At 72.5% G+C, this 55,300-nt stretch carries 52 protein-coding genes (1 of these 52 cut by a window edge); 22 read left to right on the top strand and 30 right to left on the bottom strand.

From position 1 onward, the window contains the following. Window positions 1-16 precede the first annotated feature (16 nt). Both ACFWZ2_RS06630 and ACFWZ2_RS06635 read right to left on the bottom strand, forming a co-directional pair. On the bottom strand, window positions 17-457 hold the full coding sequence (locus ACFWZ2_RS06630; RefSeq protein ID WP_384542798.1) for a nitroreductase family deazaflavin-dependent oxidoreductase: 441 nt from the start codon (window positions 455-457) through the stop codon (window positions 17-19). Between the two features lie 61 nt (window positions 458-518). Continuing rightward, window positions 519-1,118, bottom strand: coding sequence for a TetR/AcrR family transcriptional regulator (locus ACFWZ2_RS06635; RefSeq protein WP_384542800.1), 600 nt, complete (start codon window positions 1,116-1,118; stop codon window positions 519-521). 150 nt (window positions 1,119-1,268) lie between these two features. Between ACFWZ2_RS06635 and ACFWZ2_RS06640 the strand changes: the two genes are divergently transcribed. Further along, complete coding sequence (locus tag ACFWZ2_RS06640; protein WP_384542802.1) at window positions 1,269-2,747, top strand: APC family permease; 1,479 nt, start codon at window positions 1,269-1,271, stop codon at window positions 2,745-2,747. 6 nt (window positions 2,748-2,753) lie between these two features. Continuing rightward, a complete protein-coding gene (locus ACFWZ2_RS06645; RefSeq protein ID WP_384542804.1) occupies window positions 2,754-3,629 on the top strand; it encodes a carbon-nitrogen hydrolase family protein in 876 nt (291 codons plus the stop codon). 27 nt (window positions 3,630-3,656) lie between these two features. On the opposite strand, the gene ACFWZ2_RS06650 is transcribed toward ACFWZ2_RS06645, so the two are convergent. The 5 genes from ACFWZ2_RS06650 to ACFWZ2_RS06670 form a co-directional block, all read right to left on the bottom strand. Then, on the bottom strand, window positions 3,657-4,220 hold the full coding sequence (locus ACFWZ2_RS06650) for a hypothetical protein (protein ID WP_384542806.1): 564 nt from the start codon (window positions 4,218-4,220) through the stop codon (window positions 3,657-3,659). Window positions 4,221-4,229: 9 nt separating this feature from the next. Then, window positions 4,230-4,814 (bottom strand): hypothetical protein, encoded by a 585-nt coding sequence (locus tag ACFWZ2_RS06655; RefSeq protein ID WP_384542809.1) that lies wholly within the window; start codon window positions 4,812-4,814, stop codon window positions 4,230-4,232. A 176-nt stretch (window positions 4,815-4,990) separates the two neighbouring features. Next, complete coding sequence (locus ACFWZ2_RS06660) at window positions 4,991-6,196, bottom strand: alpha/beta hydrolase (protein WP_384542811.1); 1,206 nt, start codon at window positions 6,194-6,196, stop codon at window positions 4,991-4,993. Between the two features lie 277 nt (window positions 6,197-6,473). Continuing rightward, window positions 6,474-7,622: a hypothetical protein gene (locus tag ACFWZ2_RS06665; protein WP_384542814.1), complete on the bottom strand. Its 1,149-nt coding sequence runs from the start codon at window positions 7,620-7,622 to the stop codon at window positions 6,474-6,476. Window positions 7,623-7,678: 56 nt separating this feature from the next. Next, complete coding sequence (locus ACFWZ2_RS06670) at window positions 7,679-8,749, bottom strand: hypothetical protein (RefSeq protein ID WP_384542816.1); 1,071 nt, start codon at window positions 8,747-8,749, stop codon at window positions 7,679-7,681. A 170-nt stretch (window positions 8,750-8,919) separates the two neighbouring features. Here ACFWZ2_RS06670 and ACFWZ2_RS06675 point away from each other — a divergent pair, with 170 nt between their 5' ends. Beyond that, window positions 8,920-9,981 (top strand): PucR family transcriptional regulator, encoded by a 1,062-nt coding sequence (locus ACFWZ2_RS06675; protein ID WP_384542818.1) that lies wholly within the window; start codon window positions 8,920-8,922, stop codon window positions 9,979-9,981. A gap of 58 nt (window positions 9,982-10,039) precedes the next feature. Here the strand turns inward: ACFWZ2_RS06675 and ACFWZ2_RS06680 are convergent, their stop codons facing one another. The 3 genes from ACFWZ2_RS06680 to ACFWZ2_RS06690 all read right to left on the bottom strand — a co-directional run bounded on the left by ACFWZ2_RS06680 (window position 10,040) and on the right by ACFWZ2_RS06690 (window position 11,588). Next, the gene (locus tag ACFWZ2_RS06680; RefSeq protein WP_384542821.1) at window positions 10,040-10,450 is read right to left on the bottom strand and encodes a nuclear transport factor 2 family protein; all 411 of its coding nucleotides are present in this window, start codon (window positions 10,448-10,450) and stop codon (window positions 10,040-10,042) included. Window positions 10,451-10,520: 70 nt separating this feature from the next. Continuing rightward, window positions 10,521-10,928 carry a CoA-binding protein gene (locus ACFWZ2_RS06685; protein ID WP_384542823.1) on the bottom strand — a complete coding sequence of 136 codons (408 nt, stop codon included), beginning with the start codon at window positions 10,926-10,928 and terminating at the stop codon, window positions 10,521-10,523. An 84-nt stretch (window positions 10,929-11,012) separates the two neighbouring features. Then, a complete protein-coding gene (locus ACFWZ2_RS06690; RefSeq protein WP_384542826.1) occupies window positions 11,013-11,588 on the bottom strand; it encodes a TerD family protein in 576 nt (191 codons plus the stop codon). 184 nt (window positions 11,589-11,772) lie between these two features. Here ACFWZ2_RS06690 and ACFWZ2_RS06695 point away from each other — a divergent pair, with 184 nt between their 5' ends. Both ACFWZ2_RS06695 and ACFWZ2_RS06700 read left to right on the top strand, forming a co-directional pair. Next, window positions 11,773-12,177 carry a BlaI/MecI/CopY family transcriptional regulator gene (locus tag ACFWZ2_RS06695; protein WP_384542829.1) on the top strand — a complete coding sequence of 135 codons (405 nt, stop codon included), beginning with the start codon at window positions 11,773-11,775 and terminating at the stop codon, window positions 12,175-12,177. Window positions 12,178-12,200: 23 nt separating this feature from the next. After that, entirely contained in the window at window positions 12,201-13,133 is a 933-nt protein-coding gene (locus ACFWZ2_RS06700; protein ID WP_384542832.1) for a M56 family metallopeptidase, read from the top strand. Between the two features lie 26 nt (window positions 13,134-13,159). Here ACFWZ2_RS06700 and ACFWZ2_RS06705 read toward each other — a convergent pair whose 3' ends face one another. Beyond that, on the bottom strand, window positions 13,160-13,615 hold the full coding sequence (locus ACFWZ2_RS06705; RefSeq protein ID WP_384542835.1) for a tellurite resistance TerB family protein: 456 nt from the start codon (window positions 13,613-13,615) through the stop codon (window positions 13,160-13,162). Between the two features lie 145 nt (window positions 13,616-13,760). On the opposite strand from ACFWZ2_RS06705, the gene ACFWZ2_RS06710 reads away from it, so the two are divergent. Beyond that, window positions 13,761-14,435, top strand: coding sequence for a transcriptional regulator (locus ACFWZ2_RS06710; protein WP_384542837.1), 675 nt, complete (start codon window positions 13,761-13,763; stop codon window positions 14,433-14,435). 44 nt (window positions 14,436-14,479) lie between these two features. Here ACFWZ2_RS06710 and ACFWZ2_RS06715 read toward each other — a convergent pair whose 3' ends face one another. Continuing rightward, window positions 14,480-15,133, bottom strand: a complete 654-nt coding sequence (locus tag ACFWZ2_RS06715) for a TetR/AcrR family transcriptional regulator (RefSeq protein ID WP_384542840.1) — start codon at window positions 15,131-15,133, stop codon at window positions 14,480-14,482. A gap of 158 nt (window positions 15,134-15,291) precedes the next feature. Between ACFWZ2_RS06715 and ACFWZ2_RS06720 the strand changes: the two genes are divergently transcribed. Both ACFWZ2_RS06720 and ACFWZ2_RS06725 read left to right on the top strand, forming a co-directional pair. After that, on the top strand, window positions 15,292-16,794 hold the full coding sequence (locus ACFWZ2_RS06720; protein WP_384542843.1) for an APC family permease: 1,503 nt from the start codon (window positions 15,292-15,294) through the stop codon (window positions 16,792-16,794). Window positions 16,795-16,905: 111 nt separating this feature from the next. Then, the gene (locus ACFWZ2_RS06725) at window positions 16,906-18,546 is read left to right on the top strand and encodes an amidohydrolase (RefSeq protein WP_384542846.1); all 1,641 of its coding nucleotides are present in this window, start codon (window positions 16,906-16,908) and stop codon (window positions 18,544-18,546) included. Window positions 18,547-18,573: 27 nt separating this feature from the next. Here ACFWZ2_RS06725 and ACFWZ2_RS06730 read toward each other — a convergent pair whose 3' ends face one another. Beyond that, the gene (locus ACFWZ2_RS06730; RefSeq protein WP_384543356.1) at window positions 18,574-19,242 is read right to left on the bottom strand and encodes a 4'-phosphopantetheinyl transferase; all 669 of its coding nucleotides are present in this window, start codon (window positions 19,240-19,242) and stop codon (window positions 18,574-18,576) included. A gap of 161 nt (window positions 19,243-19,403) precedes the next feature. Between ACFWZ2_RS06730 and ACFWZ2_RS06735 the strand changes: the two genes are divergently transcribed. The 3 genes from ACFWZ2_RS06735 to ACFWZ2_RS06745 all read left to right on the top strand — a co-directional run bounded on the left by ACFWZ2_RS06735 (window position 19,404) and on the right by ACFWZ2_RS06745 (window position 24,396). Beyond that, window positions 19,404-20,030, top strand: coding sequence for a YigZ family protein (locus ACFWZ2_RS06735; protein ID WP_384543359.1), 627 nt, complete (start codon window positions 19,404-19,406; stop codon window positions 20,028-20,030). A gap of 65 nt (window positions 20,031-20,095) precedes the next feature. Further along, window positions 20,096-21,259, top strand: a complete 1,164-nt coding sequence (locus ACFWZ2_RS06740; RefSeq protein ID WP_384542849.1) for an exonuclease SbcCD subunit D — start codon at window positions 20,096-20,098, stop codon at window positions 21,257-21,259. Further along, on the top strand, window positions 21,256-24,396 hold the full coding sequence (locus ACFWZ2_RS06745) for an AAA family ATPase (protein WP_384542852.1): 3,141 nt from the start codon (window positions 21,256-21,258) through the stop codon (window positions 24,394-24,396). The genes ACFWZ2_RS06740 and ACFWZ2_RS06745 overlap by 4 nt, the downstream gene beginning before the upstream one ends. Window positions 24,397-24,618: 222 nt before the next feature. Here the strand turns inward: ACFWZ2_RS06745 and ACFWZ2_RS06750 are convergent, their stop codons facing one another. Both ACFWZ2_RS06750 and ACFWZ2_RS06755 read right to left on the bottom strand, forming a co-directional pair. Then, complete coding sequence (locus tag ACFWZ2_RS06750; protein WP_384542854.1) at window positions 24,619-25,065, bottom strand: Lrp/AsnC family transcriptional regulator; 447 nt, start codon at window positions 25,063-25,065, stop codon at window positions 24,619-24,621. Between the two features lie 139 nt (window positions 25,066-25,204). Beyond that, entirely contained in the window at window positions 25,205-25,942 is a 738-nt protein-coding gene (locus ACFWZ2_RS06755) for a S1 family peptidase (protein WP_384542857.1), read from the bottom strand. A gap of 521 nt (window positions 25,943-26,463) precedes the next feature. On the opposite strand from ACFWZ2_RS06755, the gene ACFWZ2_RS06760 reads away from it, so the two are divergent. Further along, complete coding sequence (locus tag ACFWZ2_RS06760; protein ID WP_384542860.1) at window positions 26,464-26,970, top strand: rhodanese-like domain-containing protein; 507 nt, start codon at window positions 26,464-26,466, stop codon at window positions 26,968-26,970. A gap of 95 nt (window positions 26,971-27,065) precedes the next feature. Continuing rightward, the gene (locus ACFWZ2_RS06765; RefSeq protein WP_384542862.1) at window positions 27,066-27,911 is read left to right on the top strand and encodes an SDR family oxidoreductase; all 846 of its coding nucleotides are present in this window, start codon (window positions 27,066-27,068) and stop codon (window positions 27,909-27,911) included. A 19-nt stretch (window positions 27,912-27,930) separates the two neighbouring features. Here the strand turns inward: ACFWZ2_RS06765 and ACFWZ2_RS06770 are convergent, their stop codons facing one another. Next, the gene (locus ACFWZ2_RS06770; RefSeq protein ID WP_384542864.1) at window positions 27,931-29,643 is read right to left on the bottom strand and encodes a DUF885 domain-containing protein; all 1,713 of its coding nucleotides are present in this window, start codon (window positions 29,641-29,643) and stop codon (window positions 27,931-27,933) included. A 35-nt stretch (window positions 29,644-29,678) separates the two neighbouring features. Beyond that, entirely contained in the window at window positions 29,679-30,191 is a 513-nt protein-coding gene (locus tag ACFWZ2_RS06775) for an Lrp/AsnC family transcriptional regulator (RefSeq protein ID WP_384542867.1), read from the bottom strand. A gap of 147 nt (window positions 30,192-30,338) precedes the next feature. Between ACFWZ2_RS06775 and ACFWZ2_RS06780 the strand changes: the two genes are divergently transcribed. Further along, a complete protein-coding gene (locus ACFWZ2_RS06780; protein WP_384543361.1) occupies window positions 30,339-31,589 on the top strand; it encodes a trans-sulfuration enzyme family protein in 1,251 nt (416 codons plus the stop codon). On the opposite strand, the gene ACFWZ2_RS06785 is transcribed toward ACFWZ2_RS06780, so the two are convergent. Next, window positions 31,513-32,997 (bottom strand): GNAT family N-acetyltransferase, encoded by a 1,485-nt coding sequence (locus ACFWZ2_RS06785; protein ID WP_384542870.1) that lies wholly within the window; start codon window positions 32,995-32,997, stop codon window positions 31,513-31,515. The two genes, ACFWZ2_RS06780 and ACFWZ2_RS06785, sit on opposite strands and share 77 nt — an antisense overlap. 120 nt (window positions 32,998-33,117) lie before the next feature. Then, window positions 33,118-34,698, bottom strand: a complete 1,581-nt coding sequence (locus ACFWZ2_RS06790) for an alkaline phosphatase D family protein (protein WP_384542872.1) — start codon at window positions 34,696-34,698, stop codon at window positions 33,118-33,120. 328 nt (window positions 34,699-35,026) lie between these two features. Between ACFWZ2_RS06790 and ACFWZ2_RS06795 the strand changes: the two genes are divergently transcribed. Continuing rightward, entirely contained in the window at window positions 35,027-35,437 is a 411-nt protein-coding gene (locus tag ACFWZ2_RS06795) for a VOC family protein (RefSeq protein ID WP_384542875.1), read from the top strand. A 4-nt stretch (window positions 35,438-35,441) separates the two neighbouring features. Here the strand turns inward: ACFWZ2_RS06795 and ACFWZ2_RS06800 are convergent, their stop codons facing one another. After that, the gene (locus ACFWZ2_RS06800) at window positions 35,442-36,272 is read right to left on the bottom strand and encodes an alpha/beta fold hydrolase (RefSeq protein WP_384542878.1); all 831 of its coding nucleotides are present in this window, start codon (window positions 36,270-36,272) and stop codon (window positions 35,442-35,444) included. 202 nt (window positions 36,273-36,474) lie between these two features. Here ACFWZ2_RS06800 and ACFWZ2_RS06805 point away from each other — a divergent pair, with 202 nt between their 5' ends. Next, window positions 36,475-37,365, top strand: coding sequence for an RNA polymerase sigma-70 factor (locus ACFWZ2_RS06805; protein ID WP_384542880.1), 891 nt, complete (start codon window positions 36,475-36,477; stop codon window positions 37,363-37,365). A gap of 296 nt (window positions 37,366-37,661) precedes the next feature. Next, window positions 37,662-38,423 carry a GntR family transcriptional regulator gene (locus ACFWZ2_RS06810; RefSeq protein WP_384542882.1) on the top strand — a complete coding sequence of 254 codons (762 nt, stop codon included), beginning with the start codon at window positions 37,662-37,664 and terminating at the stop codon, window positions 38,421-38,423. A gap of 110 nt (window positions 38,424-38,533) precedes the next feature. Here the strand turns inward: ACFWZ2_RS06810 and ACFWZ2_RS06815 are convergent, their stop codons facing one another. From ACFWZ2_RS06815 to ACFWZ2_RS06825, 3 genes are all read right to left on the bottom strand, one after another. After that, window positions 38,534-39,691 (bottom strand): ROK family transcriptional regulator, encoded by a 1,158-nt coding sequence (locus ACFWZ2_RS06815; RefSeq protein WP_384542885.1) that lies wholly within the window; start codon window positions 39,689-39,691, stop codon window positions 38,534-38,536. A 121-nt stretch (window positions 39,692-39,812) separates the two neighbouring features. After that, window positions 39,813-40,475, bottom strand: a complete 663-nt coding sequence (locus tag ACFWZ2_RS06820) for a response regulator (RefSeq protein WP_384542887.1) — start codon at window positions 40,473-40,475, stop codon at window positions 39,813-39,815. Between the two features lie 14 nt (window positions 40,476-40,489). Next, a complete protein-coding gene (locus ACFWZ2_RS06825; RefSeq protein WP_384542889.1) occupies window positions 40,490-41,704 on the bottom strand; it encodes a sensor histidine kinase in 1,215 nt (404 codons plus the stop codon). A 109-nt stretch (window positions 41,705-41,813) separates the two neighbouring features. On the opposite strand from ACFWZ2_RS06825, the gene ACFWZ2_RS06830 reads away from it, so the two are divergent. The 3 genes from ACFWZ2_RS06830 to ACFWZ2_RS06840 are packed head-to-tail and all read left to right on the top strand — an operon-like array spanning window position 41,814 to window position 44,003. Further along, entirely contained in the window at window positions 41,814-42,764 is a 951-nt protein-coding gene (locus tag ACFWZ2_RS06830) for an ATP-binding cassette domain-containing protein (RefSeq protein WP_384542891.1), read from the top strand. Window positions 42,765-42,766: 2 nt separating this feature from the next. Next, window positions 42,767-43,513, top strand: coding sequence for an ABC transporter permease (locus ACFWZ2_RS06835; protein WP_384542894.1), 747 nt, complete (start codon window positions 42,767-42,769; stop codon window positions 43,511-43,513). Window positions 43,514-43,547: 34 nt separating this feature from the next. Then, window positions 43,548-44,003, top strand: a complete 456-nt coding sequence (locus ACFWZ2_RS06840) for a hypothetical protein (protein ID WP_384542897.1) — start codon at window positions 43,548-43,550, stop codon at window positions 44,001-44,003. Between the two features lie 41 nt (window positions 44,004-44,044). Here ACFWZ2_RS06840 and ACFWZ2_RS06845 read toward each other — a convergent pair whose 3' ends face one another. From ACFWZ2_RS06845 to ACFWZ2_RS06865, 5 genes are all read right to left on the bottom strand, one after another. After that, the gene (locus ACFWZ2_RS06845) at window positions 44,045-45,097 is read right to left on the bottom strand and encodes an enoyl-CoA hydratase/isomerase family protein (protein WP_384542900.1); all 1,053 of its coding nucleotides are present in this window, start codon (window positions 45,095-45,097) and stop codon (window positions 44,045-44,047) included. A gap of 54 nt (window positions 45,098-45,151) precedes the next feature. Then, complete coding sequence (gene meaB / locus ACFWZ2_RS06850) at window positions 45,152-46,180, bottom strand: methylmalonyl Co-A mutase-associated GTPase MeaB (RefSeq protein WP_384542902.1); 1,029 nt, start codon at window positions 46,178-46,180, stop codon at window positions 45,152-45,154. A gap of 21 nt (window positions 46,181-46,201) precedes the next feature. After that, window positions 46,202-48,403, bottom strand: a complete 2,202-nt coding sequence (gene scpA, locus ACFWZ2_RS06855; protein ID WP_384542905.1) for a methylmalonyl-CoA mutase — start codon at window positions 48,401-48,403, stop codon at window positions 46,202-46,204. Next, window positions 48,403-50,250: a methylmalonyl-CoA mutase small subunit gene (mutA, locus tag ACFWZ2_RS06860; protein WP_384542908.1), complete on the bottom strand. Its 1,848-nt coding sequence runs from the start codon at window positions 50,248-50,250 to the stop codon at window positions 48,403-48,405. The genes scpA and mutA overlap by 1 nt, the downstream gene beginning before the upstream one ends. A gap of 333 nt (window positions 50,251-50,583) precedes the next feature. Beyond that, the gene (locus tag ACFWZ2_RS06865; protein ID WP_384542911.1) at window positions 50,584-51,372 is read right to left on the bottom strand and encodes a GNAT family N-acetyltransferase; all 789 of its coding nucleotides are present in this window, start codon (window positions 51,370-51,372) and stop codon (window positions 50,584-50,586) included. Between the two features lie 346 nt (window positions 51,373-51,718). On the opposite strand from ACFWZ2_RS06865, the gene ACFWZ2_RS06870 reads away from it, so the two are divergent. Both ACFWZ2_RS06870 and lysA read left to right on the top strand, forming a co-directional pair. Then, window positions 51,719-52,138, top strand: a complete 420-nt coding sequence (locus tag ACFWZ2_RS06870; protein WP_384542914.1) for an SAV_915 family protein — start codon at window positions 51,719-51,721, stop codon at window positions 52,136-52,138. Between the two features lie 25 nt (window positions 52,139-52,163). Next, a complete protein-coding gene (gene lysA, locus ACFWZ2_RS06875) occupies window positions 52,164-53,570 on the top strand; it encodes a diaminopimelate decarboxylase (RefSeq protein WP_384542917.1) in 1,407 nt (468 codons plus the stop codon). Window positions 53,571-53,665: 95 nt separating this feature from the next. Here lysA and purB read toward each other — a convergent pair whose 3' ends face one another. Together purB and ACFWZ2_RS06885 are read right to left on the bottom strand one after the other, a co-directional pair. Then, complete coding sequence (gene purB / locus ACFWZ2_RS06880) at window positions 53,666-55,108, bottom strand: adenylosuccinate lyase (RefSeq protein WP_384542920.1); 1,443 nt, start codon at window positions 55,106-55,108, stop codon at window positions 53,666-53,668. A 188-nt stretch (window positions 55,109-55,296) separates the two neighbouring features. Further along, window positions 55,297-55,300, bottom strand: partial view of an SGNH/GDSL hydrolase family protein gene (locus ACFWZ2_RS06885; RefSeq protein WP_384542923.1) — the 3' end only. 776 nt of this gene lie beyond the right edge of the window; only the last 4 of its 780 coding nucleotides appear in the window; its start codon lies off the right edge, out of view — the gene reads right to left on this strand; the stop codon is at window positions 55,297-55,299.

The following is a 55,300-nucleotide window of genomic DNA, read 5'->3' on the forward strand; positions in this document are numbered from 1 at the left end:
CGTCAGCCCGGACCGGTCAGGGCTCGAACGGCGTCAGGATGAACATCGGGATCTCCCGCGTCGTCTTCTTCACGTAGTCGGTGTAGGCGGGCCAGACGGCCACCGCCCGCTCCCACCAGACCTGCCGCTCGGCGTCGGTGGCGATGCGTGCGCGGTAGTCCTTGCGCACCGGGCCGTCCTGCAGTTCCACATGCGGGTGGGCGATGAGGTTGTGGTACCAGGACGGGTGCGCGGGGGCGCCGCCCTTGGAAGCGACCAGTGCATACTCCCCGTCGTGCTCCACGCGCATCAGGGGATTCTTGCGGAGCTTGCCGCTCTTGGCGCCGACCGAGGTCAGCAGAATCACGGGCTTGCCCTCGAAGGTCGCGCCCTCGGTCCCGCCGGAGCTCTCGAACAGCTCGGCCTGCTTGTTCGCCCAGACCCAAGTCCCGGGCTCGTACTCTCCAGTCAGAGGCATGACCGTCCAACGCGGCACGGGCGCCGATTGTTCCTGGGCGCTGCCCCACGGGTTCCGGCCGTTACTCCTGCGGCAGGTGACCCGTGGCGGCGCGCGCATACGAGTACAGCGCGGTGATCACCTCGTGCGGGGACCTGCGCCCCGCGAGGACATGCATCTGGTAACCGTCCTCCAGCGCAACGAAGTTGGCGGCCACCAGGCGTGCGGGCTCGGCCAGGACGAAGTGGCCCTGGGACGCGCCGAGGATGAGGATGCTCTGGTAGACGGAGATCTGACGCTCCACGAACACGCTGTCGAGCGAGGCCGCCTTGGGGTCGCGCAGCGTGCGCGGCCAGTACTCGAACAGCAGCCGGGGCAGCCGGTCCTGCGGCCCTGTCGCCACGCCGTGGTGGATGCAGTCGCGCAGCTGCTCCCGCGCGTCGTCGTGCCGTGCCGCCGCCTGTTCGCGGGCCTGGCAGAACCGCTCGATGCCCTGCTGGAACGTCTCGTACATCAGGGCGTCGAGGTCTTCGTAGTAGTAGAGGACCGCCGCCGGGGTGACGCCCGCCTCCTGGGCCACGTCCCGCAGTCGCAGCCCTTCGAGTCCGCGGCTGAGGAGCGCCCGCTCCGCGGCCTCGCTCAACTGGGCCCGCCGGGCCTCCTGATCCTTGCGCCGCGCCACCGTGCCCCCTCGCCGTTCGCCGCCGCACCCTTCAGCTAATTCTCTGAAGTGCAGGCAAAAGATACATCCCTGGGTCTTGACGCTGACAGCGCCAGTTTCTTAAATCTCCATTTAGCGAATCCGGTGCCGAACCTTCCTGTGGAGGCCCTCATGCCCACCGATGCCGCCGGAGTCCCCCCGGACAAGGGGCTCAGGAGCGATTCCGTCGGACTGCTCGCCACCGTCGCCCTCGGGCTCGCCTCCGTCGCGCCCGCCTACAGCATCGCCGTCACGCTCGGCCTGGTGACGCTGACCGTCGGGGACCTGGCACCGGCGGCCCTGCTGCTCGGCTTCGTGCCGATCCTCCTCACCGCGTTCGCCTTTCGGGCGCTGAACCGGGAGATGCCGGACTGCGGCACCACCTTCGTGTGGAACACCCGGGTGTTCGGCCCTGTCGCGGGCTGGCTGGCGGGCGGCTGGACGCCCCTCGTCGCCACCGTGCTCGCCATGACGGCGCTCGCGCGGGTCGGGGCGGGCGCGCTCCTCGGCTTCGCCGGTCTGGACGCGGCGGCGGACGGCAGCCTCGTCGTCACGGCCACCGCCGTCCTGTTGCTCGCCCTCACCGCCCTGGTCGCCTACCGAGGGGTGCGGCTCGCGGCCCGGGTGCAGTACGCGATGCTCGGCCTCCAGCTTCTCGCGCTCCTTGCGTTCGGCTGCGCGGCCCTGGTCAGGAACGGGGCCGCGACGCCGTCCCTGGAGTGGTTCAATCCCCTCGGCTTCGCCGACTTCGGCTCCTTCGCCGAGGCCGTCCTGCTGTGCCTGTACATCTACTGGGGCTGGGACGCGCTGATCACCTTCAATGAAGAGACCGCCGACAGCGGGCGCACCCCGGGCAGGGCGGCGCTGATCTCCACCGTCCTGCTGCTCGTCACGTACCTCTTCACGGCGTTCGCCACGATCTCCTTCGCGGGCACCGGCAGTTCGGGCCTGGGCCTTGGCAACACGGCGGTCGCGGCCGACGTCCTCACCGGCCTCGGCCCCGCCGTGCTCGGCGACGCCCTCGCCAGGGCCGTCCAGCTGGCGATCGGCGTCTCGGCGGTCGGCGCCCTCCTCACCTGCGCCGCCGCGGCCCCGCGCACCGCCCTGTCGATGTCGGCCCACGGCGCGCTGCCCCGTGTCTTCGCCCGCATGCACCCACGGCACCGCACCCCCGCCTTCGGCACGGCGTTCTTCGGCACGGCGGCGGCCGCCGTCCTCGTCCTGCTCACCGTCGTATCCGCCGACTTCCTCGGCGACGCGATCCTGTGCATCGGCCTCCTCATCGCCCTCTACTACGGCATCACCGGTCTGGCCTGCGCCTGGCACTTCCGTCATCAACTGCGCGGCTCCGTCACGGACGTGCTCGTCAAGGGCGTCATGCCGTGCCTCGGCGGCCTGATGATGCTCGCGGCCTTCGCCCGCAGCGCCTACGACATGTTCGCGCCCGCGTACGGCAGTACCTCCCTCGGCGGCGTCGGCGGAGTCTTCCTGCTCGGCGTCGGCTCGATCCTGCTGGGCGCCGCCGCCATGACCGTGCTCCGCACCCGTCACATCGGCTTCTTCCGGCACGGCCGCACGGCCGTCACCTGCCTCACCGTCACGGAGAACTGAACCGCCATGCGCACCCTCGCCATCGCCGCCGTCCAGACCACCCCCGTCACCCACGACCTGACCGCCAGCTTCGGACGCTTCGCGGGCCAGGTGCGCGCGGTGCGCGCGACGTTCCCGCACGTCCAACTCGTCGTCGTGCCCGAGCTGATGCTCAGCGCCGAGGCCCCGCTCCTCACGGACCACGGCGACTGGATGGCCGAGTCGTCCTTCGCCGTCCCCGGCCCGCTCACCGAGAGGCTCGGCGCGCTCGCCAGGGAGACAGGCCTGTGGCTGGTGCCCGGCAGCGTCTACGAGAAGGCAGACGACGGACACACCTACAACACCGCCCTCGCGATCTCCCCGGACGGCGAGATCGCCGCCCGCTACCGCAAGGTGTTCCCCTGGCAGCCCTACGAACGGACCGCGCCCGGCAACGAGTTCATCGTCTTCGACCTGCCGGGAATCGGCCGCGCGGGCCTCGCCATCTGCTACGACGGCTCCTTCCCCGAGACGGCACGGCAACTCGCCTGGCTGGGCGCCGAGGTGATCATCCAGCCCACCCTCACCACCACCCGCGACCGCGAGATGGAACTCGTCTGCGCTCGGGCCAACGCCTGGACCAACCAGGTGTACGTCGTCAGCGTCAACGCCGCCGACCCTGCGGGCGTCGGCGCCAGCCTGATCGTCGACCCCGAGGGCATCGTGCGCCAGCAGGCGGGCGGCGGCGAGGAAGTCCTCGTGGACGTCCTCGACCTCGACACCGTCACCCGCGTCCGCGCCTACGGCTCCGCGGGCCTCAACCGCCCCTGGGCCCAACTCGCCCGCTACGGCGACCGCGTCACACTCCCCATGTACGGCGGCAGCTTCCATCAGGCCCCCTGGAACACCCGGCCGAACCCCTGAACTCCCGGGCGCGGACAGGTGGTTCGGTCACGACGTGCCGATCTGATGGGCCACGGCCCACGTCCAGTACTCCGCCACGGTCTGCTGCCGCGCCTCCACGGCCCGCGCCCGGGAGAGCGGCATGTCCTTCGGGACCTCCGCCCGCGCCCCGAGGTCCGGCGCGGCCCGCGCGTCGGAGAGGATCGCGTGCGCCCCGGCCGCCTCGTGCGCCCAGGGATAGGTGGCGAACACATACGACGACCCGGGATCGGGCTGCGCCTCGCTGTCCGTCTGCGTGACGGTGACCGTGCCGTGCAGAACCCCCTTGAAGACCCGGCCCACACGCACCTCGTACACCTCGGACGGCAGCTCGGCGATCTCCTCGTGCCCCGTGTGCCGCAGCACGGTGCCGTGGAACACATCACGGGCCGAACCCACCAACTGCCTCGGATCGGACGGGTCGTACGAAGTGGTGGCCTCACCGGCGGCGGGCGCGGCAGGGCGGGCGAGGGAGTACAGGCTCCAGGCGGTGCCGGTCAGGACCGCCGCGGCCGCCGCGCCGACAGCGAGCGGGCGGGCGACGCGCCTGCCGATTCCACGGACGTCGTGCATGGCGCCGCCTCAGTCCCACAGCCGGTGATAGTTCCTGCGGTCCCGCGCGCTGGGCCTGCCTCTGTCCATGTCCTCGACTCTCGGTGCCATCAACGTCGCGTACCAGGAAGGGTGTTTGTGGCAGAACCCGAGGGCGTGACCGAGCTCGTGGGCCGCGATGGCCCGGCGGAACCCGGTGTCTCCGTAGTACTTGCCCCTGCCGAGCAGGGCGTCGTTCATCAGGAGCACGTCCGTACCTTCCCGTCCGTCCCAGTACCCCAGGGTCTTGTGCCAGTCCCCGTCGGTCCGGTCGACGTCCGACCATTCCAGATCCGCGATCCGCGAGGCGTCGTCCGCAGGGAACTTCACCCGGTCGAGTCCACGCGCCGACCACACCCGGTGGGCGTGCCCGCGCGCGTCGTCGTACTTCGTCTCGTCCTCCCACGCGATCTCGCCGCCGTCGACCGACGAACGGCCACGGGAGTCCTTTCCGCCGCCCAGACATGAGGCCGGTGCCGCGCTCCGTGCCGGAGCGGGCGGTGCCGCGACCACTCCGAGAGCGAGGGCCGCCGCCGCGACCAGGGCGACGGAAGGGCTGCGCGAGAGCAGGGACACGGACGGCTCCTCGGCGTCGGGACAGCGGCGTCGGCCGCCGCCGGGAGATCCGTATCCGCTCACGGCGGCCCGGCACGCGCTCCGGGCTCCGCTCTCACCCGGTCGGGCGGGGCCCGGCACCGACGCCGGTCGGCACCGGGCCTTCGCGCACCGGGCCCCGCTCGCCCGCCGAGGGGTCAGCGCCCGTCCTCCGTAAGGAAGTCGAGCAGAATCTTCCGGCTGGTCTGGGACGTCAGGCTGCCGTACGCGTCGTCGAAGGCGTGCTCGGCGAAGGGCAGCTCCTTCACCTCCGTGTCGACACCGCGCTTCCTGAGCGCGTCGCCCAGCGCGGTGACCGTCTCGGGGCGGGCGCTGCGGTCGCGGTCGCCGACCACGAGCAGGGTGCGGGGCAGCCCGGTCCTGACGGCGGCGGTGGGGGAGACCTCGCGGTAGCGCTCCGGGTACCGCTCGGGCGTGCCGCCGGTGAACAGCTCGGCCGCCTCCCGGGAGCCCGCCACGTCGTCCCGCCACATCTGGGCGACGTCGGTGCCCGGATAGAACCCGACGACTGAGGCCGGGGGTTCGGGCGTACGACCGCAGGAGGAGGTGATCGCGCCGCTCTGGAGCCGGTACGCGGCGTTCATCGCCAGCGTGCCGCCCGCCGACATGCCGCCGAGGGATATGCGGGAGGCGTCGACGCCGAACCGGTCCGCATGCTCCTGGACCCAGCCGAGCGCGCACACCAGGTCCTGCGGCGCCTTGTTCCAGGTGGGCCGGTCGCGGGTGGCGAGGCGATAGTCGACGGCGAACGCGGCGACGCCGTGCTCGGCCAGCCAGCGGCCGGTCCCGCGCAGATCGCTCTTGTCGAAGGTGTGGAAGCCGCCGGCGTGGGCGAGGACGACAGCGGGTGTCCGTCGTCCCGGTGCCTTCTTCGGGAGGTAGGCGTCCACCCGCAGCGGCTCGCCCTCGGGATCGGCGTACGTCACCGTACGGTCCGGTTCCACCGCCGGATAAGCGAGTTCGCCGAAGACATCGCCCCAGGAAACGTCCGTCCCCGCCTTGCGCGCGGCGGAGAACTGTATGCCGCCGATGACGAGCGAGCCCACCGCGGCAAGCGCCGTGACCACCGTCGCCGTACGCCCCCAGCGCACCAGACCGGCGCGCCAGGCCAGCACCGCGAGGACCAGACCGGCGAGCGCGAGCAGCGCGATGTGGAACGGATACTGCCCGCCGAGGACCGGACCGATCACTCCGAGCTTGGGTATCGCCGGGACGTACGCGCCGAGCACGACGGCCGCGGTGAGCAGCGCGAGGAGCGAGGCGAGCACGGCGGCGCCCGTCCGCAGCAGCTGGCGCACGGCACCGCCCGTCCGTCGCGTCGTCGCATACGTGTCTGTCGCCATGGCGGTGCTCCCGAGCGGGCGTGGGCCGGTCTGCCTGTCAGGGATGAGCGTGCGCTCCCGGCCGTGTAGTCCGCGTCCCACCACGGAGCCAAGCTGCCCGTAGCTCTCAGGTATGTCGAACAGGAATCGAGTATGTCGAACAGGAATCGAGAACGTCCGCACCCGCGATCACGCCGACGCCCGCGAGAACGCGCACGCCCGCGAGAACGCGCACGCCCGCGAGAACGCGCACGCCCGTGACGGCCGCGCACGCCCGCGACGACCGCAGCACCCCGCCTCAGTCGAACCGCAGGACGCGCGGGGCGAACGTGCCCTCGGGGCCGTCGGCGCGGCCGACCGACCACACCGTCTTCGTGCCCGGCACCGGCGCGAGCCGCAGCGTCCAGGATTCGCCCTCCCCGGCCACCGCCGGTTCGCTGTGCTCGGTGAAGGACTGTCCGTTCCAGGCAAGGAAGTCCGGCCCGGGGACCAGCGGCGGGTTGCTGCCCGGTGGGGCCCACTTCAAGGAGCGTTCCACCGAGACCCAGCCCAGCGCGCCGGACGCGTCGGGGACCAGGGAACCGATCGAGCCGAAGTCGGCGGGCACGGTCACCCGGTTCCACTTCTGCCCGTCCCAGTGGACCATCAGGGGCGGAATCGGCCGACCCGGCGGGCCGCCGACGAACCCGGCCGTGCCGCCCGCCCACACCTCCGTCGGCGAGACCGCGAGCACGCTGCCCAGGGCCGACCGCGGGAAGCCGTCCACGACGGTCTGCTCCCACGCCTGCCCGTTCCAGTGGGACACGGCCGCACCCGAGGCGGTGGCGCCCGCTGCCCAGACGTCGTCGGCCGCCAGGATGTGCAGGCCGTACACGGATCCCTGCGGCACGGGCACGTCCCGCCAGCCGCGCCCGTCCCTGCGCAGCAGTACCTGCGCGCCGTCCCGTGAACCGATCAGCCAGGTCTCACCGCCGCCGGCGACGACTTTGGTCAGGACCACACCGCGCGGCGGCCGGGTCTCGGACCAGGTCTTGCCGTCGAAGCGGAGCAGGCGTGCGCCGCCCGCCGCGTCGCGGCCGACCGCCCAGACCGCGGTCGGCGAGGTCGCGACGACGGACAGCAGCTCGCCCTGCCAGCCGATCCCCTGCAGACTCTGGCGCTGCCACGCGGTGCCGTCCCAGCGCAGCATCAGCGGGTAGCCCGGTGCTTCGCGCCCGACGGCGTCGGTGCCCACCGCCCAGGCCAGGGCGGGCCCGAACGCCACGGCCTCGTTCAGCCCGGCCTGCGGACGCACCTGCGCCGGGACCGGAACGTGTTTCCAGGACGGGGTGTCCGCTGATGCCGATGCCGATGCCGATGCCGAGGTCGCGGTCGTAGCCATGACGCTCACGACGGCCATGACGGTCATGACCGCAGCGAGGGCCGCGACGAGAAGTCTTCGTGCCACGGGAAGTCTTCGTGCCAGGGGAAGTCTTCGTGGCAGGGGAACTCGGCGTGCCATGGTCAGCCTCCCAGCCGTTCGCTCATCAGGTTCGGTTTCGCCCCGTAGATCTCGACGGTCCCGAAGGACATGAGCGACGATCCGACGGTCTCCAGCACATCCGGTTTGACGCGGAGCGCGTTCGTGCGCTCCGGGCCGTAGGAGAAGGTGGTGCGGGAGCCGCCCACCCGTGCGTACTTCGACTGGAACGCGCGGTCGCTGCGCACCGGCAGCCACAGCGCGCCGTCCGGGCCGCGCACCATGCCCTCGGTGTAGGTGTCGCCCAGGGGCGGGCGGCTGGTGTGCCAGGCGTGCCCGTTCCAGGTCATCAGGTAGGTGCGGGCCACGCCGTCGGTGTACTGGCTGCCGCCGATCGTGACCCGGCCGGAGGGTTCGGGGAGGATCGTGTGCACGTTGCTGTTCGGCGGCAGCGGCACCTTCGCGTCCCGCCACTCCGTGCCGTCCCAGCGCAGGACGCCGGTCCCGGTGTCGGTGTCCGCCCAGGCCCAGACGTCGGAGGCGGTCCGCGCGGTGATCCCCATCAGGTACCGCACGCCGTCCGGGGTGGACTGCGTGGTCCAGCGTGCACCGTCGTAGTGCAGCACCTTCAGGCCGGTGTCGTCCTCACCGACCACCCACGCGGCACCAGGGACCGCGGTGAAGTCCTGGTAGGTCCACAGGGTTTGGGGCAGCGGGACGGTGCTCCACCCGCTCGCCGACCGGCGCAGGATGTCCCCCTCGCCCGCGCGGTTCTGGAAGATCCACACCTCTTCGCCGACGAACTGCACCCTGCCGAGCCAGCCCGGTCCACCGGCGCCGGGGAAGGCCGTGTCCCGGCTCCATGCCGTGCCGTCCCACCGGTACAGCATCGGCCGCGGTCCGTCGGCGGCCTGCTCGTACCCGGTGGCCCACGCCTCGTCCGGCCCGCGGGCGGCGAGATCCTTCACGGTCACCGGCGGGGTCGCCGCGGGGACCGGCAGCGCCGACCAGCCCGGCGGTCCCGCGGCCGCGGCCGGTGTCACGGCCATACCCGGCGACACCACAGCGGCGCACGCGAGCACGAGACAGACGATGACCGCACGGAGACCGCTCACGAGACCCTCCAGGGCGCGAAGGCCGCAGAGCGTAGGGGCGTTCGCCCACCCATGCACAGACGGCAACCGGCCATCACGGTTCCCGCGGGCCCCGGGACCCGGCCGACGCCCGCCGACCCACCATGCGTTAGAAAGGCATCAAGAACTCGTCAAGACAATCGGGGGCGAACGTGCCGCGGCAGGACATACCTGCGGAGTATCTCGACGGCTATGCCCGCATCCTCGCCGACGCCTCGGCGACCGGGCGCAGGCTGACCCGCGACGAACTGGATTCGCGGCGTGCGCTGGGGGAGCGGGCGGCCGACGCGGGACATGGACTGCGGGCCCTGGTGGGCGCGTACCTGGCGGCGACCCGCGCACACTGGCCCGGCGCGCAAGCGGCATCGGCCGACAGCGCGCTGGCCGCCGCCGAGCAGGCCGTTGACGCGTTCGCCGAGGGCTACGAGAGGGCCCAGCGGCTCGCCGTACGGCAAGAGGAGGCCGCCCGGCGTGAGTTCATCGACGACCTCTTGTACGGACGCAGCGACCTGGGACTGCTCGCCGAGCGCGCGGAACGCTTCGGGCTCCGCCTCTCCTACGAACACGCGGTCGCCGTCGCCCAGGGCACGAGCGGCTACGAGGACGGGCATGCCGTTCCCCGCGAGGTCGAGCGCGCCCTGATCGGCCGGTTCGGCGACCGGAGCATCCTCCTCACCACGAAGGACGGCCGCCTGGTGTGCATCGCGCCCGGCGACCAGGACGAGGTCCTCGCCTTCTTCGCCAAGCACGCCTACGCGGCCACCGACGGCGGCCGCGTCGCCATCGGCCGTCCGCAGCCCGGTCCCGGCGGTGTCGTCCAGTCGTACGAAGAAGCGCTCAACGCCCTCGATCTGGCGGAGCGCCTGGAGCTCGACGATCCGGTGCTGCGCGCCGCCGACCTGCTCGTCTACCCGGTGCTCGCCCGCGACCGGCAGGCCATGGCCGACCTGGTGCTCAACACGCTGGGCCCGCTGCGCCAGGCCCGCGGCGGTGCGCGGCCGCTCCTGGAGACGCTGACGGCGTTCTTCGACGCGGGCTGCGTCGCGGCGGAGGCCGCCCGCAGGCTGTCGTTGAGCGTGCGGGCCCTGACGTACCGGCTGGAACGCATCCACCAGCTCACCGGCGCCGACCCGGCCGACCCGGTGCACCGCTACACGCTGCAGACCGCGGTGATCGGTGCGCGCCTGCTGGACTGGCCCGACCAGCAGTTCTGACGGTCGCTTCGCGTCTGGTCGGCCACTTCGCGTCGGATGGTCGCTTCCCGGCTGATGGCTACTTCGAGGCGCCGCCGAGCGGCACCCGCCGGGCCCGTAGCGTACGGCGGCTGATGCGCCAGCCCCGCTCGCCGCGCACGATCGTGTCCTCGTACGTCGCGCTGCCGCAACTGCCGTCCGCGTTCACGCCGATGCCCTTGGAGCGGGCGAGCACGCGGTCGTCGCCGGTCTCGGTCAGGATGATGTTCGTGACGTGATGGCCCACGGGATTCGCCTCGCCCACCGCGAGCGCCGCCTCCCGGATGGCATCGATGCCTTCCAGGGGCGGCTGGCCGAAGTCGGTGACGTCGTAGACGACGTCGGCCGTGAACAGCTCGTCCAGGCGGTCCAGTTGACCGTCGTCGAACAAGTGGCCGTGCAGGGCGATGAGTTCGGTGACGGCGACGCGGTCCTCGGCGGTGAAGGTCATGCCGTCAGCGTAGGCCCGGGACTCCCGGAGTAGGCCCGGGACTCCCGGAGGCCGGGGCCGGGCCCACGGCTCACGGCAGCTGCGGGATCTCGATCGCCGGGCAGCGGTCCATCACCATGGCGAGGCCCGCCGCGCGCGTACGGTCGTACGCCGCCTCGTCGATCACGCCGAGCTGGAACCACACCGCGTCCGCCCCGGCCGCGACGGCCTGGTCGGCGACGTCGCCCGCGAGGTCGCTGTTGACGAACACATCGACCACGTCGACCTTGAACGGCACGGCGGACAGGGACGGATAGCCCTGCTCGCCGTGGACCGTCTCGGCCTTGGGGTGGACCGGCACGACGCGCTTGCCGAAGCGCTGCAGCACGGCGGCGACTCCGTACGCCGCCCGGTCACGGTTGTTGGACAGGCCGACGACCGCCCAGGTGTCACCGAGTTCCGTCAGGATCTTGCGCACCGTTTCCTGGTCGCCGTACATGACCTGCCTCCTCAAGGTTCGCGCGCGTGCACGGCGGGGTGCCGTGCGGGCCGCCGTCCGCTCGCCTCGGGTGTCGCCGTCCTGTCAGACGTTGACGCCGAAGTCCGACGCGATGCCGCGCAGCCCACTGGCATAACCCTGGCCGACCGCACGGAATTTCCACTCGGCACCGTGCCGGTAGAGCTCGCCGAAGACCATGGCGGTTTCGGTCGACGCGTCCTCGGACAGGTCGTAGCGCGCGATCTCGTTGTTGTCCGCCTGGTTCACCACGCGGATGAAGGCGTTGCGGACCTGGCCGAAGCTCTGGCCGCGGTTCTCGGCGTCGTGGATCGACACCGGGAAGACGATCTTCGAGATGGCGGCGGGCACCTGCGCGAGGTTGACCTTGACGGCCTCGTCGTCGCCCTCGCCCTCACCGGTGAGGTTGTCGCCGGTGTGCTCGACCGAGCCGTCGGGGCTCGTGAGGTTGTTGTAGAAGACGAAGTGCTGGTCGTCGACGACCTTGCCGGAGTCGTCGCACAGCAGCGCGCTGGCGTCGAGGTCGTAGTCCGTGCCCGTGGTGGTGCGCACGTCCCAGCCCAGGCCGACCAGGACGGCGGTCAGGCCGGGGGCCTCCTTGCTGAGCGAGACGTTGCCGCCCTTGGCCAGGGAAACTCCCACGATGTCCTCCTGCGTTCCGGGGTTGAGATCTGTCCCGGCCCTGGTACGGACCGGGCAGTAAAATCTACAGGAATGTAGAAGAGGGCGGCACGGTGGTGTCCCGTTACGATGTGGCGCTCGCCGAGTGACGCGGAATCCCCCGCGGAGCCGCCGCGGGACACGAGAGGGCGGAGGGGCGCAGGGCATGACGCACCATGAACGCGAAGAGCCGCAGCCGCGGCTGCGACGGCGCGCGCAGGGCGAGCTCGAGGCGCAGGTGCTCGCCGCGCTGCAGTCCGCGCACGGCCCGGTCAGCGCCGCCTGGGTGCAGGAACGGATCGGCGGCGACCTCGCCTACACGACCGTGATGACGATCCTGACGCGCCTGCTCGCCAAGGACGTGGTGACCCGCGAGCGCGCGGGCCGCTCGTTCGCCTGGACCTCCGCCTCGGACGAGGCCGGGCTCGCGGCGTTCCGGATGCGCAAGGTGCTCGACGGCGAGAGCGACCGCGAAGCCGTCCTCGCCAGCTTTGTGACGACCCTGTCGCCCGGCGACGAGCAGCTCCTGCGCGAGCTGCTCGGACGGGCGGACGCAGAGGCCGACGGCTGACGCCTGATGGGAGCCTTCTTCTGATGGGCGTCTTCGTCTTCCTGCCCCTCGTCCTGCCGCTGACGGCATGGCCGATCGCGCGCCTCGCCGAACAGCATCTGCACCCGCGCGCCGCGACCCGCCTGCTCACCGCCGTCGCCGGGGTGATGGCCGTGTGCAGCACGCTCTGCCTGGCGCTCCTCATGGTCGTCGGCACCGCCCAACTCCCGGGCAACCCCCTGCCGGACGGCTGGTCCGACCCCGAGGTGCGGGCCGCCGTGCCCTATGACGAGGTCGCGGGCCGGCTCGCGATCCCCGCGCTGCTGCTCGTGTGCGCCGCCTGCGCCAGGACGCTGTGGCGGCACGGCCGGGTACGACGCCGGGTGCACCGCGCGATCGAGGGACTGCCCGGCTCGTCGGTCGCGGTGCTCGACGACGAGGCGTCGTACGCCTATGCCCTGCCCTCGCGCGAGGGCGGCCGCGTCGTGGTCACCACCGGAATGCTCGACCGGCTCGCGGCCCCGGAGCGGCGGGCGCTGTTCGCGCACGAGCGGGCGCATCTGACCGCGCGGCACCACCAGCACCTGCTCATCACGCAGTTGGCGGCCCGCGCCAATCCGTTCCTGCGCCCGCTGCGCACCTCCGTCGCCTACACCGCCGAGCGGTGGGCCGACGAGGCGGCGGCCCGCGCGGTGCGGGACCGGCGGGTCGTCGCGCGGGCGATCGGCAAGGCGGCGCTCGTCGCGCGGGCCACGCCCGCGCCGACGCTGGCGGGCCTCGCCGCCGCGGGACCGGTGCCGCGCCGCGTCGCCGCGCTCCTGGCACCGGCGCCCGCCGCCCGCACCCGCCCTTCGGTGTTCACCGGAGTGGGCCTCGCCATCTGGTGCGCGGCGTTCGGCACCATCGTCTCCGCGATGGCCTCGGCGAACTCCGCGGTGACGATGGTCCTCATCCTGCGTGCGGCCACGCCGCTCTGAGTCGAGCGGCGCGGCCGCGGGGGCTGCTAGAGGTCGAACTCGTGCGGCGGCAGGTCGAGCGCGAAGCACGCCTCGCGCACGACGGCCTGCTCGTCCTTGTCGAAGTCGCCGTCGGCGCCGCCGATGACGATGCCGATCTGGATGACGGCACGGGCCTCCGCGGGCTTCTTCTTCGCCTTGGCGACCTCCTGAAGGACGCTCACCTTGCCGAACGCGAAGTCGGCGGTCAGCTTGTCGACGTAGGCGTTGAAACGGCGCTGCAGATCGTCCGCGGCGAAGTTCTGCAGCACCTCGTTCGTGCCGATGAGCTGGGCCACCCGCTGGCGCTCGGAGGCGTCGACGGATCCGTCGGCGGCCGCCACCAGGGCGCACATGGCCATGCTGGCGTCGCGGAAGGCACCGCTCTTGAGGTCGTTCTTCTTCGCCATCAGCTGGGTCTGCATCGTCGATGCGGATTCCTTGACGCGGTCCCACAGGGCCATGGAGAACTCCATAAAAAAATCGATGTATCAGGGGTGTTCGGCGCGCCCGGGTCCGCCGTGCGGGGGTCCGGGGCTCGCCAATATCTACAGCAGAGTAGAAACTAGCAGTTGGACCGAGAAGTTCCCGCCCGACGGAAGGCGCGCGATGACACCGACGGCACTCGAGCTCCTGCGGACCACCACCGAACGCCTCGCGCCCGACCCGGACGCGAACCCGCTCGTCCCGCTCATCGCGCAGGGCAGGGCGGGGCCACGCGCGATCGCGGTGCTCGCGCTGGAGCAGCGGCACGTCATCCCGGCCGACCGGCGCTCCTTCCTGCACCTCGCCGGGCGCGCCACCGAGGCCGGGGGCGCGGAGTCCGCCGCGTTCTTCGACGCCCTGGCCGACGGCGAATCGCTCGCCCAGGAACGGCTCGCCCCGCTGCTCGACGCCTGTTCGGTGAGCAAGGCGGACGCGGAGGCGTACGAACCGCAGGCGGGCTGCCAGGCCTACCCGGCGTATGTGTCCTGGCTCGCGCTGAACGGCGAACCGGCCGACGTCGTGCTCGCGCTCACCGCCAACTTCGCCTCCTGGGGCGGCTATTGCGCGATCATCGCCCGGGCGCTGCGCGTCCAGCACGGCTTCACCGACGAGGCCTGCGGATTCTTCGACTTCTTCGCGGAGCCCGCGCCCGACCTGGACCGCCAAGCGCTCGCCGCCGTGCAGGCAGGGCTCGACCGGGGGCGGATCACCGCGGCGCACCTGCGGTACGGGCGGCTCGTGCAGCGCTACGAGGAGATGTTCTGGCAGACGCTCGCTGAGGGGGATGCGACGGCGTAAGGGGCGAGTGCGGGCCGGGGCCCGCTCGGCTTGGTCGGCCTCGACTACCCTGGTGCGCCGCGCAGTTCGGCCAACTGGTCCACCAGGCCGCGCACCAGCGCGTCGAGACCCGTGTCGAAGGCCCGCTCCGCGCGTGCCGCCTGGTCCTCGGCGTGCGCGGCGCCCAACGCCGCGGCGAGCACGGGGACATGCGGCGCGTGGCCCGACGCGTCGATCATCAGCGGGGGAGCGACGAGGTCGAGCGCGGCGCCGAGCAGGAAGGACTCCACGCACGTCAGCACGGCGCCGAGCCGCTCCTGCGGCCAGCCGCCGCGCGCGAGGGCCGCCACGACCGACTCGTACATGGTGAGCGTCGCGGGCGAACTGATCGTCGTCGTGGCCAGCAGCTCGATGGCGTGCGGATGCCGGGCGAACGCGTCGCGGTACGAACGCGCCCACGCCGCAAGGGCGTCGGGGCACGGCAGCGCGTCGAAGGGGGAGACATCCATTTCCCCGACGACGAGGCGCCGCACGCCCTCGATGACGGCGGCGCGGCCGTCCAGGTGGTGGTAGAGCGAGGCGGTCAGCACACCGAGCCGCCCCGCGAGCCGCGGCAGGCTGAAGGCGTCGGCACCCTCGGCGTCGATCATCGCCAGCGCCTCGCGCGCGATCGAATCCGCACTGAGCACCGGCGTGCGCCGTCTGCCTCTGCCGGTCATCTCGCCCCGCAACTCCCGTCGCGGAATGGGGTCTTCCCAGCCGCGTCGCGTTCAGAGTACGGTCCTGCCAGCCCGGCCTAAAGGGTTTAGTTTCCGGGCTTCCCTCGTCGTTCTCGTCGCCCCGGCCCTTCCGGGGCCCCGAAACCGGGAGCACGCGCGTGACCGCACCAGACTCCTCCGCACCCCCTTCCGCGCCCACCCCGGCGATCGACTCCGTGCCTGAGCCGGCGTCTCGCGCGCCAGGTCTCAGCGACGGCGCCGTCGGGACGGGCGACCTGGTCTTCTTCGTGGTGGCGGCCGCAGCTCCGCTGACCGTCATGGCGGGCGTCGCCCCGCTCGCCATCGGCATGGCGGGCCGTGCCGCACCGCTCGGCTATCTCATCTCGGGGCTGCTGCTCATCGTCTTCGCCGCGGGATTCACGGCGATGAGCCGCTTCGTGCGCAACGCCGGTGCCTTCTACGCCTACATCGGGCGCGGCCTCGGCCTGCCGACCGGCGCCGGGTCCGCGTACGTCGCGCTCTTCTCGTACAACGCGATCGAGGTCGGACTGCTCGCCGCCTTCGGCTGGTTCACCGAATCGGGCTTCGAGGACCTCACCGGGGTCCATGTGCCCTGGTGGGCCTGGGCGTTGGCAGGACTCGTCGCCATCGGTGTGCTCGGCTATCTCAAGGTGACGCTCAGTGCCAAGGTGCTCGGCGTCGCGCTCGTGCTCGAAGTCCTCGTCCTGCTCGTGTTCGAGGCGGGCGTCCTCGCGCACGGCGGCGGCCCCCAGGGCCTCGACCCCGGCACGTTCTCCCCGGCCCACCTCGGCGAGTCGGGGGTGGGCGGCATGTTCGTCCTCGCCATCGGCGCGTTCGTGGGCTTCGAGGCGACCGCGATCTACGCCGAGGAGGCACGGCAACCGGCCAGGACCGTGCCCCGCGCCACCTACGTCGCCGTGGCATTCCTCGCGCTCTTCTACACCTTCACCGTGTGGATGATCATCAACGCGTACGGTGCGGACCGCGCGCAGGCCGTCGCGAACGGGGACGGCGGCGCCGACATGGTCTTCTCGGCCACCGAACGCTTCGCGGGAGCCTGGGCCGCCGACTCCATGCACGTCCTGATCATCACGAGCGCCTTCGCCGCCACCCTCGCCTTCCACAACGGCGCGGCCCGCTACTTCTACGCACTCGGCAGGGAAGGCCTGCTGCCCGCCCGCCTCGGCACCGTGTCCGCCAGGACCCGGGCGCCGGCCGTCGCGGTGCTCGCACAGTCGGCCGTCGCACTCGCCGTGATCGTCATCACCATGATCGCCAGTGCCGATCCGTACACCGTCACCTTCCTGTGGACCAGCGGCACCGGCATCCTCGGCGTGATGCTCATGCAGGCACTCGCCGCCCTCGCGGTGTACGGCTTCTTCCGCAGGGACCGGCGGTCCCTGCCCGCCCTGCGGGTCGTCGCCGCCCCGCTGCTCGCCTGCGCGGGGCTCGCGGTCATGATCGTTCTGGTCTGCGCCAACCTCGACCTGCTCACCGGCGCCTCCACCGGCGTCAACGCGGCCCTGATCGCCCCGCTGCCGCTCCTCTTCGTCGCCGGGGTGGCGGTGGCACTGCGGATCCGACGGCGCGATCCGGCGGCGTACGAGCGGCTGACGACGGTGGACACGGAGCGCGACTGACCCATACGACGCCGCGACGGAGGACACCGGGCGCAGTGCGGCGGACGCATACGACAACGACAAGCAGCCAGGGCAACCCACACCACACCCGAACCAGGAGAGAAGCGCAGCATGACGGCCACGACCCTCGTCTTCCTCGGCACGATCCGCACCGGAAGCGCCCCTGACCAGGACACCACGGCGCTCGCCGTGCGCGACGGCCGGATCATCGCGCTCGGCGACGAGGCCCGTGCCCTCGCCACGGACGCCGACGAGGTCGTCGAGGTGGGCGGCGGACTGCTGATGGCCGCCTTCGGGGACGGCCACGCCCACCCGCTCTTCGGCGGCCTGGAGAGCTTCGGACCGCAGATCAAGGAACTCGGCTCCGTCGAAGCAGTCGTCTCCGAAGTGGGGCGTTGGGCGAAGGAGCATCCGGAGACGGAGTGGATCGTGGGTGCGTCGTACGATCCCGCGCTCGCGCCCGACGGGGAGTTCGACGCCCGCTGGCTCGACGAGGCGGTGCCCGACCGGCCCGTCGTGCTGCGCGCCCACGACTACCACACCGTGTGGTGCAACACCGAGGCGCTGCGCAGGGCAGGTGTGACGGAGACGACCCCGGAGCCGCGCCTCGGCTGGATCGTGCGCCGCGCGGACGGCACCCCCATGGGGACGCTGCGCGAGTGGCACGCCTGCGACCTCGTGCTCGACCAGGTGCCGTCGCGCGCGGAGGACGAACTCGTCGAAGCGGTGCGGCGGGCCGGTCACGCGTACGCGCGCGCGGGCCTCACCTGGGTCCAGGACGCATGGGTCGAACCGGACATGGCCGACGCCTACCTGGCCGCCGCCCGGCAGGGCGCGCTGAACGTCCGCGTGGACCTGGCCCAGCGCGCGGATCCCGACCGCTGGCGCGCACAGCGGGCGGCGTTCGCGGCGACCCGCGCGCGGGTGACGGCCGACGGCGGCGACCTGCTGACCGCGCGGACCGTGAAGTACTTCAGTGACGGCGTCATCGAGGGCGGCACGGCCGCGATGCTCGCCCCCTACGTGGACGCGCCGCACAGCTGCGGCATGCCCGTCTGGGAGCCGCACGCGCTCGCCGACGCCGTGCGCGCCTTCGACGCCGACGGCTTTCAGACGCACATCCACGCCATCGGCGACGCGGGCGTGCGCACGGCACTCGACGCCATCGAGTCGGCGATCGCGGCCAACCCGGCCTGGGACCGGCGCCCGGTGATCACCCATGTCCAGGTCGTGGACCCCGCCGACCTGCCCCGCTTCGCGGCCCTCGGCGTCATCGCCAACTTCGAGCCCCTGTGGGCGCAGCCCGACCCGCTGCAGACCGAGCTGTCCATCCCGCGGATCGGCGCGGAGCGGGCCGCACTCCAGTACCCCATGGGCCGACTCGCGGGCGACGGAGTGCGCCTCTCCTTCGGCAGCGACTGGCCCGTCAGCTCACACGTCCCCCTGGAGGGCATCCAGGTCGCCGTCACCAGGCGTACGTTCACGGGAGAGCCGACGGAGGGCTGGCTCCCGCACCAGCGGCTCACCGTGGAACAGGCGCTGACGGCGGCGACCGCGGGCGTCGCCCACCAGGCGGGCGCGGACGACCGCCTGACCCTCACCGTCGGCGCCCCCGCCGACCTGGTCCTGCTCTCCGCCGACCCGCGCGCCGCCGACCCGATGGAGATCCGCCACGCGCGCGTGCTCGGCACCTGGCTGGGCGGCAGCCCGACCTACCGGACGGACTCCACGGGCGGGGCGGACCTCACGTAGCGGACGGACCCGCGAACCGGACGGACCCTACGATCCCGATGTGAACGGCAGCACGATGGCGGTCGCGGCGATCCCGTCGCGTACGGCCCACTGCCCGGAGAACACCTTCAGCTCGACGCCCTCCACCACGGGTCCTTCGACAAGGAGGCGTGCGGTGAACGTGCCGTCCGGATCCAGCTCGACCCGGGCCTCCTCGAAGCCGAGCCAGCGCCCGGTGAGCGGGAACCACGTCTTGTAGACGGACTCCTTGGCGCTGAACAGCAGCCGGTCCCAGGGCGTGCCGGGGTGTGCGGCGCCGAGCGCGGTGAGCCCGGCGCGCTCCGTCTCATCGGCGACCAGGGTCAGGACGTCCGGGTCGCGCAGCGGCTCGCCCGGCTCCGCGTCGATGCCGAGCGAGACGACGTCGTCGGCCCGCGCCACGACCGCGGCGCGGTACCCGGCGCAGTGCGTCATGCTGCCGACGACGCCCTTGGGCCAGCGCGGCGCGCCCCGCTGGCCGGGCAGGATCGGCGCCGGCGGCACACCGATGCGGGCCAGCGCGGTGCGGGCGCAGTGCCGCACGGTCGTGAACTCGTCGCGCCGCTTGGCCACGGCGTTCGCCACGACGGCCGCCTCCTCCGGGAAGAGGACGGCGTCGGCCGGGTCGTCCCTGGTCTCGACGACGGTGACGGGCACGGCTGCGAGCAGGGATGCCAAGAGGCCCGAGGAGTCGGGCACTTGGCGCACGGGTATCGAAGGTGACGTCACGATGGATCACCGTACCTGGCAGGTGCCACGCGCGCGTGGGCGTTGTGACCGGCGCCACCCGCAGGCATCCCGGGTCGGGGCGGCCCTTGATGAGCGCCTACGCTGGCGTGATGCAGGACGAGTACCGCACAGTGGCCCACGAGGGCGTGCACGAGACCGAGATCAACCGCTCGCGCTTCCTGTGTGCCCTCGCGCCCGCAGCCACCGAACAGGAGGCGCAGGACTTCGTCGCGCGCATCCGCAAGGAACACCCGACCGCGACCCACAACTGCTTCGCGTACGTGATCGGGGCCGACGCCGCCGTCCAGAAGGCGAGCGACGACGGCGAACCAGGCGGCACCGCGGGGGTCCCCATGCTGCAGATGCTCCTGCGCCGTGACATGCGGTACGTCGCCGCGGTCGTGACCCGCTACTACGGAGGGGTCAAGCTCGGCGCCGGAGGACTCATCCGCGCCTACGGAGGCGCCGTCGGCGAGGCCCTGGACACCCTCGGCACCGTCACCCGGCGCCGCTTCCGCCTCGCCACGGTCACCGTCGACCACCAGCGCGCGGGCAAGGTCCAGAACGACCTGCGCGCGGCGGGCCGCGAGGTGCGTGACGTCCACTACGGAGAGGCGGTGACGATCGAGATCGGACTTCCCGACGCCGACGTGGACGCCTTCCGGGGCTGGCTCGCCGACGCCACGGCGGGCAGCGCGGTGTTCGAACTCGGGGGAGAGGCGTACGGCGACGCGTGACGGGAGAAGGCCGTTGCGGGAGTAGCCGCCCGTGATGTCCGACCCGCCCGTTAGTCTCGGGGATCATGAGGCTGCTGCACACGTCCGACTGGCATCTGGGGCGATCGTTCCACCGCGTGAACATGCTCGATGCCCAAGCCGCGTTCATCGGCCACCTCGTCCGCACCGCAAGGGAGCGGGAGGTGGACGCCGTCGTCGTGTCCGGGGACGTGTACGACAGGGCGGTGCCGCCGCTCGCCGCCGTCGAGCTGTTCGACGACGCACTGCACCGCCTCGCCGACCTCGGCGTGCCGACGGTCATGATCTCCGGCAACCACGACTCGGCCCGGCGCCTCGGCGTCGGCGCCGGACTCATCGACCGCGCGGGCATCCATCTGCGCACCGACCCGTCGGCCTGCGCCGAGCCCGTGATCCTCGCCGACCCGCACGGGGACGTGGCGTTCTACGGCCTGCCCTATCTCGAACCCGCCCTGGTGAAGGACGAGTTCGGGGTCGCCAAGGCGGGCCACGAGGCGGTCATCGGTGCGGCCATGGACCGCGTCCGTGCCGACCTTGCCACCCGCGCCCCGGGCACCCGTTCCGTCGTCCTCGCGCACGCCTTCGTCACCGGCGGCCGGATCAGCGACAGCGAGCGGGACATCACGGTGGGCGGGGTCGCCGCCGTGCCCTCGGCGGTCTTCGACGGCGTCGACTACGCGGCACTCGGCCACCTGCACGGCAGCCAGACCCTCGACACGCGCGTGCGCTACTCCGGATCCCCCCTGCCGTACTCCTTCTCCGAGGCCGACCACCGCAAGAGCATGTGGCTCGTCGACCTCGGAGCCGACGGGGACATCACGGCCGAGCGCGTCGACTGCCCCGTGCCACGCGCGCTCGCCCGCATCCGTGGCTCCCTCGACGATCTGCTCGCCGACCCCGGCCTCGCCCGCCACGAAGACGCCTGGGTCGAGGCCACCCTCACCGACGCGGTCCGCCCCGACGACCCGATGGCCCGGCTCTGCGAGCGCTTCCCGCACACCCTCAGCCTCGTCTTCGACCCGGAGCGGGCCCCCGACGACCCCGACGTCTCGTACGCCCAGCGCCTGCGGGGCCGCAGCGACCAGCAGATCGCCGAGGACTTCGTGGTCCATGTGCGCGGCGCGGGCCCCGACGCACAGGAGCAGGCCGTGCTGCGGTCGGCCTTCGACTCCGTCCGCACCGACGAGACGCTGCACGAGGTGGCCCGATGAGACTCCACCGACTGCGCATCACCGCCTTCGGGCCCTTCGGCACCACCCAGGACATCGACTTCGACGACCTGTCGTCCGCCGGGCTCTTCCTGCTGCACGGACCGACGGGCGCGGGCAAGACATCCGTCCTCGACGCCGTCTGCTACGCGCTGTACGGCTCGGTGCCGGGCGCCCGGCAGAGCGGCGGAGGCCAGGGCATGAGCCTGCGCAGCGACCACGCGCAGCAGGGCACGCGCACCGAGGTGTGCCTCGAACTCACCGTCGCCGGGCGCCGTTTGGAGATCACCCGCCAGCCGCCGTGGGAGCGCCCCAAGAAGCGCGGCACGGGCACCACCACAGAGAAGGCCCAGAGCTGGCTCCGTGCGTACGATCCCGGGGCGGCGGGGGACACGGGCACCGGCGCCTGGCAGGACCTCAGCTGCTCCCACCAGGAGATCGGCGAGGAGATCGGCCAGCTCCTCGGCATGAGCAAGGAACAGTTCTGCCAGGTCGTGCTCCTGCCCCAGGGCGACTTCGCACGGTTCCTGCGCGCGGACGCCGAAGCGCGCGGCAAGCTCCTCGGGCGGCTCTTCGACACGCGCAGGTTCGCCGCCGTGGAGCAGCGGCTCGCCGAACAGCGGCGCACCACCGAGGCCGAGGTCAAGGAGGGCGACGCGGCACTCCTCGCCGACGCCCACCGCATGCAGCAGGCCGCGGACGACGGCGGCCGCGGCGCCGAACTGCCCCTGCCCGACGTCGCACCCGGCGACCCGGGCCTCGCGTCCGAGATCCTCACCTGGGCCGCCGTCGCCCGCACGAGCGCCCGCGAACGCCTCACCATCGCGCACTGCGCCCTCACGGCGGCCGAATCCGCCCAGGTCGCCACGGAGCGCCGACTCGGTGACGTACGCGAACTCGACAGACTGCAGCGGCGGTTCACGGAGGCCAAGGAGCGGGCGGCGCACCTCGACGCGCGCGAGGCCGAGCACCAGGAGATCCAGGAGCGCCTCGACCGGGCCAGAAAGGCCGAGACCGTCGCCCCCGCCCTCGGCCTGCGCGAGTCAGCGGAGGCGGAGCACCGCCGCGCCGCGCAGGACGAGGCACGCACGCGTGGCCGCCTCCCGGAGGCCTTCGCCGACTCCGGCGCGTCGGGACTCGCCGCCGCCGCGCGCAAGGCCAGCGAGGAACTGGGCGGCCTCACGGCGGCCCGGCGCGCCGAGCACCGGCTGACCGAGATCACCGCCGAACGTGCCGCGTTGGAGCGCCAGGAGCGGGCCGACGACGAACTGCTCCAGGACGCGTCGGGCTGGCTCGACGGCTGGGAAGCGACCCGCGCGGCACTCCAGGAACGCATCGAGTCCGCCCAGGAGGCCGCGACCCACGCGGAGCGCCTGGCAGGACGCGTCGAACCGGCGCAGGCCCGCCTCGACGCCGCCCGCCGACGCGACCGGCTCGCCCAGGACACGGCCACCGCGCACGAACGCGCCCTCGCCGCACGCGAACGCTCCACCGCGGCCCACGAACACTGGCTCGCCCTCAAGGAGCAGCGCCTCACCGGCATCGCGGCCGAGCTGGCCTCCCATCTGACCGACGGCGAACCGTGCGCGGTGTGCGGCGCGACCGAACACCCGGCCCCCGCCCGGAAGATCGCGGGACACGTGGACCGCGGCGCGGAAGAAGCGGCACTCGCCGCCCACCGGCGCGCCGACGAGATCCGCACCGCCGCCGAACGCGCACTCGGTGACGTACGCGAAGCGCTGGCGGCGGCCACGGCGGCGGCGCGCGGCGGGGCGACGGGGGAGCCCGACACCGCGACGGATCCGGACATGCCGACCTCGACCTCGACGTCGGTATCGGCGGGGGAGGACATCGAACGGCAGGACCCGCCCGCCGAGCCCTCCGTCGACGAACTCGCCTCGGCCGTCGACGCGTTGCGCCACGCGTACGCCGCGGCCCGCGACCGCGCCTCCGGGCTGCACGCCGCCCGCGAGGCGCTCGCCCGCGCCGAGCGCGAGTACGACCGCAGGCTCGCCGGACAGCAGGAGGCCGCGACGCGCGCCGCGTCCCGGGCCACCCTGCGGGACGCGCTCGACCGCGAACAGGAGTCACTGGACACCGAGTTGACCCGCGCGCGCGGCGCCAGCGGCAGCGTCGCGGCGCGCGCGGCACAGCTGGAGCGGCAGGCAGCGCTGCTCACCGAGGCCGCGGACGCCGCCCGTGCCGCCGCCGACACCGCGGAGCGCCTCAAGGACGCGGACGCGCGACTCGCCGACGCCGCCTTCCGGGCCGGGTTCGACACGCCCGGGCAGGCGGCCGGTGCCCTCCTCGACGACGCCCGGTACAGCGAGTTGCAGCACCGCATCGACGCCTGGCGCAACGACCGGGCCGCGGTGCGCGCCGTCCTCGCCGAGCCGGACACGGCCGCCGCCGCGCAACAGCCGCCCGCAGACCCGGAGTCGGCACTCGCCGAGGCCGAGGCGGCCAGGCACCGCCTGCGCTCCGCCTCCTCCGCGCGGGACGCCGCGGCACGCCGCTGCACCGAACTCGACCGGCTCTCCGCCCGCTCCACGGCGGGAATGCGCAGACTGGCCCCGCTGCGCGCCGCCTACGACCGGGTGGCGCGGCTCGCAGGCCTTGCCGCGGGCACATCGGCCGACAACGAACGCAGGATGCGCCTGGAGTCGTACGTGCTCGCCGCCCGGCTCGAACAGGTCGCCGCGGCCGCGACCGTCCGGCTGCGCCGCATGTCGTCGGGCCGCTACACCCTGGTCCACTCCGACGACCGCACGGGCCGCGGCCGTTCGGGCCTCGGCCTGCACGTCGTCGACGCCTGGACGGGCCGCGAACGCGACACGGCGACCCTCTCGGGCGGCGAGACGTTCTTCGCCTCCCTCGCCCTCGCCCTCGGCCTCGCGGACGTGGTCACCGACGAGGCGGGCGGCGTCCGGCTCGACACCCTCTTCATCGACGAGGGCTTCGGCAGCCTCGACGACCAGACCCTCGACGAGGTCCTCGACGTCCTGGACTCCCTCCGCGAACGGGACCGCAGCGTCGGCATCGTCAGCCACGTCGCAGACCTGCGGCGCCGCGTGCACGCGCAGTTGGAGGTCGTGAAGGGGCGGGCCGGGTCGGTCGTACGGCAGCGGGGCGGGGTCTGAGGGCCGGCCGGGGCGAGCAGGCCGACCTCGTGGACAGGATCGCGAGGAAGGTGACCGGTGCTGGCGAGCTCCAGGAGTGGTCGGCACCCCACCTGAGAGCAAGGAGTGTGTTCCGCACCCCGGAGCCTATGGCCTCATCTACCATTCCGACCCTGAACTCCCCCGGAAGACACCCGCGTCACACACGTCCTGCCGGGGCGTGTGCTGACCCCGCAATGGCGCTCAGCGGCCGAGCGGGCGTCGCGGCAAGGGGGACGAGTAGACGACGCTCGTCGTCACGGAGCCCAGGGCGCCGATCCGCCCCGAGACCTCTTCCAGGTGGCTCATGGAGCGGGCCGCGACCTTGATGACGAAGCAGTCGTCGCCCGTGACGTGGTGGGCCTCGAGGATCTCGGGTGTTGCGTCGATCAGGTCGTGGAAGGGTTTGCAGTTGCCGTTCGGGTAGCGCAGCCGTACGTACGCGAGGATGGGCAGACCCAGTCGTTCCGGGTCGACCACCGCCGCGTACCCCTGGATGACCCCGGCCTCCTCCAGGCGTCGGACGCGCTCGGTGACGGCGCTTGCGGACATCGAGACGGCGCGCGCCAACTCCGCGTAGCTGGAGCGGCCCTCGCGCTGAAGGACGTCGAGTATGCGCCAGTCGGTGGCGTCCGTGGAATAACCGGTCATGTCGGAGAGGTAACAGGGAAATCCCCGGCCGATCAAGAGGTGTGCCGGGGAACTGTCCTGCTCGTCCGCATATTGCCCGTCGGGGCGCGTCGCCCCCGCGCGCCGCGTGCGCAGAGGCGACGCCCTGTGGGATGCCCTGTCAGACGCCCGCGATGCTCTGGATCCAGGAGCGGTACGCCGTCACGTTCGCGTACGCGGTCGTGGTCTGGCGGTCGCTGGTGGAGGCGACGCCGACCTGGAGGCCGCCCGCCATCATGGGGCCGCCCGAGTCGCCGCCCGCGGTGATGCCGTCGCCGCGTCGGGCGCAGATGGCGCGGCCTCCGTAGGCGTCCGTGCAGCCGCCGGTCACCACGACGTTGGCGACCTTCAGGCGCTGGGACTGGCAGTTGATCTCCGGGCTGCACTGGGACGTCGCCCCCCAGCCGTACACCTGCACGGTCTGGCCCACCTGGACCGTACCCGGATTGCCCAGTTGCGCGTAGGTGCCCGGCACGGAACGGTCGAGCTGGACGAGCGAGAGGTCCGCGGTCGAGTGGCTCTGGACGCGGATGCCGTTGGCCACCGTGCCGCCGGACGTCTGGTCGAGGCTGCCGATGCGGAACGAGAGGCCGCCGCCGCTGACGCAGTGCTTCGCGGTGAGGATCCAGGTGGGGGCGATGATCGTGGAGCTACAGGTCTGCCGGCCGTTGGAGAAGAGCCTGGCCGCCCAGGGGGCGTTGCTCGCGTAGCCGCCGCCGATGATCGGCTGGGCCGGGTTGGCCTGGGCCACCGCGGGAGCGTCCGCGCTCTTCGGCGCCTGGGCCGAGGCCGTGGGGGCCAGCCCCAGGACGGCGAGTGCGGTGGCCGCGAGTGCGGGGACGAGTCTGGATATTCGCACGTTCGTCTCCATTGTGTGGGGATGAAACGTCCTGGATGAGGACGGCGCTGCATAGGTATGCAGTTGGGGCGCGCGCACGGAAGGCGGGTATCTTCTGTCGCGTGCATGCCATCTCTGGCTGCGGTGAATGTGACAGAGGTGTCGCGGGCGGCGCAAGGGGTTGGGCGTTGCTGTCCAGGTGTGGGGCGATCCCGTTCGTGCGCGGGCATATCGTCGCGAAAGGGCGTGCGGAAGTGTCCCGTGGCAGGGCATGGCTCGTCGCGTGAGCTTGCGATCTGCCGCATGATCAAACGGATTCCTGGTCCGGACCATTCTCGACGCAAGAGCCACCCTCCTGGCAACCGCCTTTCGCGACAACCCTGTTGACCGCTCCGGGACGGGCTGCTCGGCCGACTCAGGGAGGGGGTGCCGTGCATCACCCCTGAGCCACCCGCGATTCACCGGGGATTCGACGGTGACCCCGCCGAGATGCCGGGGATCAGCACTTCAGGGATCCCGCACCCACCCGTAGATTTTCTGCCATGAACAACACGAACACGCAGCTCAGCGCCCCTGCCCCCACCGCGACCAACTCCGTTCTGCGCGTCCCGCCCGCGTCCCCGGCCGCGGCCGCCGCGTACTTCGGTGCGAGCCTCGCCTTCCACGCGGACGTCTCCGACGTGGCGTCCGCGCTCGCCGCGGGCGGTGACCCGGGGTTCGTCGTGGTGGACTCGCGCTCCACCGCCTCCTGGGACCAGGGGCACATCCCGGGCGCCGTCCACCTGCCCACCACCCTCATCCCCGAGCAGGCGGAAGCGCTTCTGGACAAGTCCGTGCCGGTCGTCACCTACTGCTGGGGCCCCGGCTGCAACGGCGCGACCCGCGCGGCGCTCGCCCTCGCCCAACTGGGCTTCCAGGTCAAGGAGATGCTCGGCGGCTTCGAGTACTGGGCGCGCGAGGGCTTCGAGTTCGAGACCTGGGAGGGCAGCGAGCGGCGTGCCACGGACGCGCTCACGGCGCCGCTGGACGCGGAGGACTGCGGCTGCTGAGGTGCCGGCGGGCGGGGCCGCCCGCCGCGGTCGCCGCGCTCGGCGACGAGGAATCCACGTGCGCATCGGCCGCCCGGCGCGCATCATGATCTGTCATGCCGCATCTTCCGCACCCCACCGCAGCCCAACTGCGCCGCGATCCGCTCCCGTTGCGCGGGCGCACCGCCCTCGTCACCGGTGCCAGTCGGCGCGGCGGCATCGGGTACGCCGTCGCCCGCCGCCTCGCCGCGTACGGGGCCGGTGTGTATCTCCACCACCACGTCCCGCACGACGCCGCGATGCCCTGGGGCGCCGACCGCCCCGAGGACGTGGCCGAAGGGGTGCGGGAGGCGCTCGGCGATCCCGATGCCCCGGTCCGGACGGGGCCGGGAGACCTGACGGAGCCCGGTGCCCCGGCCGCCCTGATCGCCACGGCGGCCGAAGAGCTCGGCGGGCGCATCGACATCCTCGTCGCCAACCACGCCCTGAGCGGCGACGACGGCCCGCTCGACGCGATCGACGCCGCCATGCTGGACGCGCACTGGGCGGTCGACACGCGTTCGGTGATCCTGCTTGTCCAGGCGTACGCCCGGCTGCGCGCGGAGCTCGCGCCGCGGACCCCGGGCGGGCGGGTCGTGATGATGACGTCGGGGCAGGACATCGCGGGCGGCATGCCGGAGGAGATCGCGTACGCCTTGCAGAAGGGGGCGCTTGCTTCCGTGACGCGTTCGCTCGCGACGACACTCGCCGATCTCGCCGTGACCGTGAACACCGTCAACCCCGGCCCCGTGGACACGGATTACCTCACCGGCGACGCCTACGCCCACATCGAGGCGCTCTTCCCCGCGGGCCGCTGGGGCATGCCCGACGACCCGGCCCGGCTCATCGCGTGGCTCGCCACGGACGAGGCCGAGTGGATCACCGGGCAGGTCATCGATTCGGAGGGCGGGATCCGTCGCTGAGGACCCGCCCTCCGCCGCCTCACAGCTTCGACAGCTCGTCCACCAGGTCGTCGAGGCCCAGCGACCCCTGGGACAGCGCGGCCATGTGCCAGGCCTTGGCGTCGAACGCGTCCCCGTGCCGCTGCCGCGCGTTCTCGCGGCCCAGCAGCCAGGCGCGCTCGCCGAGCTTGTAGCCGATGGCCTGACCCGGGATGGTCAGATAGCGGGTCATCTCGCTCGTCACGTAGTCCGTCGGGCGGCTGCAGTGCGCGTCGTAGAACTCCTGGGCGAGGTCGGGGGTCCACCGCTCGCCCGGGTGGAAGGGCGAGTCCGCGGGGATCTCCAGCTCCAGGTGCATGCCGATGTCGACGATGACGCGCAGCGCACGCATCATCTGGGCGTCGAGATAGCCGAGCCTGCGCTCCGGGTCGGTGAGGAAGCCGAGTTCGTCCATCAGCCGCTCCGCGTACAGCGCCCAGCCCTCGGCGTTGGCGCTGACGATGCCGACCGTCGCCTGATAGCGGGAGAGGTCCGACGCGACGTGCGCCCACTGGGCCAGCTGGAGGTGATGGCCGGGCACGCCCTCGTGGTACCAGGTGGAGACCAGGTCGTACACGGGGAAGCGGGTGTCGCCCATCGTCGGCAGCCAGGTGCGGCCGGGGCGTGAGAAGTCCTCGGAGGGGCCCGTGTAGTAGGGGGCCGCGGCGCCGCCGGGCGGGGCGATGTGGGACTCCACCTTCCGTACCCGCTCGGCGAGTTCGAAGTGGGTGCCGTCCAGCGCCTGGATCGCCTCGTCCATCAGGTCCTGCAGCCAGACCCTGACCTCCTCGACGCCCTCGATGTGCGTGCCGTGCTCGTCGAGGTGGGCGAGGGCGACCCAGGGGGTGGCCGCGCCGGGCAGGATCTTCTCGGCCTCGGCGCGCATCTCGCCGAGCAGCCGGTGGAACTCCGACCAGCCGTACGCGTAGGCCTCGTCGAGGTCCAGGTCGGCGCCGTTGCACTGACGGGAGAGGCGGGCGTAGCGCTCGCGGCCCACGATGTCGGGGGAGCCCTCGATCGCGGGGGCGTAGACGTCCCGCATCCAGTCGCGCAGCGCCACGACCGCCGCGGTGGCGCCCCGCGCGGCCGCGTCCAGCTCCGCGCGGAGCGCGTCGGGCCCGGCGGCCGCGAAGTCCTCGAACCAGCCGCGGCCGTCCGCGCCGCCGGTGCCCGCCCACTCCGTGAGCTGGCCGATGAAGGTGTCGGTGGGGCGCGGTCCCGCGAACAGCTTGCGTTCCAGGCCGAGTTCGAGGGACGCGCGGTACCCCTCGTACGCGGTGGGCACGGCCCGAAGGCGTTCGGCGATCGCCGCCCAGTCCTGCTCGGTGTCCATGGGCGTCACGGTGAAGATCTCCCGCACCTGATGCGGCATGGTGTGCAGATTGCCGACCGCCCGCAGCCCTTCGTCGGCCTCGTGCACCGCGAGGTCCGCGGTGAGCCGCTCCCGCAGAAGCCGGCCGCACCGGCGCTCGATCTCGCTCTCGGCGCCCGGCCTGCGCTCCGCCTCGTCGAGGCGCGCGAGGGTCGTCCGCGCGAGCCGCGCCAGGGCCTCCTGGCCCGCGGGCGAGGTGTCGGGGAGCCTGCTGTTGCTCTCCTCGACACCGAGGTAGGTGCCGGTGATCGGGTCGAGCGCGATGAGTTCGTCGACGTAGGCGTCGGCGACATCACGGGGGAGCTGGTCGGTGTTCTCCTGCGGGTTCTTCGTGGCTGACATGCGGACATCCTCGTACGGGGAAGGGGTGCGCGTCATCATGATTCGTCGGAGGAGTCACGGGGCGCGGCCGCGTCGGCATGCGGCGGGAGCAGCGGGCCGCACGCCCACTGCTGGAAGATCAACCGCGTCTCCACGCGCACCACTTCGCGCCGCGCGGTGAACTCGTCGAGGACGAGCCGCTGCAGATCCGCCGGGTCGGCCACCGCCACATGCACCAGGAAGTCCTCCGGCCCCGTGAGGTGGAACAGCGACAACGCCTCCGGCAGCGCCCTGATCCGGTCCACGAAGGGACCCACGAGATCGCGGCGGTGCGGGCGCACCTGCACCGAGAGCAGCGCTTCCAGGCCACGTCCGAGCTTCGCCGGGTCAAGGCGCAGCTGATGTCCGAGAATCACCCCCGAACGCCGCAGCCGCGTCACACGATCCAGACAGGTGGACGGCGCGACACCGACCTGCGCGGCCAGATCGCGATAGGTGGTCCGGGCGTCGTTCTGCAGCAGCCGCAGTATGTGCAGATCCACCGGGTCGAGTGCGACGGAATCGGCCATCGGCCGAACGTAGCACGGCATGTGGGGCTCCGACCCCGGCCGATGTTCACGCTGTGGCACATGGACGCGAACACGAACACGGCAGTCCGCCCGGCCCCGGAGGACCCCGGCCGACGGGCGGCAGCGGGTGGCACGGCGCGACGGCCGATGGCTCAAAGCGGCACACCGCCGCGCGCCCTGGACACCGAGGCCGTGCACGCCGGGCGGGAGGATCTGGCCGAACTCGGCCTGCACGCCGCGCCGATCGACCTCTCCACGACCTACCCCTCCTACGACAGTCGCGGCGAGGCCGCCCGCATCGACGCGTTCGCCGCCGACGGCGCGGTGGACGGCGGGCCGCCCGTGTACGGCCGCCTCGGGAACCCGACCGTCGCCCGCTTCGAGACCGCCCTCGCCCGGCTCGAAGGCACCGAGAGCGCGGTCGCGTTCGCCAGCGGCATGGCGGCGCTGACCGCGGTCGTCCTCGTCCGGGCGGCGGCGGGCCTGCGCCATGTCGTCGCCGTCCGGCCGCTGTACGGCTGCAGTGACCACCTGCTCACCGCGGGGCTCGTCGGCACCGAGGTGACGTGGGTGGACCGGTGGGATCCGCCCGGCAAGGACCCGGGGACGAGCCCGGCGCAGGGCATCGCGGACGCCATCCGCCCGGACACCGGCCTGGTGATGGTGGAGTCACCGGCCAACCCCACGCTCGCCGAACTCGATCTGGCCGCCGTCGCCGACGCCTGCGGCGAGGTGCCGCTGCTCGCCGACAACACCTTCGCGACGCCCGTCCTCCAGCGGCCCGCGGAGAGCGGCGCCCGCCTCGTGCTGCACAGCGCCACGAAGTACCTGGGCGGGCACGGCGACGTCCTCGGGGGCGTGGTCGCCTGCGACGAGGAGCTTGCGCGACGGCTGCGCCAAGTGCGGTTCACCACCGGCGGGGTGCTGCATCCGCTCGCCGGCTATCTGCTCCTGCGCGGTCTCGCCACGCTGCCCGTGCGGGTGCGCGCGGCGTCGGCGACCGCGGCGGAACTGGCGCGCCGCCTGGCCGCCGACCCGCGCGTGACCCACGTCCACTATCCGCGTCTCGGCGGCGCCATGGTCGCCTTCGAGGTGCGCGGCGACCCGCACGAGGTGATCGCGGGAGTACGTCTGATCACCCCCGCGGTCAGCCTCGGCAGCATCGACTCGCTCATCCAGCATCCGGCGTCCATCAGTCACCGGGTCGTCGACCCGGCGGACCGGCGCTCGTCCGGCGTGAGCGACCGGCTGCTGCGCATGTCGGCGGGTCTTGAGGACGTGGAGGACCTCTGGTCCGACCTGGACCGGGCCCTCGGGCGGGTCAGTGCTCCGCCTGCTGGTGCTCCCCGGCGCGAGCGTCGAGCGGTCGGGCGTGGTCGTACGGCAGCCGTGAACTGACCGGCGTCGCGTCCAGGCGGGCCGTGATCACCAGCGTGCCCTCCTCGATCTGGTAGTCGAGCGGCAGGCCGAGCCCGCGCATCGCGGCGACCATCCCCGTGTTGGACGCCTGCGTCACCGCGTACACGCTCTCGCAGCCCGCCTCGACCGCGAGCGTCACCAGGCGGCCGAGCAGCTGGCTGCCGATGCCGCGCCGCTGCCACTCGTCCTCGACGAGCAGCGCGATCTCGGTCTCGTCGCCGTCCCAGAGGAGATGCCCGATGCCGACGATGCGGCCCGACGCGGTCTGCACCGCGAGGGTGCGGCCGAACCGGGGACTGAGCAGGTGGTTGAGGTAGCGGTCGACGTCGTGGACCGGGCCGTGGTAGCGCATGCCGAGCGTGCGCGCCGAGCAGCGGTCGTGCATGGCCTTGGCGGCCTCGACGTCGGCGGTGTCCGCCCGGCGCACGGTGATGGAGTTGCCCTCGGGCAGCGTCAGGACGTCCTGGCTGCGCGGGATGCGCGGACCGAGCCGGGTGTCGAGCTCCACCAGGGCGCGCGCCCGGGCGAACTCGGTGGGCGTGAACGGCAGATACGGCCGCTCCACCGTGATCACTTCACCCTCGGGGCCCTTGAGCCGCAGCACCGTTCCTTCGAGTACGCCGTCGACGGGGGTGCCCTCGGCGGGCGCGGCCTCGTCGTCGCGTGCCGCGGTCCGCGAGGCGGCGGGCAGTGAGCGGATGGTGCAGCGGCCCAGCAAGTGCCGCAGCGCGAGGGGCAGTTCCGCGGCGTCGAGCGCGGTGCGGGTGGCCAGGCCGAGGATCCGGGTGGGGGCGTCGACGAGGTCGTGGGCGTCGGCGCGCTCGATCCAGGTCCCCGAGCCGCCCGCCCGGGCGATCGACCGGGTGATCTCGGCGGCGGACAGCTCCTCGGGGGCGCGCAGCAGGAACTCGTCGACGGTGCCGTCGGCCAGCGGGTGCGCCTGCAGGCTGAGGATGTCGACGCGCCGCTCGGCGAGCGTCATGCACAGCGCGGCCAGCGAGCCGGGCTCGTCCCGCACCGTCGTGCGCATCCGCCACAGGGTCGTCGCGCCCGACGGTGCCACGGGGTGCCCCGGCGCGGCGTGCGACGGCGTGGGCCCGGCCTGCTCCGCGACGGCGGAGGGCCGGGCGCCGATATCGGGCAGGGGCGGCGGGGCGTGCTCGTGGCGCCGTGCCCACCAGGTGTGGAACCCGACCGTGGCGAGCAGCACCACGGCCGAGATCACGAGCAGGGCGGGACCGTCGGGCCCGTGCCCCACCATGTTCGCCACGGCGTCCGCCACCGCGACGGCGGTGAACAGGGCGGCCAGTTCGACCACATCACGCCGCCAGTGGTGGACAGGGCGGCCGTGCTTGGTCCGGGTCACATCAGACAGGTCAGCTCTCATACGGTCACTGTGAACGACCGGTGTTGCGTGATCACAAACGCCTTGTGACCGATGGGTTAAGAGGCCATCTGCCCGATTGATCCCGATCCTCCGGTCGCCGGCGCCCCGCATCGCCTGCCGCTACTGCCCCACACGCCCCGGCTGCAGCTCCTGTGTGAACAGCACGCCGCCGCCCTCCTGCCGCAGCCGCACCGTCAGTACGCCGCTGCCGCCGTCGATGTCGACCTCTCCGTAGTACGGCGGGGTCTCGGCGGGCGAGGTGTTGGCGCGCGGGGGTGCCTTGATGAACGGCTGCGCGGGGCCGAAGGTGCCGTCGAGCTTCGTCGCGGGGAAGCCGCCTGCGGCCAGCGGCCCGGACACGAACTCCCAGAACGGCGCGAAGTCCTTGAACGCCGCGCGCGAGGGGTCGTAGTGCTGAGCCGACGTGTAGTGCACATCGGCGGTCAGCCACAGCGTGCCGGTGATCCCGCGGTGCTTGATGTGCCGCAGCAGCTCGGCGATCTGCAGCTCACGGCCGAGCGGCGCGCCCGGGTCGCCCTGCGCGACGGCCTCGAAGTTCGTGCTGCCGTCGGGCACGACGAGCCCCAGCGGCATGTCGGATGCGATCACCTTCCACACGGCCCGCGAACGCGACAACTCCCGCTTCAGCCAGGCGAGCTGGCGGGCGCCGAGGATCCCGACGGTGTCGTCGGGCTGTCTGCCCGGCGAGTTGGCGTTGCGGTACGAGCGCATGTCGAGCACGAACACGTCCAGGAGAGGCCCGTGCCGCAGCACGCGGTACACCCGCCCGTCCTCGTCGCCGGGCGGCAGCGTCGAGACCGGGAAGTACTCGCTGAACGCCCGCAGCGAGCGCTGCGCGAGGACGTCCACGTTCTTCTCGGTGTAGCGGGCGTCGGTCAGGATCTGCCCCGGGTACCAGTTGTTGTGCACCTCGTGGTCGTCCCACTGGACGATGGAGGGCACCTGGGCGTTGAACCGGCGCAGGTTCTCGTCGAGCAGGTTGTAGCGGAACGCGCCGCGGAACTCCGCGAGCGATTCGGCGACCTTTGACTTCTCCTGCGTCGTGACGTTCCGCCACACGGTGCCGTCGGGCAGTGTGACGCTGGGCAGGATCGGCCCGTCCGCGTAGATGTTGTCGCCGCTGCACAGGAAGAAGTCCGGGTCGCGTCTGCGCATCTCCTCGAAGACGCGATAGCCGCCGCGGTCCGGGTTGATGCCCCACCCCTGTCCCGCGATGTCGCCGGACCACAGGAAACGCACGTCTTCCTTGCGGCTCTTGGGGGAGGTGCGGAACGTACCGGCGACCGGTTCGCCCGTACGGCATGGATCGTCGGGATCCGCGAGGAGTACGCGGTAGTGGATCTGCTCACCGGCCGGCAGGCCGCGCAGCCGGGTGGTGCCCGTGAAGTCCGTGCCGGGGCCGAGCAACGGGCCGTGCCAGCGGCGGGGGTTGCGGAACGACTCGGTGGCCGACGTCTCCACGATCATGCGGGCGGTCCTGTCGGAGCGGACCCACACGAGACCGGAGTGCGCGGTCACGTCCCCGGCCTGCACGCCCCAGTCCGCCTTCGGGCGCCCCGCGAGGGCGAGCGAAGGAGCCGCCCCGGAGAGTGCGGGCACGGCCAGCGCCGCCGGGACGGCGAGCGATCCGCGCAGCACGCTGCGGCGACGGGGGGACGGGCTCGGCTGACGTGATGACATGAATGCGCCTCCAGTGACGGGTGCGACCAGTGTGCGGTGGGCCGACCGGTGGTGCGCCACAGCGCCCACGCGAAGCACAAGTGAACAACTCCCCACGGGCTCAGGGGAACCGCCGCGCGGACAACACCTGCACCGGTTCGGGCCAAGTCCCCGGAACCCGGACCGGACCTAGGTCGCCGGTCGCAGGACTGCGGACCGATCGCCAGGGTCGCGGGACGGAGCCGGGGGCCGCGAGGACGAGGGCGTACGGCCGATGTCCGCAAGATCGGCGGTGCCTAGGCTCGCCTCAGGGCACGTCACCGGGCGTGCCGGACAGAAGGGGGACGCCGTGCCCGTCAACGGCCAGAGCCACATCCGTATCGCCCGCCCCTCACGCGACCTCGCGGCGGCCGAGCACTTCTGGGCCGGGGGGCTCGGCCTGAGCGAGCTGTACCGGGCGGAGGGCGGCGACGCCCCCGGTGAGCACGATCTGCTGATGCTGGGCTGGCCCGACGCCTCCTGGCACCTCGAACTCGTCCACGAGGCGGCCGCGCCCGTCCTGCCGCGGCCCACCGAGGAGGACCTCCTCGTCATCTACCTCGACGAGGAGGTCCCCGAGGACCTGGTGGTGCGCCTGGAGGAGCACGGCGGCAGGCGCGTGCTCTCGCCCAACCCCTACTGGAACGAATGGGGCGTCACGATCGAGGACCCGGACGGCTACCGCCTGGTCCTCTCCCGGCGCGGCTGGTCCAACTCCTGAGCCCTCAGCGGCAGGTGTCGAGGATGACCCGGGCGACCAGGGCCGGGTCGTCGTTCATGGGCACATGACCGCACCCGGTCAAGCGGATGAGACGCGCGCCCGGGATGGTGTGCTTGGCGCGGATGCCCTGGCGGCGCAGGAGCAGCCGGTCCTTGCTGCCCCACGCCACGGTGACCGGGAGGCCCGGCACGTCGTCCCGGAAGAGGACGTCGCGCCCGGCCGCCAGCGTCTCCTCGAACCCGGTGGCGGCACCCAGCGCGAGCGTCTCGGCGACCACGGCCTCCGGTGAACGGCGCCAGGGCCGGGCGTAGATGGTGCCCGTGAGCGCCGCCCGCCCGGCCGCCGTCCTGGAGAGCCGCTCGATCGCAGGGCGCGGCAGCATGCGCGCGCCGCGCCGCATCGCGAGGAGCGTGCCGAAGGCGTACCGGCGTTCGGTCTCTGTCCAGAAGCCGCCGGGGGACAGCGCGGTGACCGAACGTACGAGCTTCTCCCTGCCGAGTTCCAGGGCGAGCAGCCCGCCCAGGGAGTTGCCCGCCACGTGCGGGCGCTCGATCTCCAGCGCCTCGCACAGCGCGCCGAGCACCTTCGTCACCGTCGCGAGGTCGTACGGCAACCCGTCCGGCAGCGCGGCGGATTCGCCGAAGCCCGGCAGGTCCACGGCGATCACGTCGTGCTCGGCGGCCAGGATGTCGAACACCGGGGACCAGGCCTGCCAGTGGTGCCCGATGCCGTGCAGGAGGAGCAACGGCTCGCCCGCGCCCGCCCGTTCGTAGGCGACGGTCAGCTCCCGCGGGCCGCTGGGTGATGCGACGCTGAAGGACACCTGTGCGGCCATGGCTGCTCCTGTCCCCGTCCCGGTCGACGGTTCCTTAGACTCGTTGTCAGCAACAATTACCGCTCAGTAGGCGCCACTTCAAGAGGGCGGCCGGATCGGCGTTGCCCAAGGGCCCGTTCCTCGCCCGGCGGCTGGCCATATGTGCTGTGCGCCGCATCGATTTCGCCTGGACAGCGGGGGGTGCGTCGGCTGGGATGGAGGGGTGGCTACCGACAGCATGACCGATGTTTTTGAAGAGCACCGTTCCGTTTTGATGGGCGTCGCCTACCGCATGCTCGGCCGGGTGGTCGACGCGGAGGATGTCGTCCAGGATGCCTGGCTCCGCTGGTCGACGGCCGACCGCGGTGAAGTGCGCGAACCGCGCGCCTACTTGGTGCGCGTCACCACCCGCCTCGCCATCGACCGACTGCGCCACCTCCAGTCGCGGCGCGAGTCATATGTGGGGCCCTGGCTCCCCGAGCCGTACGTCACCGACTTCGGCGCGAAGGTACCCGACACCGCCGAGCAGGCCGTGCTCGCCGAGTCCGTGTCCATGGCGGTGCTCGTCGTCCTGGAGTCCCTCTCGCCCCTGGAGCGCGCCGTGTTCGTGCTCCGCGAGGCCTTCGGGTTCCCGTTCGCCGAGATCGCGCAGACCCTGGACCGCAGCGAGGCGGCCGTGCGCCAGCTCGCCGGACGGGCCCGCAAGCATGTCGACGAGGGGGTGCCGCGGTTCGAGGTGGACCCCGCCGAACGGCGTGACCTGACCGAGCGGTTCCTGGCCGCGGCGACGGGGGGCGACCTGGGCGGACTGATGTCGCTCCTCGCCCCGGACGTCCGGCTCGTCGGCGACAGCGGCGGCAAGGCCAGAGCGCCCTTGCGTGTCGTCGAGTCCGCGGACAAGGTGGGCCGCTTCATCCAGGGCGCCGCCCGCAAGGGGGTCACCGAGGGCGCCGTGGTGGAGTTCCGCTTCATCGAGGTCAACGGCGCCGAGTCGCTGCTCGTCATCATCGACGGCAAGCCGGACAGCGTCCTCCAGTTGGAGATCGCCGACGGGCGCGTCCAGCGCGTCTACATCGTCCGCAATCCAGACAAGCTCATCACGCTCGTTCCGTAATAAACCTCTGGAATATCGCCCATCGAGGAACAAAACGGTACGACGTGAGCCCCCGCCGACGCGGCGGGGGCTCACTTTTGTGCCCACCTGGCGCGCGTGGCTGATTACGACCGCTTGGCCTCTCGCGAACAGCGCATGAATGCTCTGTGGCATCACCCCTGTGCGGGCTGTAACGGATCGAGGATTGGTCTTGACCAAGGGTGGGTGCGGCCCTATGGTCGCAGAGATAGTGCAGGAACCTTTAATAAACAAGGGCGCTTAAACGCCGCCGTTGCACGGCGATTGCGGAGGACAGGGTGGGGACCACGCAGCTCGAAACGGTGCCGGAGCCGAAGTACTGGCATCTGAAGACCGTGCTCAGTGAGGCGCTCGACTCCGAGTTCGCCGTGGGGGAGATCCTGCCGAACGAACGCGATCTCGCCGCCCGGTTCGGTGTCGCACGCGCCACCCTGCGCCAAGCGCTCGAGCAGCTCGAACTCGAAGGCAGGCTGCAGCGCCGCCGCGGAGTCGGCACGACCGTCGCTCCGCCGCGGATGGGCGTGGCCGTCGGATCCGCGCAGGGCACGTGGCCGGGCGCGGTCGGCGATGCCTGGCAGCCCGCGGATTGCGCACCGGCGGTCCCGTCCGCCGACGTGGCCCGCATGCTGGAGACCCTTCCCGAGGAGCAGGTGCACGTGGTGCGCCGTACCCGGGTCTCGCAGGGCCAGCCCGTCGCCGCCGAACTGCTCTACATCCCGACGTCGTCGGTTCCCGAACTGACCGGCATGGACGCGCCGTCCGGTGCGGCCCGCGCGCGCGTGGTCCTGCGCGAACTGGCCAGGCTCGGCCTCGAAGGACAGGACAGGGCCGTCGAACTCGGCTCGGCCCGCGCGGACGACGCCAAGGCGCTCGACCGTCTCCCCGGGGCACCGGTGCTCGTCGTGACGACCCGCTTCCTCGCCGAAGGGCGTACGGCGGCGGTGTCCATGGCCACGTATCGCGCGGACACCTGCCGACTGACCTTCGGTGACTCCGGCGGCGTGGAGATCCACCACGGACCGGAACAGCGCGCTTCCTGACGCCGTCAGCGGCGACGTCCTCACGGGACGTCGCCGCGGCATCCCGCGCCCGGCCCCGTGCCGGGCGCGTTGTGTTTCCCCGGGCTTCGGGCGTGCCGCGTGCCGCTACTTCACCGCCGCGCCGTGACCGTTCCTTCGACGGCGAACAGCTCTTCCTCGACATGGTCGAGCGCGAGCCGCAGCGCCCCGGTGGCCACGGCCGCCTCGCCCAGCAGCGAGAGCGCCACCCGGGGCGGCCGCAGGCAGTAGCGCGCCAACTCGCGGTGCAGCGGCTCCAGTACGCCGTCCAGACCCGCGGCCCAGCCGCCCACGACGACCAGTTCGGGGTCGAGGGCGAGTACCAGGGCGGCCACGTCGTGCACGAGCCGCTGGATGAAGCGCTCCACGGCCGCCTGCGCCCGCTCGTCGCCCTCGCGCGCGTGGGCGAACACCTCGGCCACGGCCTGCTCGTCCAGCGGGTGCAGCGGCTCGCCCGTCGTGGAGAGCAGCGTCTCCGGAGTGACCTCGCGGCCCAGCAGATGCAGCGCGCCGATCTCCCCGGCCGCGCCGCCGAAACCACGGTGCAGCCGTCCGCCGATCAGTGACCCGGCCCCCGGGCTCAGCCCCGCGAGGACGAACACCACGTCGTCCGTGTCGGTCGCCACGCCCTTCCAGTGCTCGGCCACGGCCGCCGCGTTGGCGTCGTTCTCCACGAGCACCGGGCACTTGAACGACCTGCGAAGGCGCTCGCCCAGCTGCAGCCCCGTCCACTCCGGCAGCGCCGTGCCGAGCCGGACCGTGCCGTCGACCTCCACGATGCCGGGGCTGCCGACCCCGACGGCGCGCAGCGAGCTGCGGGCGATGCCCGCGCGGCGCAGCAGATCCGCGACCACGGTGCGCAGCCGCTCCAGGCGCTCGTCCGCGGGCGCAGCCTCCGAGACGTCCTTGGACGCCGTGCCGAGGACCTTGCCGTCCAGGTCGGAGAGGGCCGCGGCGACGCGGTGCGGGCCGATCTCCAGGCCGAGGAGGTGCCCCGCCTCCGCACGGAAGCGGAACTTCCGTGCGGGCCGGCCCTGACGTCGAGCGCCGCTCTCCTCGGCCGCGGACTCCACCACGAGCCCGGCCTCGATGAGCCCCTCGACGACCCCCTCGACGGTGGGCCGGGAGAGTCCGGTCACGCGGGTGATCTCCGTGAGCGTCGCCAAGTCCGCGGCGCGCAGCGCGTGCAGCACCACCGCGGAGTTGATCCGCCGCAACAGAGAGGGGTCCCCGCCGGTCAGCCGCCCCAACGTCCGTCCTCCCAGCTCGTGCGCATGATGGCCGGATCGTACTCGCAGCGCGGGGCGGCGGCGAGTGCCGGGCCCGCCTTCACCCTGTGTGCGTACCGCATCCGCACGCCGTGCGCGGACCTCATCCCGGCGACACGAAACCGGACTCGTAGGCGGCGATGACCGCCTGTGTCCTGTCGCGTGCACCCAGCTTGGCAAGGACGGCGCTGACGTGCGACTTGACGGTCTCCGTGCCGACGACGAGACCGGAGGCGATCTCCGCGTTGGTCAGGCCGCGCGCCATCAGCCGCAGCACCTCGGCCTCGCGCTCGGTCAGCGCCGCCCGGTCCAGCGCGGCCCTGGCCGCCGGATTGCCCCGCTCAGCGCCGTACGAGCCCGCGAGCTGCCGCACCGCCGCGGGGAACAGCAGCGACTCGCCCTCGGCGACCAGGCGCACGGCGTGCACGATCTCCGCGGGCCTGGCCCGCTTCAGGAGGAACCCGTCGGCTCCCGCGCGCAGCGCCTCGTACACGTACTCGTCGTTCTCGAAGGTCGTGATCACGAGGATCTTCGGCGGGTCCTGGACCGTGCGCAGGACCGCCCGGGTGGCCTCGATGCCGTCGAGCAGCGGCATCCGGACATCCATCGCGATCACGTCGGGCCGCAGCTCGCGGACCAGGGGGATCACCGCGGCGCCGTCCGCGGCCTCGCCGATCACCTCGATGTCGGGCTGTGCCGAGAGGACGGCACGCAGCCCCGCGCGTACGAGGGGTTCGTCGTCGACCAGGAGCACTGTGACCGGCATCCGGTCAGCCTAGATCACGCCAGGGGAAGCTCGACGTGCACCTGCCATTCGCCGTCGTCGGGCCCCGTGCTGGCCCGCCCGCCGAGCAGCGTCGCCCGCTCCCGTATGCCGCGCAGACCGCTGCCGCCGCGCCCCGTCGCGGTCGTCGTCCCGGGCAGCGCGTTGCGTACGTCCATCAGCAGCCGGGTGTCGTCGACGGCGATGCGCAGGCGCACCGGCACCGGGCCCGAGTGACGCAGGACGTTGGTGAGCGACTCCTGGAGCATCCGGTAGCCCTCGCGGGAGACCGGTCCGGGCAGCCGCTCCACGGGCCCGGTCACCTCGACGTCGACCTTCGCGCCCGAGGCGCGGGCGGAGTCGAGGAGGCGGTCGGCGTCGGCGAGCGTGGGTCTGCTGCTCGCGGGCCGCCCGTCCTCCCGCAGCACGCGAAGGACCCGCTCCAGATCCTCGAGCGCGGCCCGGCCCGTCTCCTCGACGGCCTCCAGGGCGCGGTCGGTGAACTCCGGGTCGGCCGCGGCCCGTGCGGCGCCCGCCTGGACGACGGCGACGGTCAGCGCGTGCCCGATGGAGTCGTGCAGTTCGCGCGCGATGCGGTTGCGTTCCAGGAGCTGCTCGGTGCGCTCCTCCAGGGCATCGAGGCGCTCCGCGGGGGAGGGGCCGAGGAGACGGCGGGCCACGTGGGCCATCAACGACCCCGTGCCCATGATCATCGCGCCCTCGGCGAGGACGAGCAGGAGCCCCAGCGGCAGGGCGGCCCAGCCGGGGGAGGGCACGGGCAGGAGGAGCCCGTCGGTCTCCGGAGGCTCGTCCAGCGCGCCCAGCAACGCGAAGACCATGCCGAGCAGTTGCCCCGTCCCCAGCACCAGGGCACAGCCGACCTCGAGCCGGAGCACCAGCCAGAGCGCGGTCCTGCCCCGGTCCCGCCACGAGGAGGACGGAGCCACGGAGATCCCCGTTTCCTCCCCCTCGCCCTCCACGCGCGCGTGCGCACCCGGGAACAGCATCAGCCGGGCCTGCAGACCCTCGGCCCTGCGCATGGCCGGAACCATGGCGGCGATCAGCAGCAGCGGAACGGGAATGACCAGGACGAGCACCCAGTCGGTGCGCGTCGGGCTGGAGAGCCCCGGATAGATCGAGGCCAGGACCCAGGCGACCCCTGAGCCCAGGAGGAGATGCAGACTGCGCGTGTAGGTCACGGCGCGCGTCAGGGGTCTCAGGAAGCCGGGCATTCCGTCATCGTGCCAGGCGGACCGCGCCGACCGGCTCCCCCGTGCGGGGGAGACACTCTCCCCGGGCGGGGGAAGACCGCAGGCGGGGGCGGCGGCGAGGCTGATGCCCATGACCAGCATCGACGTCCAAGACCTGACCAAGGAGTACGGCACGACCCGCGCGGTGGACGCCCTCACCTTCAGCGTCCGACCCGGCCGGGTCACCGGCTTCCTCGGCCCCAACGGCGCCGGCAAGTCCACCACCATGCGCCTCGTCCTCGGCCTCGACCGGCCCACCTCGGGCACGGCCACCGTGGGCGGCCGCTCCTACGCCACCCTCGAAGACCCCCTGCGCCACGTCGGCGCGCTGCTCGACGCCCAGGCGGCCCACGGATCGCGCACCGCCCACAGCCATCTGCTGGCCCTCGCCGTCAGCAACCGGCTCCCCGAGCGGCGCGTCGACGAGGTCCTTGAGGAAGCCGGGCTCGCGTCCGTGGCCGGTCGCCGGATCAAGACGTTCTCGCTCGGCATGCGGCAGCGCCTCGGCATCGCTGCGGCGCTCCTCGGCGACCCCGGCGTGGTGATGCTGGACGAGCCGTCCAACGGCCTCGACCCCGAAGGGATCATCTGGATCCGCGAGTTGATGCGGCGTCTGGCGCGGGAGGGCCGCACGGTCCTGGTCTCCAGCCACCTCATGAACGAGACCGCCACCTTCGCCGACCACCTCGTGGTCCTCGGCCGGGGCAGGCTCCTCACCGACACCTCCATGCGGGAGTTCATCGAGGCGCACAGCCGCCCGCGCGTCCGGGTGCGCACCACGGACCCGGCGGCACTCCGCGGCGTCCTGTCGGGCAAGGGCCACACCCTGGGGGAGGCGGACGACGGTCGCTGGACCGTCGACGGGGCGAGGGCCGAGGAGATCGGCGCCATCGCCGCGGCCGCCGGGATCCCGGTCCTCGAACTCGCCGACGAAGAGGCCTCCTTGGAGCAGGCCTATCTCGCCCTCACCGCCGACGAGACCGAGTTCGCGGCCACCGCGCCTGCCTCGTCCGCCGCACCCACGTCCCGCCAGGAGGCCTGACGATGTCGAACACCGCCGTGCTGCCCGTCGTCCGCGCCGAGTGGATCAAGCTCAAGTCGCTGCGTTCCAGCCGGGGCGCGCTGATCGCCGTGTTCGCGGCCACCGTCGCCATCACCACGCTGGTGTTCGCGACGGTGGGCAAGGCCGAGGCGGACAACGCCGACGCCGAACCGCTCTTCGGCGCCTTCTACGCCTTCAACTTCGGCCAGATCGCGGCCATCAGCTTCGGCACCACCGCTGTGTCCTCGGAGTACACGAGCGGCGCGCTGCGGATCTCGCTGGCCGCGGTGCCGCGCAGGGGACTGTTCTACGGCGCCAAGATGGCCGTCGTCGGGGGACTCGCGCTCGTGACCGGGCTCGTCACCAGCTTCGCCACCTTTCTGATCGGCCAGGCATTTCTGGGGGAGTACGCGATCGGGCTCGGGCACCCCGGCGCCGTGCGCGCCTGCGTCGGAGGCGGCATCTACCTGGCGCTGATGACGCTCCTCGCGGCGGGCCTCACGGCCGTGCTGCGCAGTGGAGTCGCCGTCCTGAGCGTGCTGATCCCCTTCACGCTGATCGTGTCGTTCGTGGTCGGCGACGTGGCGAGCGGTGTCGCGGCCTTCCTGCCCGACAAGGCGGGCCAGCAGGTGCTGCACGAGAACGCGACGGGAACCCTCGGACCCTGGGCCGGGCTTGCGGTGACGGCGGCCTGGGCGGCCGCGGCGCTCCTCGCGGGCTGGTGGGCGGTGCGGCGCCGCGACGCGTGACTGGTTGTCAGTGGCGGCCGCTTTACTGGATGCCATGACGACCTCACAGCATCTCGCCGCGATCGACCTGCTGCGCTCCCGGGAATTCCCTGGGGAGCACGGCAGGTCGGAGCGCGGCTCCGAGGGTCCCGGGTACCACATCGCGGAGTTACTGACGAGCGACTCCTTCTGGGAGGACGACGGCACGCGATGGCACGCCACCGAGGAGCAGTACGAGGCGGAGCGCGACGCCCTGACGGTGCTCCTCGCCGACCGCTGGGGACCCCCGCAGCGGTTCAGCCTGGCGAGCCTCTTCGAGCGCACCGTGGCCGTCGACTTCGGCGAAGCCGACGAGGCGATACCGGAGCCGTGGGCCCAGTTGAGCTCCTGCGTGCCGGATCTGCACCTGTGGCAGGTGGACGGCCGCTGGATCGCCCTCGGAGTCGCCCAGTGGGACAGGGAACTGCCCTTCCAGCTCCTGGCCGTGGTCACGGAGACGGACCCGCCGTGAGGGCGTGGGCCCCAGGTCACGGCATGCCGGGGCCTGGTCCGTCAGAGGAGGCCGAGAGAGCCCGTGCCCGACGGCTCGAAGAAGCGGGCCACGGCCGAGTCCGGTACGCCGGAAAGCTCCGCGGGCGACCAGCGCGGCCTGCGGTCCTTGTCCACGACCTGCGCGCGGATGCCCTCGGGCAGATCGGGCGAGGCGAGCACGGCGCAGGAGACGCGGTACTCCTGCTCCAGGACGGCTTCCAGGGACGGCAGTTCATGCGCCAGGCGCAGGGCGGCGAGCGTGACCTTCAGCGAGGTCGGGGACTTCGCGAGGATCGTCTCCGCCGCCTCCTTCGCGTGCCGGTCGCCGACGGCGTGCAGACGGTCGACGATCTCCTCGACCGAGTCGGCCGCGTAGCAGTGGTCGATCCACTCGCGCCACCCGGCCAGTTCACCGTCGGGAGCCGCCGTCGCGTACTGCCGTACGGCATCGGCCGCGGGGGTGTCCGAGAGGGCCGCGGTGAACTCCGCGAGGCGCTCCGACGGCACGAAGTGGTCGGCGAGACCGCACAGCAGCGCGTCGCCCGCGCCCACGGCGGAGCCGGTCAGCGCGAGATGCGTGCCCAACTCGCCCGGGGCGCGCGTCAGCAGATAGGTGCCGCCCACGTCGGGCACGAAGCCGATGCCGGTCTCCGGCATGGCGATCCGGGAGCGTTCGGTGACGATGCGGACGTCGCCGTGCGCGGACACGCCGACGCCGCCGCCCATCACGATGCCGTCCATGACCGCGACGTACGGCTTCGGATAGCGGGCGATGCGGGCGTTGAGGCGGTACTCGTCGTGCCAGAAGGCGGCCGAGGCCGCGCCGCCGCCCGCCCGGACGTCGTCGTGGATGGAGCGGATGTCGCCGCCCGCGCACAGCCCGCGCTCCCCGGCGCCGGTGATGACCACCGTGGCGATCGCGTCGTCCCGCTCCCAGGCCGTCAGGGCGTCGTCGACGAGCCCGACCATCGCGTGGTTGAGGGCGTTGATGGCACGCGGCCGGTTCAGGACGATGTGCCCGGCGCGGCCCTCGCGGCGGATCAGGACGGGGGCTTCGTCGGGAGTGGCGTTCATGGTGCGGGTGGCTCCGTTCACTTGAGGCCCTGCGGGTCGGGGTCGGCGCGGGTGTCAGGACCGTGGCTGGAAGGCGTCGAGGATCTGCTCGGCGGCCGACGTCGCCGTCAACGTGCCCTCACGCACGCGCTGTTCCAGGTCCGGCGCGACCCGCTGCACCTCTCCGTGCGCGAGCAGCCTGCCGAGCAGTTCGTCCCGGACCATCGACCAGGTCCAGTCGACCTGCTGGTCGCGGCGCTTGGCGGCCAGACGGCCCGTCGAGTCGAGCAGCGTACGGTGCTGCTCGATCCGCTCCCAGAGGGTGTCCAGGCCGCTGGACTCGCGGGCGCTGCAGGTCAGCACGGGTGGGGTCCAGGCGGCGTCGGCGAGTGGGGTCTCCCCTGCTCGAGCGGAGCCGAGAGCTTGGGGATGCATGAGGCGCAGGGCGCCCGCCAGTTCACGCGCCGCCGAGCGTGCGTCCCGCTCGTGCGGGCCGTCCGCCTTGTTCACGGCGATCACGTCCGCGAGTTCGAGGACGCCCTTCTTGATGCCCTGCAGCTGGTCGCCGGTGCGCGCGAGCGTGAGCAGCAGGAACGTGTCGACCATGTTCGCGACCGCCGTCTCCGACTGGCCGACGCCCACGGTCTCCACGAGCACCACGTCGTACCCCGCCGCCTCCATCACCACGATCGACTCGCGGGTCGCCTTGGCGACACCGCCGAGCGTCCCGGCGGAGGGAGAGGGCCGGACGAACGCGGCAGGGTCGAGCGAGAGCCGCTCCATCCTGGTCTTGTCGCCCAGGATGGAGCCGCCCGTGCGGGTGGACGACGGGTCGACGGCGAGCACCGCGACCCGGTGTCCGAGCGAGGTGAGCATCGTGCCGAGCGCGTCGATGAACGTGGACTTGCCCACGCCCGGCACCCCGCTGATGCCGATCCGGCGAGCCCGCCCGCTGTGCGGGAGCAGCTCGGTCAGCAGCCGCTGCGCCAGTTCCCTGTGCTGCGGCCGGGTCGACTCGACGAGGGTGATGGCCCGCGCGACGAACGCGCGCTTCCCGTCGAGTACGCCCTTCACATACGCGTCGATGTCGATCGTCACAGCCATGGGCTTTGGGGGCTCACCGACTCACAGTTCGTGGCCGAGATCGGCCGCCAGACGCTTCACCAGGTCGTACGCGGCATCCGGGATGACCGTGCCGGGCGGGAAGACCGCCGTGGCACCCGCCTCGTGCAGCGCCTCGACGTCCTGCGGCGGGATCACGCCGCCCACGACGATCATGATGTCGTCGCGGCCCTCGGCGGCCAGTTCCTCGCGCAGCGCGGGGACCAGGGTGAGGTGCCCCGCCGCGAGCGAGGAGACGCCCACGATGTGCACGTCCGCCTCGACGGCCTGCCGGGCGACCTCCGCCGGGGTCTGGAACAGCGGGCCGACGTCCACGTCGAAGCCCAGGTCGGCGAAGGCGGTGGCGATCACCTTCTGGCCGCGGTCGTGACCGTCCTGGCCCATCTTGGCGACCAGGATGCGCGGCCTGCGGCCCTCGGCCTCCTCGAAGGAGTCCACCAGGGTGCGCGTGCGTTCGACGGACGGCGACTGGCCTGCTTCGGTGCGGTACACACCGGAGATCGTACGGATCTGGCCCGCATGCCGCCCGTACACCTTTTCCAGTGCGTCGGAGATCTCACCGACGGTGGCCTTCGCGCGGGCCGCGTCGACGGCCAGGGCGAGCAGATTGCCCTCGAGGCCGGGGCCCGAACCGCGCTCGGCGGCCGCGGTCAGTGTGCGCAGGGCGTCCTGGCAGGCGTTCTCGTCGCGCTCCTCGCGCAGCCGCCGCAGCTTGGCGATCTGCTGGGCCCGCACCGAGGAGTTGTCGACCGCGCGGACCTCGATCTGCTCGTCGCTGTCCACCCGGTACTTGTTCACGCCGATGACGGGCTGGCGCCCCGAGTCGATGCGCGCCTGCGTACGGGCCGCGGCCTCCTCCACGCGCAGCTTGGGGATGCCCGCGTCGATGGCCTGCGCCATGCCGCCCGCCGCCTCGACCTCCTCGATGTGCTGCCAGGCACGGCGTGCCAGGTCGTACGTCAGCTTCTCGACGTAGGCGCTGCCGCCCCATGGGTCGATCGACCGCGTCGTGCCCGACTCCTGCTGGATCAACAGCTGGGTGTTGCGGGCGATGCGGGCGGAGAAGTCGGTGGGCAGCGCGAGTGCCTCGTCGAGGGCGTTCGTGTGCAGCGACTGGGTGTGGCCCTGCGTCGCCGCCATCGCCTCGACACAGGTGCGCGTGACGTTGTTGAAGACGTCCTGCGCGGTCAGCGACCAGCCCGAGGTCTGCGAATGGGTGCGCAGGGACAGCGACTTGGCGTTCTTCGGGTCGAACTGCTTGACGAGCTTCGCCCACAGCAGGCGCGCCGCGCGGAGCTTGGCGACCTCCATGAAGAAGTTCATGCCGATCGCCCAGAAGAAGGAGAGGCGCGGGGCGAATGCGTCCACGTCGAGACCGGCCTGCTGACCCGCGCGCAGATACTCCACGCCGTCGGCGAGGGTGTACGCCAGCTCCAGGTCGGCCGTCGCCCCCGCTTCCTGGATGTGATAGCCGGAGATCGAGATGGAGTTGTAGCGCGGCATCTTCTGCGAGGTGTACGCGAAGATGTCGGAGATGATCCGCATCGAGGGCTTCGGCGGATAGATGTAGGTGTTGCGGACCATGAACTCTTTGAGGATGTCGTTCTGGATGGTCCCGGCCAGCTTCTCGGGCGCCACGCCCTGTTCCTCGGCCGCCACGATGTAGAGCGCGAGCACGGGAAGCACGGCGCCGTTCATCGTCATCGACACCGTCATCTTGTCCAGCGGAATGCCGTCGAAGAGCTGACGCATGTCGTAGATGGAGTCGATGGCCACGCCCGCCATGCCGACGTCGCCGGTGACGCGTGGGTGGTCACTGTCGTAACCCCGGTGCGTGGGCAGGTCGAAGGCGACCGAGAGGCCCTTCTGCCCCGCGGCGAGGTTGCGCCGGTAGAAGGCGTTGGACTCCTCGGCGGTGGAGAATCCCGCGTACTGCCGGATCGTCCAGGGCTGGTTGACGTACATCGTCGGGTAGGGCCCGCGCAGATACGGCGCCACGCCCGGATACGTCCCGAGGAAGTCGAGGCCCTCCAGATCGGCCCCGGTGTACAGCGGCTTGACCGCGATCCCCTCGGGCGTCTCCCACAGCAGGTCGCTCTCGGACCTGCCGGTGGACTCCTTGACGGCGGTGCGCCACTGCTCGTGCGAGCCCGCGGCGCCGTCGCCGGGACCCAGGTCGATGGAGGAGAAGTCGGGGATCCGCATTACGCCACTCCCATGCGGTCGAGGGTGGAGGAGAGCACGGCCACGGCGTCGCAGCCCGCGAAGACGTATGCGTCGACAGCGGCGTACTCCCCGCGCCCGGCGAGGAACACCCGCTGCGCACCGGCCGACTTGAGGGCCTCGGCGACCGCGTCGGCCTGCTCCGCGTACAGCGCGTCACTGGAGCACAGGCACGCCACCGTCGCCCCGCTGGCCCGGAACGCCTCGGCGGCCGTCTCCGGGTCCACCGTCGCCGGCTCGTGCACGGCCTCGATGCCGCCCGCCTGGAAGAGGTTCGACGCGAACGTCGCCCGCGCGGTGTGCGCGGCGGCCGGGCCGAGCGCCGCGAGGAACACGCGGGGCCGGGCACCGGTCTTCGCCAGATGCGCGTCGGAGCGGGTGCGCAGCTCCTCGTACGCCTCGTCGCGCCGCACCCGGGGCAGCCCCCCGGTGGGCGCATCGGGCGCCGCGTCGCGCTCCACGGGGCGCTCGGTGAGCTGCGGGAACTCGCTGATACCGGTGATCGGCTCGCGCCGCTTGGCGAGCTTCTTGCCGCGATCGGCCCAGGTCGCGGCGAGGCGTTCGCCGATCCATCCGGAGCGCAGGGCCGCCGCCTGGCCGCCCGCACGCTCGATCTCCTGGAAGAACTCCCAGCCCGCGTGGGCCAGTTCGTCGGTGAGCCGCTCCACGTACCAGGAGCCGCCCGCCGGGTCGATGACGCGCGCCAGATGCGACTCGTCGATCAGGATCGTCGACGTATTGCGGGCGATCCGGCGCGCGAACGCGTCGGGCAGGCCGAGCGAGTGGTCGAACGGCAGCACGGTCACGGCATCGGCGCCGCCGACGCCCGCGCTCAGGCAGGCGATCGTCGTACGCAGCATGTTCACCCACGGGTCGCGCCGGGTCATCATCACCGGCGACGTCACCGCGTGCTGGCGCTGCGCCCCCGCGGACGCGGCGCCGCACACCTCGGCGACCCGCGCCCACAGGCGGCGTGCCGCCCGCAGCTTGGCGATGGTCAGGAACTGGTCGGCGGTCGCCGCGTACCGGAACTCCAGCTGGGCGCAGGCCTCTTCGACGGAGAGCCCGGCACCGGTCAGCTCCCGCAGATAGGCGACCCCCGTGGCCAGGGAGCTGCCCAGCTCCTGCGCGGCCGAGCCGCCGGCCTCGTGGTAGGGCAGCGCGTCCACGACGAGCGCACGCAGACCGGGGTACTCCCGGGCGCACAGCCGGGCGAGCTCCACCGCGGCCGCCGGGTCCGACTCCTCGCCGGTGCGGGCCTCGTGGCCCAGCACGTCGGCGCCGAGGTTGCCGTGCGCCGACTCCTTGGGCACGCCCGCGGTCTCGTACAGGCCGAGCAACTCACGGGCGGCGGGCGCGAATTCGGCGCCCGCGTCGAGCGCGACGGGGGCGAGGTCGAGGAAGACGCCGTCGAGCGCCTGCGCGAGGCCGGACACCGGGACGCCGTGCGCGCCCACGCTCAGCCAGAGCGAGGTGACGCCGTTCTCCAGGTCGCCGAGCACGGCTTCGTTCGTGCGTACGGGGTCGGTGCCCGCGTGCCGCTGCCGCACGTCCCAGCCCGCGGCCGCGTTGCCGCCTGCCGTGCCGCCCCGGACGAACGGGGCGAAGCCGGGGTGGCCCACGTCGGGCGCGGCGTCGTGGGAGGTGTACAGGGGGCGGGTGCTGAGCCCGTCCTCGAGTGCGGTGGACAGCGCTTGCTCGGCAGCCGCGCCCGATACGTCCTTACCCGACTTGCGCAGCACGCCTTCCACCAGGCGCTGCCACTGCTCATGGGTCGCATCAGGGAACTCGGCGGCCAGGGAAAGCCCGTCGTCAGGCAGGACCGTCATGCCCCGAATGCTAGGGCGGAACCCCTGGCACGCGGTGCCGAAAGAGCCTGTGACCTTGCCCTCTTCTGAACTCCCTTGATCTTCAAGGGGTGGACGGCTATTGCTTGCCGCAGGCATCCATCACCACATTTCGGGCCAGACAGTGATGCAGTGACAGGGGTGGAAGCGGCGGCCAAGGACGCGCTTGGGGGTGGCTCAGGGGCGGGTTGGGGGCGGGTCAGGCGTGGGTTGGCGACGGGCTGGCCGGGACCTGGCCGCGGTTTGGGTGCGCTTTAGGGGTACGCAAGGGGGCCGGGCTAGGGGAGGGCTCGTGCGGAGGTCGCGGGGGAGGGTTCACGCGGAGGCGCGCGAGGTCGGCCGCGGCCGCACGGAGGGATTCCCGGTGGCGTACTGGACGTACTCACGGAGCAACCGGAAGCCTGCCGTCCAGGCCAGCAGGCGGCTCGGCCGGTTGTCGCGCCCGCAGGACCAGCTCGCGGTGCGCCCGCGCGCGGTGATGTCCGCGCACAGGGCCGTCACACACGCGAGGGCAAGCCGCTCCCTGCGCCGCTCGGGCGTGGTGAGCACGGCGACGTCCTCGTACGCCCCGCCGACGAAATAGCCGCAGGCCACGGCGGCGACCTGGCCCGCCCGGTCGAACGCGCCCCAGCCGTGCCCCGAGGTGGCGAGCCCCGTGGGGCCGCCCCAACTGCTGTGGATCCACGCGGAGTCGCCGGACAGTGCGGTGAGGGCTTCGGCGTCGCGGGCCTCCAGACGGCGCACGGTCACCCCGCGCGGCGGGCGCGGCGGGTCCACCGGCTCACGGTGGACGTACACCATGCGTTCCACCGGTACGAGCCGATCGAACGCGGCGCCGAGCACCGGCAGGAAGCGCGCCGGAGCCTCCACCCGGCTGCGGGCGAAGGGGACGAGCAGGCCCGGCGTGAGACTGTGCGGATCGCCGCTCAGGAGCACATGGCCCGCGCAGGAGACGGCGGCGACCCGTGGGCTCAGGGCACGGTCCGCCCACCAGCCGCCGACACCCGTGGCGGCGACATGCTCCGGCAGGGAGGCGGGCCCGGGCGATCCGGCGGTGAACCAGCGGTTCACGTCGGGCAGCGGCTGCTGGGGAAGCGGGATCATGCGGGCTCCTCCGGAGTGAGACCTTCGAGTGAACTGGGCGTGACACCGGCCGGCCCGTGAACGACGACCCGCGTCCGCGACACCGGGTTCCCGTTCCGCCCGTCATCCAACTGGCCACGGAGTCACCGCTCAAGAGCGCCCCGTCGGCCTTGACGTGGCCCTGATGTACGACAGGACCGGGTGACAGCATCGCGTCAGAGCAGGGCGCAGTCGCGTCAACGTCACGTCATGGAGGGTCGGTTGGCACCTCGTGCCGGGCATAACGTCACCGTATGCCGCGGGTCACCCAACGAACCCGCGGTGCCCGACTCCGCAGCATCCGTTCTGTCTCCACCGGAGGAACCCCATGACAGAGATCCCGTGCGGCGAGGACCCCGAGCCTTGTGAACCCGGCCCGGCCGGACCGCTGTTCGTCCCCGTCCGGCCGGGACCCGCGGGCTGTGTCGCCCGCCTGTTCCGCACCCCCGTCGGCGGGCGCACCGCCGTCGCCTTCACCACCGAGGAACGCCTCGGCGCCGCCCTCGGCGACCGGGAGCCGTGGATCAGGCTCTCCGAACCGGCGTTGCGGGCCCTCACCGAGCCGCTCGGCGTCCGTGAGGTCACCGTCGATCCGCGCCTTGCCGCACATCCCGTCGGACCGCCGCCGGTCAGGCCCGGCGAGCGCCGCGCCGCCGCCTGGCGCGACTGGGACCCGCAGGCGGTGGGCGTCCTGCGCGTCACCGGCGCGGCGGCCCTCGCGGGCGCGCTGAACCTATGGATCGGCTGAGGACGAGGCGAAAAGAGACCCTGTCATGACCACCTTGCACGTACCTCCGTTCCCGGCACAGAGCCCGTCGCCGGCCCCCTCCGCCGCCCTGGGCACCCGCCCCGCCAAGGCCCCCCGGCCGGCCTCCCCGCCCGACCCCGAGCTCTCCGTCTGGCCCGTCTCCACCACCCGCCTCGACGACGGTGACCTCTCCGTCGGCGGTGTCCCGCTCAGCGAGGTCGCCGAGCGCTTCGGGACCCCCGCGTACCTCCTCGACGAGGGCGAGGTGCGCGGCCGCTGCCGCGGCTATCTGCGCGCCTTCCCGGAGGCCGAAGTCCTCTACGCCGCCAAGGCGTTCCTGTGCCGTGCCATGGCGCACTGGATGGACGAGGAGGGCCTCGGCCTCGACGTCTGCTCGGCCGGCGAGCTGGAACTCGCCGTCACCACCGGCTTCCCCGCCGAACGCATCGTGCTGCACGGCAACGCCAAGAGCCCCCAGGACCTGGAGGCGGCGCTCCGGCTCGGTGTCGGCCGCATCGTCATCGACAGCGCCTCGGAGATCACCCGCCTGTCCGCCGCCGTCCCGACGGGCAGCAGGCAGAAGGTGATGGTCCGGGTGGTGCCCGGCATCGCGGCCGGCGGGCACGCCAAGATCCGGACGGGCACCGACGACCAGAAGTTCGGCCTGTCGATCACGGACGGCTCCGCACAGCACGCCATCGCCCGCATCCTGGCCCAGCCCACGCTCGACCTGGTGGGCCTGCACTGCCACCTGGGCTCACAGATCACCACGGAGAAGCCGTTCCTCGCCGCGGTGCGCAGACTGGTCGGCCTGATGGCCAGGATCAAGGACCAGCACGGCGTCACGCTCCCCGAACTCGACCTCGGCGGCGGGCACGGCATCGCCTACCGCCCCGGCGAGGACGCGCTCGACATCGCCGCGCTCGCCCGCAAGGTGCGCGCCGAACTGATCGAGAGCTGCGCGGCGGCGGGCCTCACGGTGCCCCGCCTGATCGTGGAACCGGGCCGCGCGATCGCGGGCCCCTCCGGGGTGGCCCTCTACCGGGTGCTCGCGGTGAAGCGGACCGGCGGACAGACGTTCGTCGCCGTGGACGGCGGCATGAGCGACAACCCGCGTCCCGCGCTGTACGGGGTGCGGTACGTGCCCCGCCTGGTCGGCCGGCGCTCCACGGCCGAGGCCGCGCCCGTGACCGTCGTCGGGCGGCACTGCGAGGCGGGCGACATCCTCGCGACGGACGTGCCGCTGCCCGGGGACGTACGGCCGGGGGACCTGCTCGCCGTCCCGGCCGCCGGGGCCTACCACCTCTCGATGGCCTCCGGATACAACCTCGTGGGCCGCCCGCCCGTGGTCGCGGTGGCCGACGGACACGCCAGGCTCCTGGTCCGCCGCGAGTCCCTCGAGGACTACCGCAGCAGGGACGTGGGGCTGTAGGAGGAACGCGCGACGGCCCCGGAGCGGCATGCTCCGGGGCCGTCGTACGTGTGCTTGCTGCAGAACAGCGGCACAGCGCGTCAGCGCACCAGTCGCTACAGGATCGCGCCCGGCGTGTAGGCCGCGGCCTCAGGGTGCTCCTTGAGGAGCGCCTCGATCTGCGCGACGACCACGGCGACCTGGTCGCTCGCCGCACCGGTGAAGGACAGCTTGTCGGCCATCAGCTCGTCCAGCTGGGCGCGGTCGAGCGGGATGCGGGAGTCCGCGGCGAGCTTGTCGAGCAGTTCGTTGCGCTCGGCGCCCTGCTCGCGCATGGCGAGCGCCGAGGCGACCGCGTTCTCCTTGATGGCCTCGTGGGCCTCCTCGCGGCCGACGCCCGCCCGCACCGAGGCCATCAGGACCTTGGTGGTGGCGAGGAAGGGGAGGTAGCGGTCCAGCTCGCGCGCCACGACCGCGGGGAAGGCCCCGAACTCGTCGAGCACGGTCAGGAAGGTCTCCAGGAGGCCGTCGAGCGCGAAGAACGCGTCGGGCAGCGCGACCCGGCGTACGACCGAGCAGGAGACGTCGCCCTCGTTCCACTGGTCGCCCGCGAGCTCGCCGGTCATCGAGGCGTAGCCGCGCAGGATGACGGTGAGGCCGTTGACGCGCTCGCAGGAACGGGTGTTCATCTTGTGCGGCATCGCGGACGAGCCGACCTGGCCCGGCTTGAAGCCCTCGGTGACCAGCTCGTGCCCGGCCATCAGACGGATCGTCTTGGCGACGGACGACGGCGCGGCGGCGACCTGGACCAGGGCGGTCACGACGTCGTAGTCGAGCGAGCGCGGGTAGACCTGGCCGACCGAGGTGAAGGCGGTCTCGAAGCCGAGGTGCGAGGCGATCCGCTGCTCCAGGTCGGCGAGCTTGTGGGCGTCGCCGCCGAGCAGGTCGAGCATGTCCTGGGCGGTGCCGACCGGGCCCTTGATGCCGCGCAGCGGATAGCGGGCGATGAGCTCGTCGAGACGGCGGTGGGCGACGAGCAGCTCGTCGGCGCCGGTCGCGAAGCGCTTGCCCAGCGTGGTCGCCTGCGCGGCGACGTTGTGGGAGCGGCCCGCCATGACCAGCTCCGCGTACTCACCGGCGAGCCGCCCGAGCCGGGCGAGGACCGCGACGGTGCGGTTCCTGATCAGTTCGAGGGAGAGCCGGATCTGCAGCTGCTCGACGTTCTCGGTGAGGTCGCGCGAGGTCATGCCCTTGTGCACGTGCTCGTGCCCGGCGAGGGCGTTGAACTCCTCGATGCGGGCCTTCACGTCATGGCGCGTGACCTTCTCGCGCTCGGCGATGGAGGCCAGGTCGACCTGGTCGAGCACGCGCTCGTAGTCGGCGATGGCGGCGTCCGGAACCTCGATCCCCAGGTCCTTCTGCGCGCGCAGCACGGCGAGCCAGAGCTGACGCTCCAGCTTCACCTTCTGCTCGGGCGACCAGAGGGTGGCGAGCTCGGCGGAGGCATAACGTCCGGCGAGGACGTTCGGGATACGGGGCTTTGCAGGCGCAGCAGTCACGTGAATGGATTCTACTGGGCATTCATGCAGGCCAGCGCCACGCCCCTGTTGGTCGGAAGCTACGAGAGGCGCGGGCCCCGAAGGGGCGCGGGACTGTGCGGCATGCGGCTCCGCCGCGTGGGCACGACCAGCCACGACGCACCCGCAGACGTCCGACAACAAGCAGCGCGGCAAAGCTGGCGGCCCGCTCAG

Origin of the sequence: Streptomyces sp. NPDC059002, assembly GCF_042740435.1 — a bacterium.
Lineage (GTDB): Bacteria > Actinomycetota > Actinomycetes > Streptomycetales > Streptomycetaceae > Streptomyces.

Coding starts and splice junctions, on each gene's coding strand:
- ACFWZ2_RS06830 (WP_384542891.1), top strand. CDS start 41,814: ATGACCAGCATCGACGTCCAAGACCTGACCAAGGAGTACGGCACGACC.
- ACFWZ2_RS06780 (WP_384543361.1), top strand. CDS start 30,339: ATGGCTCAAAGCGGCACACCGCCGCGCGCCCTGGACACCGAGGCCGTG.
- ACFWZ2_RS06660 (WP_384542811.1), bottom strand. CDS start 6,196: ATGGCGACAGACACGTATGCGACGACGCGACGGACGGGCGGTGCCGTG.
- scpA (WP_384542905.1), bottom strand. CDS start 48,403: ATGCGGATCCCCGACTTCTCCTCCATCGACCTGGGTCCCGGCGACGGC.
- ACFWZ2_RS06725 (WP_384542846.1), top strand. CDS start 16,906: ATGACGGCCACGACCCTCGTCTTCCTCGGCACGATCCGCACCGGAAGC.
- ACFWZ2_RS06825 (WP_384542889.1), bottom strand. CDS start 41,704: ATGCCCGGCTTCCTGAGACCCCTGACGCGCGCCGTGACCTACACGCGC.
- ACFWZ2_RS06740 (WP_384542849.1), top strand. CDS start 20,096: ATGAGGCTGCTGCACACGTCCGACTGGCATCTGGGGCGATCGTTCCAC.
- ACFWZ2_RS06640 (WP_384542802.1), top strand. CDS start 1,269: ATGCCCACCGATGCCGCCGGAGTCCCCCCGGACAAGGGGCTCAGGAGC.
- ACFWZ2_RS06715 (WP_384542840.1), bottom strand. CDS start 15,133: ATGACCGGCAGAGGCAGACGGCGCACGCCGGTGCTCAGTGCGGATTCG.
- lysA (WP_384542917.1), top strand. CDS start 52,164: ATGACCACCTTGCACGTACCTCCGTTCCCGGCACAGAGCCCGTCGCCG.
- ACFWZ2_RS06650 (WP_384542806.1), bottom strand. CDS start 4,220: ATGCACGACGTCCGTGGAATCGGCAGGCGCGTCGCCCGCCCGCTCGCT.
- ACFWZ2_RS06745 (WP_384542852.1), top strand. CDS start 21,256: ATGAGACTCCACCGACTGCGCATCACCGCCTTCGGGCCCTTCGGCACC.
- ACFWZ2_RS06770 (WP_384542864.1), bottom strand. CDS start 29,643: ATGTCAGCCACGAAGAACCCGCAGGAGAACACCGACCAGCTCCCCCGT.
- ACFWZ2_RS06870 (WP_384542914.1), top strand. CDS start 51,719: ATGACAGAGATCCCGTGCGGCGAGGACCCCGAGCCTTGTGAACCCGGC.
- ACFWZ2_RS06700 (WP_384542832.1), top strand. CDS start 12,201: ATGGGCGTCTTCGTCTTCCTGCCCCTCGTCCTGCCGCTGACGGCATGG.
- ACFWZ2_RS06775 (WP_384542867.1), bottom strand. CDS start 30,191: ATGGCCGATTCCGTCGCACTCGACCCGGTGGATCTGCACATACTGCGG.
- ACFWZ2_RS06835 (WP_384542894.1), top strand. CDS start 42,767: ATGTCGAACACCGCCGTGCTGCCCGTCGTCCGCGCCGAGTGGATCAAG.
- ACFWZ2_RS06695 (WP_384542829.1), top strand. CDS start 11,773: ATGACGCACCATGAACGCGAAGAGCCGCAGCCGCGGCTGCGACGGCGC.
- ACFWZ2_RS06800 (WP_384542878.1), bottom strand. CDS start 36,272: ATGGCCGCACAGGTGTCCTTCAGCGTCGCATCACCCAGCGGCCCGCGG.
- ACFWZ2_RS06765 (WP_384542862.1), top strand. CDS start 27,066: ATGCCGCATCTTCCGCACCCCACCGCAGCCCAACTGCGCCGCGATCCG.
- ACFWZ2_RS06735 (WP_384543359.1), top strand. CDS start 19,404: ATGCAGGACGAGTACCGCACAGTGGCCCACGAGGGCGTGCACGAGACC.
- ACFWZ2_RS06785 (WP_384542870.1), bottom strand. CDS start 32,997: ATGAGAGCTGACCTGTCTGATGTGACCCGGACCAAGCACGGCCGCCCT.
- ACFWZ2_RS06760 (WP_384542860.1), top strand. CDS start 26,464: ATGAACAACACGAACACGCAGCTCAGCGCCCCTGCCCCCACCGCGACC.
- ACFWZ2_RS06865 (WP_384542911.1), bottom strand. CDS start 51,372: ATGATCCCGCTTCCCCAGCAGCCGCTGCCCGACGTGAACCGCTGGTTC.
- ACFWZ2_RS06645 (WP_384542804.1), top strand. CDS start 2,754: ATGCGCACCCTCGCCATCGCCGCCGTCCAGACCACCCCCGTCACCCAC.
- ACFWZ2_RS06685 (WP_384542823.1), bottom strand. CDS start 10,928: ATGTACGGCGACCAGGAAACGGTGCGCAAGATCCTGACGGAACTCGGT.
- ACFWZ2_RS06710 (WP_384542837.1), top strand. CDS start 13,761: ATGACACCGACGGCACTCGAGCTCCTGCGGACCACCACCGAACGCCTC.
- ACFWZ2_RS06680 (WP_384542821.1), bottom strand. CDS start 10,450: ATGACCTTCACCGCCGAGGACCGCGTCGCCGTCACCGAACTCATCGCC.
- ACFWZ2_RS06845 (WP_384542900.1), bottom strand. CDS start 45,097: ATGAACGCCACTCCCGACGAAGCCCCCGTCCTGATCCGCCGCGAGGGC.
- ACFWZ2_RS06820 (WP_384542887.1), bottom strand. CDS start 40,475: ATGCCGGTCACAGTGCTCCTGGTCGACGACGAACCCCTCGTACGCGCG.
- ACFWZ2_RS06790 (WP_384542872.1), bottom strand. CDS start 34,698: ATGTCATCACGTCAGCCGAGCCCGTCCCCCCGTCGCCGCAGCGTGCTG.
- ACFWZ2_RS06705 (WP_384542835.1), bottom strand. CDS start 13,615: ATGGCCCTGTGGGACCGCGTCAAGGAATCCGCATCGACGATGCAGACC.
- ACFWZ2_RS06840 (WP_384542897.1), top strand. CDS start 43,548: ATGACGACCTCACAGCATCTCGCCGCGATCGACCTGCTGCGCTCCCGG.
- ACFWZ2_RS06630 (WP_384542798.1), bottom strand. CDS start 457: ATGCCTCTGACTGGAGAGTACGAGCCCGGGACTTGGGTCTGGGCGAAC.
- mutA (WP_384542908.1), bottom strand. CDS start 50,250: ATGACGGTCCTGCCTGACGACGGGCTTTCCCTGGCCGCCGAGTTCCCT.
- meaB (WP_384542902.1), bottom strand. CDS start 46,180: ATGGCTGTGACGATCGACATCGACGCGTATGTGAAGGGCGTACTCGAC.
- ACFWZ2_RS06750 (WP_384542854.1), bottom strand. CDS start 25,065: ATGACCGGTTATTCCACGGACGCCACCGACTGGCGCATACTCGACGTC.